The organism is Polynucleobacter sp. JS-Safj-400b-B2 (genome assembly GCF_018881975.1).
Taxonomy (GTDB): domain Bacteria; phylum Pseudomonadota; class Gammaproteobacteria; order Burkholderiales; family Burkholderiaceae; genus Polynucleobacter.
Genome location: NZ_JACVPJ010000004.1, coordinates 52,263 through 109,933, shown reverse-complemented (window position 1 = coordinate 109,933; position 57,671 = coordinate 52,263). Strand labels below are relative to the sequence as shown.

The 57,671-nt window shown below is 45.5% G+C and carries 47 protein-coding genes and 2 tRNA genes (2 of these 49 cut by a window edge); 14 read left to right on the top strand and 35 right to left on the bottom strand.

Annotated features, from left to right (window positions below; translation table 11 throughout):
* A protein-coding gene (kdsA, locus tag ICN48_RS06105; protein WP_216152811.1) for a 3-deoxy-8-phosphooctulonate synthase crosses the window boundary here: on the bottom strand, positions 1 to 695 show its 5' portion. 175 nt of this gene lie to the left of the window's left edge; only the first 695 of its 870 coding nucleotides appear in the window; it begins with the start codon at positions 693 to 695; its stop codon lies beyond the left edge, outside the window.
* Between the two features lie 9 nt (positions 696 to 704).
* On the bottom strand, positions 705 to 2,366 hold the full coding sequence (locus tag ICN48_RS06100) for a CTP synthase (protein WP_216152810.1): 1,662 nt from the start codon (positions 2,364 to 2,366) through the stop codon (positions 705 to 707).
* Positions 2,367 to 2,478: 112 nt separating this feature from the next.
* On the opposite strand from ICN48_RS06100, the gene ICN48_RS06095 reads away from it, so the two are divergent.
* Both ICN48_RS06095 and ICN48_RS06090 read left to right on the top strand, forming a co-directional pair.
* Positions 2,479 to 2,667: a superinfection immunity protein gene (locus ICN48_RS06095; protein WP_216152809.1), complete on the top strand. Its 189-nt coding sequence runs from the start codon at positions 2,479 to 2,481 to the stop codon at positions 2,665 to 2,667.
* Between the two features lie 206 nt (positions 2,668 to 2,873).
* Positions 2,874 to 5,459, top strand: a complete 2,586-nt coding sequence (locus tag ICN48_RS06090) for a bifunctional aconitate hydratase 2/2-methylisocitrate dehydratase (RefSeq protein ID WP_216152808.1) — start codon at positions 2,874 to 2,876, stop codon at positions 5,457 to 5,459.
* Between the two features lie 84 nt (positions 5,460 to 5,543).
* On the opposite strand, the gene ICN48_RS06085 is transcribed toward ICN48_RS06090, so the two are convergent.
* Genes ICN48_RS06085 through ICN48_RS06075 form a run of 3 tightly spaced genes read right to left on the bottom strand, consistent with a single transcriptional unit; the run spans position 5,544 to position 11,052 of the window.
* On the bottom strand, positions 5,544 to 6,374 hold the full coding sequence (locus tag ICN48_RS06085; protein WP_255539492.1) for a spermidine synthase: 831 nt from the start codon (positions 6,372 to 6,374) through the stop codon (positions 5,544 to 5,546).
* Complete coding sequence (gene purL / locus ICN48_RS06080; protein ID WP_216152807.1) at positions 6,319 to 10,356, bottom strand: phosphoribosylformylglycinamidine synthase; 4,038 nt, start codon at positions 10,354 to 10,356, stop codon at positions 6,319 to 6,321. The genes ICN48_RS06085 and purL overlap by 56 nt, the downstream gene beginning before the upstream one ends.
* 21 nt (positions 10,357 to 10,377) lie before the next feature.
* Positions 10,378 to 11,052, bottom strand: a complete 675-nt coding sequence (locus tag ICN48_RS06075) for an ABC transporter ATP-binding protein (RefSeq protein ID WP_216152806.1) — start codon at positions 11,050 to 11,052, stop codon at positions 10,378 to 10,380.
* Between the two features lie 2 nt (positions 11,053 to 11,054).
* Here ICN48_RS06075 and ICN48_RS06070 point away from each other — a divergent pair, with 2 nt between their 5' ends.
* A complete protein-coding gene (locus tag ICN48_RS06070) occupies positions 11,055 to 11,726 on the top strand; it encodes an arylesterase (protein ID WP_216152805.1) in 672 nt (223 codons plus the stop codon).
* A gap of 1 nt (position 11,727) precedes the next feature.
* Here ICN48_RS06070 and ICN48_RS06065 read toward each other — a convergent pair whose 3' ends face one another.
* The 9 genes from ICN48_RS06065 to ispD all read right to left on the bottom strand — a co-directional run bounded on the left by ICN48_RS06065 (position 11,728) and on the right by ispD (position 21,039).
* Positions 11,728 to 13,191: a peptidylprolyl isomerase gene (locus ICN48_RS06065; RefSeq protein ID WP_216152804.1), complete on the bottom strand. Its 1,464-nt coding sequence runs from the start codon at positions 13,189 to 13,191 to the stop codon at positions 11,728 to 11,730.
* A gap of 107 nt (positions 13,192 to 13,298) precedes the next feature.
* Positions 13,299 to 13,374 (bottom strand) — tRNA-Val (locus ICN48_RS06060).
* A 106-nt stretch (positions 13,375 to 13,480) separates the two neighbouring features.
* Positions 13,481 to 15,913, bottom strand: a complete 2,433-nt coding sequence (lon, locus tag ICN48_RS06055) for an endopeptidase La (RefSeq protein WP_216152803.1) — start codon at positions 15,911 to 15,913, stop codon at positions 13,481 to 13,483.
* 189 nt (positions 15,914 to 16,102) lie between these two features.
* Positions 16,103 to 17,464, bottom strand: coding sequence for an ATP-dependent Clp protease ATP-binding subunit ClpX (gene clpX, locus ICN48_RS06050; protein ID WP_216152802.1), 1,362 nt, complete (start codon positions 17,462 to 17,464; stop codon positions 16,103 to 16,105).
* 28 nt (positions 17,465 to 17,492) lie between these two features.
* Entirely contained in the window at positions 17,493 to 18,122 is a 630-nt protein-coding gene (clpP, locus tag ICN48_RS06045; RefSeq protein ID WP_216152801.1) for an ATP-dependent Clp endopeptidase proteolytic subunit ClpP, read from the bottom strand.
* A gap of 54 nt (positions 18,123 to 18,176) precedes the next feature.
* Positions 18,177 to 19,514 carry a trigger factor gene (gene tig, locus ICN48_RS06040; protein WP_216152800.1) on the bottom strand — a complete coding sequence of 446 codons (1,338 nt, stop codon included), beginning with the start codon at positions 19,512 to 19,514 and terminating at the stop codon, positions 18,177 to 18,179.
* A 57-nt stretch (positions 19,515 to 19,571) separates the two neighbouring features.
* Positions 19,572 to 19,658: transfer RNA gene (locus ICN48_RS06035), tRNA-Leu, on the bottom strand.
* 78 nt (positions 19,659 to 19,736) lie between these two features.
* Positions 19,737 to 20,240: a 2-C-methyl-D-erythritol 2,4-cyclodiphosphate synthase gene (gene ispF, locus ICN48_RS06030; protein WP_216152799.1), complete on the bottom strand. Its 504-nt coding sequence runs from the start codon at positions 20,238 to 20,240 to the stop codon at positions 19,737 to 19,739.
* A gap of 10 nt (positions 20,241 to 20,250) precedes the next feature.
* Complete coding sequence (gene ispD / locus ICN48_RS06025) at positions 20,251 to 21,039, bottom strand: 2-C-methyl-D-erythritol 4-phosphate cytidylyltransferase (protein ID WP_370624159.1); 789 nt, start codon at positions 21,037 to 21,039, stop codon at positions 20,251 to 20,253.
* Between ispD and mfd the strand changes: the two genes are divergently transcribed.
* Positions 21,027 to 24,569: a transcription-repair coupling factor gene (gene mfd, locus ICN48_RS06020; RefSeq protein WP_216152798.1), complete on the top strand. Its 3,543-nt coding sequence runs from the start codon at positions 21,027 to 21,029 to the stop codon at positions 24,567 to 24,569. The genes ispD and mfd overlap by 13 nt on opposite strands.
* A gap of 21 nt (positions 24,570 to 24,590) precedes the next feature.
* On the top strand, positions 24,591 to 25,481 hold the full coding sequence (serB, locus tag ICN48_RS06015; RefSeq protein ID WP_216152797.1) for a phosphoserine phosphatase SerB: 891 nt from the start codon (positions 24,591 to 24,593) through the stop codon (positions 25,479 to 25,481).
* A gap of 48 nt (positions 25,482 to 25,529) precedes the next feature.
* Here the strand turns inward: serB and ICN48_RS06010 are convergent, their stop codons facing one another.
* The 7 genes from ICN48_RS06010 to ICN48_RS05980 form a co-directional block, all read right to left on the bottom strand.
* Complete coding sequence (locus ICN48_RS06010; protein ID WP_216152796.1) at positions 25,530 to 26,714, bottom strand: acetyl-CoA C-acyltransferase family protein; 1,185 nt, start codon at positions 26,712 to 26,714, stop codon at positions 25,530 to 25,532.
* Positions 26,715 to 26,807: 93 nt separating this feature from the next.
* Positions 26,808 to 28,166, bottom strand: coding sequence for a 30S ribosomal protein S12 methylthiotransferase RimO (rimO, locus tag ICN48_RS06005; RefSeq protein ID WP_216152795.1), 1,359 nt, complete (start codon positions 28,164 to 28,166; stop codon positions 26,808 to 26,810).
* A 2-nt stretch (positions 28,167 to 28,168) separates the two neighbouring features.
* A complete protein-coding gene (gene phaR, locus ICN48_RS06000; protein WP_216152794.1) occupies positions 28,169 to 28,729 on the bottom strand; it encodes a polyhydroxyalkanoate synthesis repressor PhaR in 561 nt (186 codons plus the stop codon).
* 119 nt (positions 28,730 to 28,848) lie between these two features.
* A complete protein-coding gene (locus ICN48_RS05995) occupies positions 28,849 to 29,589 on the bottom strand; it encodes a 3-ketoacyl-ACP reductase (protein WP_216152793.1) in 741 nt (246 codons plus the stop codon).
* A 31-nt stretch (positions 29,590 to 29,620) separates the two neighbouring features.
* Positions 29,621 to 31,255, bottom strand: a complete 1,635-nt coding sequence (gene phaC, locus ICN48_RS05990; protein ID WP_216152792.1) for a class I poly(R)-hydroxyalkanoic acid synthase — start codon at positions 31,253 to 31,255, stop codon at positions 29,621 to 29,623.
* Positions 31,256 to 31,370: 115 nt separating this feature from the next.
* Positions 31,371 to 32,132 carry a peptidoglycan editing factor PgeF gene (gene pgeF / locus ICN48_RS05985; protein WP_216152791.1) on the bottom strand — a complete coding sequence of 254 codons (762 nt, stop codon included), beginning with the start codon at positions 32,130 to 32,132 and terminating at the stop codon, positions 31,371 to 31,373.
* The gene (locus tag ICN48_RS05980) at positions 32,129 to 33,169 is read right to left on the bottom strand and encodes an RluA family pseudouridine synthase (protein ID WP_216152790.1); all 1,041 of its coding nucleotides are present in this window, start codon (positions 33,167 to 33,169) and stop codon (positions 32,129 to 32,131) included. The genes pgeF and ICN48_RS05980 overlap by 4 nt, the downstream gene beginning before the upstream one ends.
* Before the next feature lie 20 nt (positions 33,170 to 33,189).
* On the opposite strand from ICN48_RS05980, the gene ICN48_RS05975 reads away from it, so the two are divergent.
* Positions 33,190 to 34,077 (top strand): outer membrane protein assembly factor BamD, encoded by an 888-nt coding sequence (locus tag ICN48_RS05975; RefSeq protein ID WP_216152789.1) that lies wholly within the window; start codon positions 33,190 to 33,192, stop codon positions 34,075 to 34,077.
* Positions 34,078 to 34,153: 76 nt separating this feature from the next.
* On the opposite strand, the gene alr is transcribed toward ICN48_RS05975, so the two are convergent.
* Entirely contained in the window at positions 34,154 to 35,245 is a 1,092-nt protein-coding gene (gene alr / locus ICN48_RS05970) for an alanine racemase (RefSeq protein WP_216153054.1), read from the bottom strand.
* 74 nt (positions 35,246 to 35,319) lie between these two features.
* On the opposite strand from alr, the gene lplT reads away from it, so the two are divergent.
* Positions 35,320 to 36,639 (top strand): lysophospholipid transporter LplT, encoded by a 1,320-nt coding sequence (gene lplT, locus ICN48_RS05965; protein ID WP_216152788.1) that lies wholly within the window; start codon positions 35,320 to 35,322, stop codon positions 36,637 to 36,639.
* A gap of 70 nt (positions 36,640 to 36,709) precedes the next feature.
* On the opposite strand, the gene ICN48_RS05960 is transcribed toward lplT, so the two are convergent.
* From ICN48_RS05960 to scpA, 8 genes are read right to left on the bottom strand one after another with little or no spacing between them, the layout of a single operon-like run.
* On the bottom strand, positions 36,710 to 37,225 hold the full coding sequence (locus ICN48_RS05960; RefSeq protein ID WP_216152787.1) for a DNA polymerase III subunit psi: 516 nt from the start codon (positions 37,223 to 37,225) through the stop codon (positions 36,710 to 36,712).
* Positions 37,222 to 37,752 carry a ribosomal protein S18-alanine N-acetyltransferase gene (gene rimI, locus ICN48_RS05955; RefSeq protein WP_216152786.1) on the bottom strand — a complete coding sequence of 177 codons (531 nt, stop codon included), beginning with the start codon at positions 37,750 to 37,752 and terminating at the stop codon, positions 37,222 to 37,224. Before rimI ends, ICN48_RS05960 begins: the two co-directional genes overlap by 4 nt.
* Positions 37,752 to 38,456 carry a tRNA (adenosine(37)-N6)-threonylcarbamoyltransferase complex dimerization subunit type 1 TsaB gene (gene tsaB, locus ICN48_RS05950; protein ID WP_370624158.1) on the bottom strand — a complete coding sequence of 235 codons (705 nt, stop codon included), beginning with the start codon at positions 38,454 to 38,456 and terminating at the stop codon, positions 37,752 to 37,754. The genes rimI and tsaB overlap by 1 nt, the downstream gene beginning before the upstream one ends.
* Positions 38,457 to 38,509: 53 nt before the next feature.
* Entirely contained in the window at positions 38,510 to 38,977 is a 468-nt protein-coding gene (locus ICN48_RS05945; RefSeq protein ID WP_216152785.1) for a VOC family protein, read from the bottom strand.
* A gap of 26 nt (positions 38,978 to 39,003) precedes the next feature.
* Complete coding sequence (gene accC / locus ICN48_RS05940; protein ID WP_216153052.1) at positions 39,004 to 41,028, bottom strand: acetyl-CoA carboxylase biotin carboxylase subunit; 2,025 nt, start codon at positions 41,026 to 41,028, stop codon at positions 39,004 to 39,006.
* 26 nt (positions 41,029 to 41,054) lie between these two features.
* Complete coding sequence (locus ICN48_RS05935) at positions 41,055 to 42,587, bottom strand: acyl-CoA carboxylase subunit beta (protein ID WP_216152784.1); 1,533 nt, start codon at positions 42,585 to 42,587, stop codon at positions 41,055 to 41,057.
* Positions 42,588 to 42,597: 10 nt separating this feature from the next.
* Positions 42,598 to 43,623, bottom strand: a complete 1,026-nt coding sequence (gene meaB / locus ICN48_RS05930) for a methylmalonyl Co-A mutase-associated GTPase MeaB (RefSeq protein ID WP_216152783.1) — start codon at positions 43,621 to 43,623, stop codon at positions 42,598 to 42,600.
* Between the two features lie 14 nt (positions 43,624 to 43,637).
* On the bottom strand, positions 43,638 to 45,812 hold the full coding sequence (gene scpA / locus ICN48_RS05925) for a methylmalonyl-CoA mutase (RefSeq protein ID WP_216152782.1): 2,175 nt from the start codon (positions 45,810 to 45,812) through the stop codon (positions 43,638 to 43,640).
* Between the two features lie 94 nt (positions 45,813 to 45,906).
* On the opposite strand from scpA, the gene ICN48_RS05920 reads away from it, so the two are divergent.
* The gene (locus tag ICN48_RS05920) at positions 45,907 to 46,545 is read left to right on the top strand and encodes a GntR family transcriptional regulator (RefSeq protein WP_216152781.1); all 639 of its coding nucleotides are present in this window, start codon (positions 45,907 to 45,909) and stop codon (positions 46,543 to 46,545) included.
* Positions 46,546 to 46,619: 74 nt separating this feature from the next.
* On the opposite strand, the gene ICN48_RS05915 is transcribed toward ICN48_RS05920, so the two are convergent.
* Together ICN48_RS05915 and ICN48_RS05910 are read right to left on the bottom strand one after the other, a co-directional pair.
* Positions 46,620 to 46,973 carry a cytochrome c gene (locus tag ICN48_RS05915; protein ID WP_216152780.1) on the bottom strand — a complete coding sequence of 118 codons (354 nt, stop codon included), beginning with the start codon at positions 46,971 to 46,973 and terminating at the stop codon, positions 46,620 to 46,622.
* 31 nt (positions 46,974 to 47,004) lie between these two features.
* Positions 47,005 to 47,370, bottom strand: coding sequence for a cytochrome c (locus ICN48_RS05910; protein WP_216152779.1), 366 nt, complete (start codon positions 47,368 to 47,370; stop codon positions 47,005 to 47,007).
* Between the two features lie 161 nt (positions 47,371 to 47,531).
* Between ICN48_RS05910 and ICN48_RS05905 the strand changes: the two genes are divergently transcribed.
* Genes ICN48_RS05905 through ICN48_RS05895 form a run of 3 tightly spaced genes read left to right on the top strand, consistent with a single transcriptional unit; the run spans position 47,532 to position 50,105 of the window.
* On the top strand, positions 47,532 to 48,401 hold the full coding sequence (locus ICN48_RS05905) for a MoxR family ATPase (RefSeq protein WP_216152778.1): 870 nt from the start codon (positions 47,532 to 47,534) through the stop codon (positions 48,399 to 48,401).
* 32 nt (positions 48,402 to 48,433) lie between these two features.
* Positions 48,434 to 49,609, top strand: coding sequence for a VWA domain-containing protein (locus tag ICN48_RS05900; RefSeq protein ID WP_216152777.1), 1,176 nt, complete (start codon positions 48,434 to 48,436; stop codon positions 49,607 to 49,609).
* A 37-nt stretch (positions 49,610 to 49,646) separates the two neighbouring features.
* Entirely contained in the window at positions 49,647 to 50,105 is a 459-nt protein-coding gene (locus ICN48_RS05895; protein WP_216152776.1) for a RidA family protein, read from the top strand.
* 10 nt (positions 50,106 to 50,115) lie between these two features.
* On the opposite strand, the gene ICN48_RS05890 is transcribed toward ICN48_RS05895, so the two are convergent.
* On the bottom strand, positions 50,116 to 50,766 hold the full coding sequence (locus tag ICN48_RS05890) for an NTP transferase domain-containing protein (RefSeq protein WP_216152775.1): 651 nt from the start codon (positions 50,764 to 50,766) through the stop codon (positions 50,116 to 50,118).
* 63 nt (positions 50,767 to 50,829) lie between these two features.
* Between ICN48_RS05890 and ICN48_RS05885 the strand changes: the two genes are divergently transcribed.
* Positions 50,830 to 51,789 (top strand): XdhC family protein, encoded by a 960-nt coding sequence (locus ICN48_RS05885; protein ID WP_216152774.1) that lies wholly within the window; start codon positions 50,830 to 50,832, stop codon positions 51,787 to 51,789.
* A gap of 9 nt (positions 51,790 to 51,798) precedes the next feature.
* On the opposite strand, the gene parC is transcribed toward ICN48_RS05885, so the two are convergent.
* Both parC and ICN48_RS05875 read right to left on the bottom strand, forming a co-directional pair.
* Positions 51,799 to 54,198 carry a DNA topoisomerase IV subunit A gene (gene parC / locus ICN48_RS05880; protein ID WP_370624169.1) on the bottom strand — a complete coding sequence of 800 codons (2,400 nt, stop codon included), beginning with the start codon at positions 54,196 to 54,198 and terminating at the stop codon, positions 51,799 to 51,801.
* A 74-nt stretch (positions 54,199 to 54,272) separates the two neighbouring features.
* Positions 54,273 to 56,261, bottom strand: a complete 1,989-nt coding sequence (locus ICN48_RS05875; RefSeq protein WP_216152773.1) for a DNA topoisomerase IV subunit B — start codon at positions 56,259 to 56,261, stop codon at positions 54,273 to 54,275.
* A gap of 79 nt (positions 56,262 to 56,340) precedes the next feature.
* On the opposite strand from ICN48_RS05875, the gene ICN48_RS05870 reads away from it, so the two are divergent.
* Together ICN48_RS05870 and ICN48_RS05865 are read left to right on the top strand one after the other, a co-directional pair.
* Positions 56,341 to 57,561: a CaiB/BaiF CoA-transferase family protein gene (locus ICN48_RS05870; RefSeq protein WP_216152772.1), complete on the top strand. Its 1,221-nt coding sequence runs from the start codon at positions 56,341 to 56,343 to the stop codon at positions 57,559 to 57,561.
* A gap of 36 nt (positions 57,562 to 57,597) precedes the next feature.
* On the top strand, positions 57,598 to 57,671 hold the 5' portion of the coding sequence (locus ICN48_RS05865) for an MFS transporter (protein ID WP_216152771.1). 1,126 nt of this gene lie beyond the right edge of the window; 74 of the gene's 1,200 nt are visible here — the first part of the coding sequence; it begins with the start codon at positions 57,598 to 57,600; its stop codon lies beyond the right edge, outside the window.

The window sequence follows — 57,671 nt, the reverse complement described above, 5'->3', positions numbered from 1 at the left end:
ACTGCTACAGCAGCCCGAGCTAAAACGGGGACGAATTCACGTTGACCGCCACTGGAGTTACCTTGTCCGCCTGGCAGCTGAACAGAATGGGTCGCATCAAAAACGACTGGGGCTTTTGACTCACGCAAAATTGCCAAGCTGCGCATGTCCGAAACTAAGTTGTTATAGCCAAATGATGCGCCGCGTTCACAAACCATAAATTGATCGGCGAGATTATTTTCGGCAGCGGCTGCACGTGCTTTATCAATCACGTTAAGCATTTCATGCGGAGAAAGAAACTGGCCTTTTTTAAAGTTCACAGGCTTACCACTTTGCGCACAGGCTCGAATGAAATCAGTCTGTCTGCATAAAAATGCTGGGGTCTGCAATACATCCACGACGCTAGCGACGGCAGTGATTTCACTGATATCGTGAACGTCGGTCAATACCGGAACATCAACTTGCTTTTTGACTTTAGCCAAAATCTCTAAGCCTTTATCCATTCCAAGACCGCGAAAAGAGGTACCTGAAGAACGATTGGCTTTATCAAATGAAGACTTGTAGATAAATGGAATCTTTAAAGCAGAAGTAATTTCTTTTAACTGGCCAGCGATATCAATAGCAGACTGCTCTGATTCAATAACACAAGGGCCTGCAATCAAGAAGAACCGTTGATCTAAACCAACATCAAAACCACATAATTTAAATGTGCTCATGCTCTTCCTTTATGCAGCCCGCTTCTCAGCAGCATGTTGATGCTCAAGTGCAGCGCTAATAAACGCGGAGAACAAGGGATGGCCATCACGTGGTGTTGAAGTGAACTCCGGGTGAAATTGCACACCAAAGAACCAAGGATGAATTGAAGCCGGTAACTCCATCATTTCTGGCAACTCTTCATTAGGAGTTCTGGCAGAGATAATTAAGCCGGATTGCTCTAGTTGTGGCACGTAAGTGTTGTTAACTTCATAACGATGACGATGACGCTCATTTACTTCAGCGCCATAGATGCGGTGAGCCAATGTACCCGCCTTAACCGGACAACGTTGAGAGCCAAGGCGCATTGTTCCACCTAAATCGGAATCATTTGTACGTTTTTCAACGTTGCCTTCTCTGTCGAGCCACTCAGTAATGAGCGCCACAACAGGTTGCTCAGACTGCGGATCAAATTCAGTGCTATTTGCTTTTGTAAGATTGGCTACATGACGCGCAAATTCAATTACAGCCAATTGCATACCCAAACAAATTCCTAAATAAGGAACGTTGTTCTCGCGAGCATAGCGAATGGCGGCAATCTTGCCTTCTGTTCCGCGCTTACCAAAGCCACCAGGAACCAAAATAGCATCTAAGTTTTGCAAACAATCTACGCCATCTTTTTCAATGACTTCGGAGTCAATGTAATTAATATTGACGCGTGTGTGCGTATGAATGCCAGCGTGACGCAATGCCTCAATAAGTGACTTGTAGGACTCGGTTAACTCAACATACTTCCCGACCATACCGATGGTCACTTCATGTTGTGGGTTTGCCATTTCATAAACTAAATTAGCCCATACAGATAAATCTGCTGGTTTAGCTTTAAGGTCTAGTTCACGACAAATTAAATCGTCCATGCCCTGTGCATGAAGCATCTCAGGAATCTTGTAGATTGTGTCCACATCCCATACAGAAATAACTGCTTCTTCACGGACATTTGAGAAAAGAGAAATCTTCGCTCTCTCATCTTCTGGAATGGGGCGGTCAGCACGGCAAAGTAATACGGTTGGCATGATGCCAATCTCGCGAAGCTTTTGCACTGAATGTTGAGTAGGCTTTGTTTTTAACTCGCCAGCGCTATTGATATAGGGTACGAGAGTCAAATGAACAAAGGCACAATCATGCATTGGCAAGCGCAGACTCATCTGTCTTGCAGCCTCTAGAAACGGGAGTGATTCGATATCACCAACTGTGCCGCCGATTTCGCAAATGGCAACATCAGCTTTACCATCATGACTCGCTTTAGCGCCACGCTCTACAAAAGCCTGGATCTCGTTAGTGATATGTGGAATAACTTGAACTGTTTTGCCAAGATATTCGCCACGACGTTCTTTACTAATCACTGACTCGTAAATCTGGCCAGTAGTGAAGTTATTGCTTTTACGCATTTTCGCCGAAACGAAGCGCTCATAGTGACCTAAGTCCAAATCAGTTTCTGCGCCATCTTCGGTAACAAAAACCTCACCGTGCTGGAGCGGACTCATGGTGCCCGGGTCAACGTTGATATAAGGGTCTAATTTTAGGAGGGTGACTTTCAGGCCGCGGGATTCGAGAATCGCGGCAAGCGAGGCAGCTGCGATTCCTTTCCCTAAAGAAGAAACCACACCACCAGTGACAAAAACGTATTTGGTCATCGCTTAAGCTCTGTTGGAAAAAGTAATTATAACGACAGAGGAACATAGGCTATTAAATTCAAATTCGGTAATATGACAAGAACCTCCATTCATCTGAGCTAATTTAGACCATATGCGCCTTATATTTGCAGTGCTCCTCACCCTTCTATCCCTCTTCTATTTCCTACCTTTTGCGATCGCTTTTAACAAGAAAAGAGCTAATTCCGGGGCTATATTTGCCCTAAATCTCTTTTTGGGCTGGTCCCTTATTGGCTGGGTAGTCGCCTTAGTGTGGGCAATGAAGGATGAGCAAACCTTGTAAGTGGCCAGGTTTGGCTGCGCCTGATGTACAAATCATGTGCTGAATTGCGTAAAAACCCTAATATTTCCATTAATAGCCCATTTTTGAGCCAAATTAGGGCTTTAAACTCTTATATAAGACTTAAATAAGCAACTATAATTTCATCAATCGGGAGAAAATACCCTTTTGGCCTTTCTATTGACCACTTTTACCTCATAGGAAACACAATGTTAGAAGCCTATAACGCCCAAGTTGCCGAACGTGCAGCCCTTGGAATTCCAGCCCTTACTCTAACCAAAGATCAAACTGCTGATTTGGTGAAATTACTCAAAAATCCGCCTGCTGGCAAAGAAGCTGAGCTCGTTGAATTAATTACCAACCGCGTTCCTGCTGGCGTAGATGAAGCAGCCAAAGTAAAAGCTGAATTTTTAGATGCTGTTGCTAAAGGCACAGATAAATCTCCATTAATTTCCCGTGTACGCGCTACCGAATTGTTGGGCACGATGCTCGGTGGCTACAACATTAAGCCTTTAGTAGAAATGCTTGCTGATGCGGAATGTGGCGCAGCAGCAGCTGAAGCGCTCAAAAAAACACTCTTGATGTTTGACTACTTTAACGATGTTCAAGAGCTTGCTGAAAAAGGTAATGCAAACGCTAAAGCAGTAATGGAAAGTTGGGCAAATGCTGAGTGGTTTACTAGCCGCCCTGCAGTACCAGAAAGTATGAAACTCACTGTTTTCAAAGTAACTGGTGAAACCAATACCGATGACCTCTCCCCTGCACCAGATGCATGGAGTCGTCCTGATATTCCATTGCATGCAACGATCATGTTGAAGAATCCACGTCCTGGTATTGAGCCTGATGAGACCGGTGTTCGCGGACCAATGAAACAAATCGCCGCCCTCCAGAAAAAAGGCAATCAAATTGCTTATGTTGGAGACGTAGTTGGGACAGGTTCCTCACGTAAATCCGCTACCAACTCCGTTCTTTGGTGGACGGGCCAAGACATTCCATTTGTTCCAAACAAGCGTTATGGTGGTGTGTGCTTAGGCACTAATATTGCCCCAATCTTCTTTAATACTATGGAAGATTCAGGAGCGCTACCAATTGAATTAGATGTCTCCCAAATGAACATGGGAGACGAGATTGAGCTTCGTCCATACGAAGGCAAAGTATTTAAAAATGGTAGCGAGATCACGAGCTTTACATTGAAATCCCCAGTGATTTTGGATGAAGTTCGTGCTGGTGGCCGTATTCCTTTGATTATTGGCCGCGGATTGACTGCTAAAGCGCGTGCTGCACTTGGATTGCCTGCCTCTACTGAGTTCCGTTTACCTGTTAATCCCGTGGATAGTAAAAAGGGCTTTAGCTTGGCACAGAAAATGGTTGGTCGCGCATGCGGCTTGCCTGAAGGTCAAGGTGTTCGCCCTGGTACTTATTGTGAGCCACACATGACTACAGTTGGCTCACAAGACACCACAGGTCCGATGACCCGTGATGAGCTAAAAGATTTGGCTTGCCTTGGCTTCTCTTCTGATCTTGTCATGCAGTCCTTCTGCCACACCTCAGCTTATCCAAAACCAGTAGATATTCGCACTCAACATGAACTGCCACCTTTCATGACCAATCGTGGTGGGGTTGCCCTGCGTCCAGGTGACGGCGTGATCCATAGCTGGTTGAACCGCTTGCTCCTTCCAGATACCTGTGGAACTGGTGGTGACAGTCATACACGCTTCCCAATCGGCATCTCCTTCCCTGCAGGTTCAGGCTTGGTAGCTTTTGCTGCCGCCACTGGTGTAATGCCATTGGATATGCCTGAGTCAGTATTGGTTCGCTTCAAAGGCAAGATGCAGCCTGGTATTACTTTGCGTGATCTAGTAAATGCAATTCCTTTATATGCAATTAAGAAAGGTTTGCTCACAGTTGAAAAGCAAGGTAAAAAGAATATTTTCTCTGGCCGCATTCTAGAAATTGAAGGCTTACCTGATCTCAAGGTTGAGCAGGCATTTGAATTGTCTGATGCTTCTGCTGAGCGTTCTGCTGGTGGTTGCACAGTACACCTGAACAAAGAGCCAATCATCGAGTACATGACATCAAACATTACATTGATGAAATGGATGATTGCTAACGGTTATGAAGATAAGCGTACTCTTGGTCGCCGTATTAAAGCAATGGAAGCGTGGATTGCTAATCCACAACTTCTCAAAGCGGATGCAAATGCTGACTATGCAGAGATCATCGAAATTAACATTGATGAAATCAAAGAACCTATCCTTGCATGCCCTAACGATCCAGATGACGTCAAGATATTGTCTGAAGTAGCTGGCGACAAGATTGATGAAGTATTTATTGGCTCATGCATGACTAACATCGGCCACTTCCGTGCAGCTGGTCAGGTTTTGCAGGGCAAGAAAGATATGCCAACCCGCTTATGGGTAGCACCTCCTACCAAAATGGATGCCATGGTTTTGATGGAAGAAGGTTACTACGGTATGTTGGGTGCTGCTGGTGCGCGCATGGAGAGCCCTGGCTGCTCACTATGCATGGGTAACCAAGCTCAAATCCGCAAAGGATCAACAGCCGTTTCAACTTCTACGCGCAACTTCCCTAATCGCTTGGGTATTGATACTCGTGTGTATTTGGCTTCTGCTGAATTGGCATCTGTTGCAGCCCTTCTAGGTCGCCTACCTACTCCCGCTGAGTACTTAGAGCAAGTGAAGGCGCTGGATGCCAAAGCTGGTGATGTTTATAAATACATGAGTTTTGATAAGCTCAAGTCATTTAGTGATGTTGCAGATACTGTAACGGTTTAATTGGGCACATCCCTCAGTCTCTAAGGAGGCTGAGAAATAAAAAAGGCGATCAAACGATCGCCTTTTTTATTGCCCAAGGTTTATTTATATAGAAAGTTTTAATTCTTGCCTTGCATTCTCGCGACTAATGCCGGAAACCCATTTGTTGGTTGGCAATCCTGTCTTCTCAAGAATGAGCTTTGCACGCCTAGATACGTCCTTCCATTCTGCCTCGAGTTTAGGCCCTTTAAATGCGATTGCCACGACATTGCAATCATGGGATTCTGGAAACAAGAGCACTCTGTTGTCAAAAGCCTCACAGATGTTCTTGAGGTTTATGTCAAAGCTTTTATGCCTTGAAAAAAGATTAACCGTCATTACTCCCGGACCTTTGAGAATGTTGTAGCAACCTTTATAAAAGTCTAAGGAGCTAGCTGAAGGTCCGTCACAGATTGCATCATACAAATCCACCTGTACTGCATCAAAATGTTCTGTGTATTTTTTGTTATGAACGAAAAGTTTGGCATCTGTTTGCAGTGTTTCAAGTCTACGATCATCATTGGGCGTAAAAAACATCGATCTCGCAGAAACGATTACAGCAGGATTGAATTCGACAACAGTGGTTTTAACCGCTGGACAATAGCGATGCTGAAATTTAGTTAAGGCGCCAGTTCCTAGTCCAAGTTGTGCAATCCTCATCCCAGGCCTAGTCTCTAGAAAAAGTAGCCACGCCATCATTTGCTGGTTGTACTCAAGATAAATCTCTTCGGGATCACGCAAGCGCATCGCACCCTGAATCGATTCAGTACCGAAATGCAAGTAGCGAACACCACCACTCTCCGAAAAAGTGACGGGCTCCATTAATTGCTGATCTACCAACTTAATTCGCCCAACGACGGGCATTTCTGAATAGACGTAACCATGGGCTAGCGCCATCTGGTGTATCGAGCCATTCAGGAGGGCACCAACTCATCTGCGCAGCCCTAAAAACACGCTCAGGGTGCGGCATCATGACCATAAAACGACCGTCCGGAGTAGTAACACCAGTTAAGCCACTAGGAGATCCATTTGGATTCATTGGATAGGTTTCGGTGGCATTGCCTTGATGATCAACAAAACGGAATGCAGCTAAGCCCTGCTTTTGAATCTGCTCTAAATTGCCTTGCTGACTGAAATTGGCAAATCCTTCACCGTGCGCAATCGCAATAGGAATCTGACTGCCTTCCATGCCTTGCGTGAATATGGATGGTGAAGCCATTACTTCGGCCATAACTAAACGTGCTTCGTATTGCTCTGATTGATTACGGGTAAATTTAGGCCAAGCTTCAGCGCCAGGAATAATCCCTGAGAGATTGCTCATCATTTGGCATCCATTGCATACGCCTAATGCAAAACTATCTTGGCGATTAAAGAATGCGGAAAACTGATCACGCAGTTGTTGATTAAAGAGAATCGTTTTGGCCCAGCCTTCACCAGCTCCCAGAACATCACCATAACTAAAACCGCCGCAGGCAATTAGCCCTCTGAAATCATCTAACTTGGCTTTCCCACTGAGCAAATCAGACATATGCACGTCATAACTATCAAATCCAGCCCAGTTAACTGAATAAGCCATTTCCACATGAGAATTAACGCCCTGCTCTCGCAAAATGGCAACTTTTGGTCGAGCATTCATGGCGATGTAAGGCGCTGCAATATCTTCAGCCACATCAAATGTGAGCTTTGGACTCATGCCTGGATCAGAAATATTCTCTAAGAGTGCAAATTCACTATCTGCACAGGCGGGGTTGTCACGCAAGCGTGCAATTTGATAGCTAGTGTTAGTCCATATTTTCTGCAGAACTTCACGAGGCTCAGCAAAAATGTTTTTGGCGTCACGCCAAATTTCTATTCGACCATTGGTATTCGGTTTGCCAATGACATGACTAAATGCACTTAAACCTAATTTTCTCAATACGGCAAAGACAGCATCACGATCTTCTTTTCGAACCTGAATAACGGCGCCAAGCTCTTCATTAAATAATGCTCGCATCGTTTGTTCGTGGCGACGACCTGAAACTTGCTGCGCCCAATTTTTGGCATCGCCATAATCTGGCTCTTGCCCTGCATCCATCGCAATCATATCCACATTGAGAGAAATGCCGCAATGCGAAGCAAATGACATCTCTGCAACGCAAGCCAGCAAGCCGCCGTCCGAACGGTCATGGTATGCCAATAGCTTATCTTGCTTGCGAAGCTCAATAATGGCCTCAGCCATCGCCTTTAGATCTTCTGGATGATTAAGGTCTGGTGCAATTTTTCCTGATTGATCCAAAACTTGGGCCAAGATACTACCAGCCATACGATTTTTGCCGCGACCCAAATCAATCAAAATCAATTCGGTTTCTTGAGGAGATCCGTCTTTACCTTTTAATTGAAGAAGTGGCGTTAACGTTTTTCGTGCATCAAGTACTGATGCAAAGGCAGAAATAATTAAGGAAACTGGAGCTACTACTTTTTTATCTTCTCCGTGATCTTTCCATGTAGTCGACATAGACAGTGAATCTTTACCTACCGGAATAGAAATGCCAAGCGCTGGGCACAATTCCATGCCAACAGCCTTTACAGAGTCGTATAACTTGGCATCTTCACCAGGCGCACCGCATGCTGCCATCCAGTTAGCAGAGAGTTTTACGCTATCAAGGCTCGCGATATCAGCAGCCAATAGATTAGTAATAGCCTCACCAACTGCCATGCGCGCGGCCGCAGGTGCATCAATTACTGCTAACGGAGTTCTTTCACCCATAGACATAGCTTCACCGCGATAGCCTTTGTAATCCATCATCGTGACTGCGCAGTCAGCTACGGGGACTTGCCATGGCCCAACAAATTGGTCACGTGCATTTAAACCGCCAACAGTTCTATCGCCGATCGTGATTAGGAATGATTTGCTTGCTACAGTAGGCTGTTGCAATACCCAGGCAATCGATTGCGCTAAATCAGCATCTGTAACATCTAACTCTTTAAATTCCTGAGCCACTCTCATGACATTGCGATGCATTTTAGGAGGCTTACCCAACAGCACTTCCATCGGCATATCAATTGGTAAGACTTCATCAGCATTGGGGACCTGCTTAGAGTCGCTTAATTGCAATTGACGCTCTGCTGTTGCTTCGCCAACCACTGCAAATGGGCAACGCTCACGTTCGCAAAACGATTTAAATAAATCCAAATCCTTTTTATCGATTGCTAATACATAACGCTCTTGAGATTCATTGCACCAAATTTCTGCAGGACTCATACCGCTCTCTTCAAGCGGCACGCTACGAAGCTTAAATGAAGCTCCTAAACCAGCACCATCCGCTAACTCAGGGAATGCATTGGATAAACCACCTGCACCAACATCATGAATGGAGACGATTGGGTTGTTATCGCCTAAGGCGCGACATGCATTAATCACTTCTTGAGCGCGGCGCTCCATTTCTGGGTTGCCACGTTGGACAGAGTCAAAATCAAGATCGGCTGTATTGGTTCCGGTTGCTACAGAGCTTCCAGTCGCACCACCCATGCCAATGCGCATACCAGGGCCACCTAGCTGAATTAATAAATGACCTGCTTGTATTGCTTTTTTATCAGTGTGGATCGAATCAATGCTGCCGATACCACCAGCGATCATGATGGGCTTATGATAGCCACGACGCGTGCCATCTAGGGTTTGCTCAAAGACGCGGAAGTATCCGCCTAAGATTGGACGGCCAAATTCATTATTAAATGCAGCACCGCCGAGCGGACCATCAATCATGATTTGCAAAGGTGTTGCGATACGCTCAGGCTTACCGTATTTATCAGTCTCCCATGGAAGGTCTGTACCAGGGATATTAAGATTAGAAACAGAGAAGCCAGTTAGACCTGCCTTAGGGCGACCGCCAATACCGGTGGCACCCTCATCACGAATCTCACCACCAGCGCCTGTAGATGCCCCAGGAAATGGCGCAATAGCAGTTGGGTGATTATGCGTCTCCACCTTCATTAAGGTGTGAACTAAGCGTGTATCTTTTTCATAGCGATGATTGTCACCCTGAGGTGCCCAAGTTTCCGCTTCGCAACCAACCATGACTGCAGAGTTATCTGAGTAAGCAACAATCGTTCCATGCGGTTGCAATTGATGAGTATTGCGGATCATGGAGAATAGAGAACGCTCTTGATCATCACCATCAATTGTCCAGCTGGAATTAAAAATCTTATGGCGACAATGCTCGCTGTTTGCCTGCGCAAACATAATTAATTCAACGTCTGATGGGTTTCGATCTAGACGCGTAAAACTTTCAGCGAGATAAGCTACTTCATCGTCAGACAGGGCTAGGCCTAAATCTTGGTTGGCTTTATCAAGAGCCGCCCTACCTTCTGTCATTACAGGGATTCGCACTAAAGGCTTATCTTCCAATGATTGATATAAGTTATTGGCATCATCGGTTGAATCAATAACCGCTTCGGTCATTCTGTCATGTACAGCAGCAAGCACTAATTGTGTTTGTTCTGGAGTTAGTGCTTTTTTACTCTTCCATGCAAACTGAACTCCACGCTCGAGACGCAAAACATCCAGTCCGCATTGACGGGCAATATCAGTTGCTTTACTAGCCCAAGGAGAAACCGTTCCAAATCGTGGGGTAACAATCGCACCTTGGTTATCTGCCTTGCTATTTCCAAACCAAGATTTACCGGGATTAATTTTGGAATTAAATGGCTGGCCATAGGTCAATAAGCTTGCCATGACCTCTTGGTTTTTGGGACTAAGTTCAGCCGTCGACCAAATGAAATGAAGGTACTGAGCTTCGATGGACTCAAGATCAACCCCTTGCACTGCCAATGAAGCTAAAAGTCGCTGTTGGCGGAAGGGGGAAAGCGCATCAGCGCCGGGCAAAAAGTGGAAAAAAGACATCCCTAGATTATAAGGTTTTGCCTACAGCAAGCGCCCGCCCTGAAGGTGTAATTGCCGCTGGCACCGATCAGCCAAGGCCTGGTCATGGGTCACCAAAACTAGAGTTGAATGGTTGGCTCGATTTAGCTCAAAAAGGAGCTCAATAACCCGGTTTCCACTGACCTCATCCAGGCTACCAGTAGGCTCATCCGCAAAAAGGATGGCAGGCTTCATGATGAAAGCTCTGGCCAAGGCTACCCGTTGCTGCTCTCCACCAGAAAGGGTTTTGGGGAAATGGTTGGCACGTTCACCCAAACCCACTTGCTCAAGACACATCCGGGCATTTTCTTTGGCCATCTTAAGACCATTTAGCTCGGCTGGGAGCATGACGTTTTCAAGTGCCGTTAAATGAGGCAACAATTGAAAGGATTGAAAAACAAAGCCTACTTTTTGACCCCGTAATTTGGCCCGACCGTCCTCATCTAACAGATTCAGGTTTTGATTAGCCAATTCGACATGCCCACTGGTCGGAGTATCTAAGCCAGCCAATAGTCCAAGCAGGGTGCTTTTCCCAGAACCAGATGCGCCGGTTATAGCAACACTTTCACCCCCGCAGACATCAAAGCTAATGTCGTGCAAAATAGTTAACAATCCATCGCTAGATAAAACTTGTTTACCTAGATGTATCGCACTAAGGACATTTTCCGGAACACTCATAAATGAATCAAATTGTTTGGTTGAGCTTCTTGAATAAAAAACTAAGGGCCATAACACTGGCAGCTGCTCTATTTTGCCTGTTTATTCCCTTTGGCACACAAGCCCAAACGAACCCTACTATTTTGGTCTTAGGCGATAGCCTATCGGCAGAGTACGGCTTAGCGCGTGGAACAGGCTGGGTAAGGCTGCTAGGGGCTCAGCTACATAAAGAATCTAGTCCTTGGACTATTTTTAATGCCAGTATTAGCGGTGAAACCAGTTCAGGCGGCCTATCAAGATTGCCAAAATTATTAGAGCAAAAGAAGCCGGGTATTGTACTTTTGGAGCTTGGCGCAAACGATGCGTTGCGCGGACTCTCCATTCAAGAATCGGAGAATAATTTACGTAAGATGATTCAATTGAGTAAAAAATCTGGAGCAAAAGTACTCTTGTTTGGTATGCAGATTCCACCAAACTATGGGCAAGCCTATACAAAGCAATTTCAGAATTTATTTCCAGAGCTAGCTCAACAGGAGAAAGTTCAGCTGCTACCCTTCTTTTTACAGGGTGTAGCCTCTGACCCAACCCTGTTTCAGGCGGATCGCATGCATCCCAACGAAAAAGCACAAACAATTCTTTATAAAAACGTATGGGGCGCTATGGCCCCATATCAGTCAATATTTAAAAGTAAATAACTTAGCTGCCCGAACCAGATGATGGCGGCTTAAGTGGATTGATTACCTTAACCCCTGCTACATCACGCCAATAAGCCATAAAACCAGCAAATTCAGACTGAGCAGCTAAAGCTTGAATCTGTTGAGCTTGTGCTTTATGCACCTTTGCATCAACACCGGCAGGTTGGCGCACTTGATCAACGCGATACAAGATAGTGCCAACGCCAGGATTTTGTACTGAAATAAATGCAGGAAATTTATCAGGGTTAGCAGACATCACATCATCTAGCGCCCCACCTACTAAATTACCAGGTTTATTGCGAGAAACCCAAATAGGGCTTGCAAATCCAGTTGCGCTTTTAGGATCCTTTTCTAATGCGGCATAGCGATCAGCAGCAGCGCTTACGGCAAGTTTTTCTGCCATGCGCTGACTCACTTGGCGTTTCACTTCTGCCGCTACATCTTTAAATGGCAAAGTTTGTGCTGGGTGGAAAGTGATAACACGTGCCGAAATAAAAACACCAGGGGATGTTTGTACTGCTTCAATATTGCGCTTGTTCTTAACAGCTTCGTCGCCAAATAAAGATTGGATCACCTTAGGGTTGGCCAATGGATGATCTTTTGCAACGCCTGTTGCGCCAGAGCGAGTGACGCCCTTCTGAGTTTGGACGGCAAGCTTTAATTTATCTGCAGCCGGCTTAAGGCTATCTGACTGGTCATATGTCATATTGGCAAATTGATCGGCTTTTTCACTAAATACCTTAGCGTCATCCCTTGGATCAGCCTTGAGAACGATGTACTCAACGTCAACGTACTCTGGACTTTCAAAGAGTTTGGCATTTGCGTTATAAAAAGCCTGAAGCTCTTCTTGCGATGGGTTTACCTTAGACAAGTAATCTTTCGCATCAAATGATAAGGCCTGAACTTGACGCTCAGTCTCATACAGGGTTGATACGATTTCAGATAATTTTGGGCTAGCAATTTCAGTACGGGCGACGGAGTTAACAAGCTGGCTTATCTTCAAATCAAATGCCTGGCTTGCATAAAACTGCTCTTCATTTAATCCGTTACTAGCTAACAATTGTTTAAATCGAGCATCATCAAAACTTCCGTCTTGTTTATAGAGAGCACGAATTTGTGGAATATTTTGCAAGCTTTTGATAAGGGCTTCTTTGCCAACCTGCAAATGGAGATTGTTTACCGCAAATCCTAGGATGCGTTGTTGCAATAACTCATTCAAGATTGCCTGTCTAAATTGAAGACTTTGGGCAATTTGTGCGTTTCCACCAACACGTTCTGCTTGACGTTTCGCAGCCGAGTCAACTTCTTGAGCGGTGATCGGCTTGCCATTAATTTTGACAAGATCAGTCTCTTTATCTAAAAAACTGGAATAGCTTGAAATTCCAAAAAATGCAAAAGACGGGACGATCAAAAGCATTAAAACAAACTGCAAAATTCGTTGGTGCTTACGGACGGTATCAAACATGTAAAAGGTCGCTAGTTAAAAATATCAATACCACGAGTGTACTAGGGGTGTAGCAGATGGGTATTGAAATGCCTGAGTCGGCCAAGAAAGTACTGAAGGTAATAATTTGGTGGGCGCTGAGAGGCTCGAACTCCCGACATTCTGCGTGTAAGGCAGACGCTCTACCAACTGAGCTAAGCGCCCCAAAATATTACAGGTGAGATTGTAACCCAAGCGTGGATTTCGGGTGGGTTTTCCGCTAAACCATCCTCAATTGACGAGGTTCATTTAGCGGAAAATCGCCCTATTTTCAGTGCTTAAGAACGTCTGCTGCCGCACCCTTTTCACTTACCTTGCTGGCTTCGGCGGCCTTTTTAGCCAACTCTTCAGGGCTTGGATCAGGCAATGCTTCTGGCATGCGCTCTAGTGCTAATTCTAGAACCTTATCAATCCAGCGAACCGGGATGATCTCAATAGCATTTTTAACATTATCTGGAATATCGATCAAATCCTTAACGTTCTCTTCCGGAATTAATGCCAGCTTAATGCCGCCACGATGAGCAGCTAAAAGCTTTTCTTTTAACCCGCCGATCGGAAGAACTTCGCCACGTAAAGTAATTTCACCAGTCATAGCAACGTCTGAGCGAATTGGTATGCCTGTAAAGACAGACACCAAGGCTGTTGTAATTGCAATACCAGCTGATGGGCCATCCTTTGGGGTTGCTCCGTCAGGGAAGTGAATATGAATATCCTTCTTCTCAAAAGCTTCATCGGTAATGCCAAGCCGCTTAGATCTTGAGCGAACTACAGTACGCGCAGCCTCGACTGACTCCTTCATTACATCACCAATAGAGCCTGTGCGCGTAATCACACCCTTGCCTGGCATAACAGCAGCCTCGATAGTGAGCAAATCACCGCCAACTTCGGTCCATGCCAAACCAGTCACTTGACCAACTTGGTTTTCTTTACCTGCTAAACCAAAATCGTACATACGTACTGATAGGAATTTCTCTAAGTTATCTGCATTCACAACTACGGGCGCAGCCTCCTTCTTTAAAAGCAAGAGTTTGACTACCTTACGGCAAATTTTGCTGATTTCACGCTCTAAAGAACGAACACCGGCTTCGCGCGTGTAATAACGAATCATATTGCGCACAGCACTGTCTTCAATCTTGAGTTCGTCTTTTTTTAGACCATTATTTTTGATTTGTTTTGGAATCAAGTAATTCACGGCAATACTGGTCTTTTCATCTTCTGTGTAACCAGCCAAGCGAATAATCTCAAGACGATCTAGTAATGGACCAGGAATATTCAAGGAATTCGAGGTGGCCACAAACATCACGTCTGATAGATCGAAGTCCACTTCAACATAGTGATCTTGGAAAGTATGGTTTTGCTCTGGATCTAAAACCTCCAACAAGGCACTGGCTGGATCTCCACGGAAATCCATACCCATCTTATCTACCTCGTCCAAGAGGAACAAAGGGTTGCGGACACCGACTTTAGTAAGGCTGCTTAAAATCTTGCCAGGCATCGAACCGATATAGGTGCGACGGTGACCACGAATCTCAGACTCGTCACGCACACCACCTAAGGCCATGCGTACAAATTTTCTATTGGTTGCACGTGCAATAGATTGCCCAAGAGATGTCTTACCAACACCGGGAGGGCCTACCAAACAAAGAATGGGGGCCTTGACACGATCAACACGTTGTTGGACTGCGAGGTACTCCAAAATACGTTCTTTGACTTTATCTAAGCCATAGTGATCTTCATCTAATACTTTTTCAGCATTGGTAAGGTCATTGTTGATCTTGGTTTTCTTCTTCCAGGGAAGATTAACTAGCGTATCGATAAAGTTTCGGATGACCGTAGCCTCTGCAGACATAGGTGACATCAATTTGAGTTTCTTAAGCTCAGATTCTGCTTTCTTTAACGCCTCCTTAGGCATGCGCGCAGCTTTGATGCGCTTCTCTAGCTCTTCTAGATCAGCACCTTCTTCGCCCTCACCCAATTCTTTCTGAATTGCTTTTACCTGTTCGTTTAGGTAGTACTCACGCTGACTCTTTTCCATTTGACGCTTAACGCGTCCACGAATGCGCTTCTCCACTTGCAGAATATCGATCTCGCTTTCAAGATCCGCAAGCAAACTCTCCAGGCGTTGCACCACATCCATCATTTCGAGTAGACGCTGTTTCTGCTCAAGCTTTACAGGCAAGTGCGCGCAGATGGTATCGGCCAAGCGGCTTGGGTCATCAATACCACCGAGTGAAGATAGAATTTCCTGTGGAACTTTTTTATTGAGTTTTACGTATTGATCAAACTGCGCCATGATTGCACGACGTAAGGCTTCTGTTTCATGAGCATCAATTGCATTGATAGCAGTAGGCGTTGCTTCGCAATTAAAGTAACCAAGGCTATCTTCAATTTGGCTAACTTCTGCGCGCTGAACACCTTCAACAAGCACTTTTACTGTGCCATCGGGTAATTTGAGCATCTGCAAGATATTTGCAATGCAGCCGACCTCATAAAGGTCCTCAATGACGGGCTCATCCTTAGCAGCCGTTTTTTGGGCAACCAAAAGGACATTCTTGCCTGTTTCCATGGCAGCCTCTAGGGCTTTAATCGATTTTGGGCGTCCCACAAACAGCGGAATCACCATGTGAGGAAATACAACTACGTCCCGCAATGGGAGTAAAGGTAGTTGAATCGGTTCAGAGGGTAGTAATAAGTGGCCAGGCATAGGGCAAATCCTCCAAAGTAATCAAACCTCAAAAATCTTAGTTAGTGGCAATTAAAATAACAACCACTAAATAGAGACATTATTTATGAGTAGCATACTACCTATATGGGTAGGCTTTAGAGAAAAACAAGGGGTAAAAAGACAAAAAAGGGGCAAATATGCCCCAAAAATAGCAAAAACCCTAAGAATTTAGGCTTTTTTGCTTAAATCGGCCTGTTCAACATCTTGTTTATAGACCAAAAGTGGTTTTCCGCCGTCGGCAATACTGCTTTCGTCTATAACCACCTTTTGCACGTTCTTTAAAGATGGCAAGTCATACATGACATCCATCAATGAACCTTCAAGAATAGATCTGAGTCCACGCGCACCCGTTTTACGGGCAATAGCCTTTTTAGCTATGGATGAAAGCGCTTCACGGCGAACTTCTAGTTCAGAACCCTCCATCTTCAGGAGCGCTTGATACTGCTTAACTAAGGCATTTTTTGGCTCTGTCAGAATCTGAATTAAAGCCTCTTCATCTAACTGGGCCAATGTTGCGACAACTGGCAATCGACCAATCAACTCTGGAATCAAGCCAAACTTGATTAGGTCCTCTGGCTCCACTTCAACCAACAGGTCACTGACACCACGATCATCTTTACCGGGGACGGTTGCATTAAAGCCAATGCCTGTTTTAGCGGTACGTTGCTGAATCACTTTTTCTAGGCCATCAAATGCGCCACCACAAATAAACAAAATATTCGTTGTATCTACTTGCAAGAAATCTTGATTTGGATGCTTACGACCACCTTGAGGGGGTACGGCTGCCATCGTGCCTTCAACCAGCTTTAATAAGGCTTGTTGAACACCCTCACCGGATACATCACGAGTAATAGATGGGTTATCTGACTTACGTGAAATCTTATCGATCTCATCAATGTAAACAATTCCACGTTGCGCTTTTTCTACGTTGTAGTCGCACGCCTGTAATAACTTCTGAATAATATTTTCCACATCTTCACCAACATAACCCGCTTCAGTGAGTGTGGTTGCATCAGCCATAACAAAAGGCACATCCAACATGCGAGCCAAGGTCTGAGCCAATAGCGTCTTGCCTGAACCGGTGGGGCCGATCAAGAGAATATTACTCTTTGCCAATTCAACACCATCAACCATTGCTTTAGCTGGAAGCTTAGATTCTTTTTTATCTGCGCCCTCTGCTGGCTTGCCATCTTTATCAAGTTTCTCTTTTTTGGGCTTGGGCAAATACTGCAAACGCTTGTAATGGTTATAAACAGCAACTGCTAGGGTTTTCTTTGCATGATTCTGACCAATCACATATTGATCTAGGTTCTCACGAATTTGATGAGGTGTTGGCAAAGAATCATCGCCCTCTTCCTTAGGAAGCTTAGCAATTTCTTCTTGAATAATGTCAGTACAAAGATCAATACACTCATCACAAATAAATACTGATGGTCCAGCAATGAGTTTTTTAACTTCATTCTGGCTCTTGCCGCAAAAGGAGCAATGCAGAACTTTATCTGTTGCATTAGAAGTGTTGGTATCGCTCAAAATATGCTCAATATATGTTTATAACGATTTAAGGACGCTTCTCAATAACCTTGTCGATTAAGCCATAATCACGTGCCTGGTCTGCAGACATGAAGTTATCGCGATCGGTATCTTTAGCAATGGTTTCAATTGATTGACCGGTGCGATCAGCCAAAATTTTGTTGAGTCGCTCACGCAAGTACAGAATCTCGCGGGCTTGAATCTCAATATCGGATGCTTGACCACGAGCGCCACCCAAAGGCTGATGAATCATTACTCGCGAGTTTGGCAAGGCATAACGTTTGCCTTTCTCGCCTGCACATAATAAAAATGCACCCATACTTGCAGCCATACCCATGCACAAAGTGCTTACATGGGGCTTGATAAATTGCATGGTGTCGTAAATAGCTAGCCCTGCTGAAACCGAACCGCCTGGTGAGTTGATATACAGAGAAATTTCTTTATCCGGATTTTCGCTCTCAAGAAACAGTAACTGCGCAATCACCAAATTAGCTGTTTGATCATTTACTTCGCCAACCAAGAAGACGACACGCTCACGCAACAGTCTGGAATAGATGTCATAAGCACGCTCTCCTCTACCAGAGGTTTCAATCACCATTGGCACTAAGCCCAAGCCTTTTGGTTCTATATTTTCAGAATGAGAATGATTGTGGATCATTTTGAAACCTCTTATGGGTAAATGGATGACTTGGTTATTAACTGAGTGTTTAACTTAGTTTAGCTTGCTGAGCTCTTCAAAGGTTACAGCCTTATCGCTTACCTTAGCCTGAGAAGTGAAGTACTGAATCACATTGTCTTCAAGCACAACATTTTCAATATCCTTCAAACGACTTGGATTGCTGTAAAACCAGCGAACCACTTCTTTTGGATCTTCGTAAGTGGCAGCCTGCTCATCAATTTCAGCTTTGATTTGATCAGCTGTAGCAGCCAAGTTTTGCTTCTTAACTAACTCACTCAAGATCAAACCAAGGCGTACGCGCTTAGTAGCTTGTTCTGCAAAAATCTCAGCAGGAATTGGAGCATCTTTGGCGTTTGGAACACCGCGCTGCATCAAATCTTGACGAGCAGTTTCAACTAGGCGCTCTTGCTCTGAGGCAACTAATGATTTCGGAACATCAAGCTCACATAAATCATTGAGCTTATCCATCACTTCATTTTTCATCAATGAAGTGATACGACGCTTTACTTCGCGATCTAAATTCTCTTTCACTTCGGCACGCATTTTGGCAACGCCACCTTCAGTAACACCTAGAGATAAGGCAAAAGCATCATCAACAACAGGTAAATGTGGCCAGTTAACAGACTTCACAGTAATTGTGAACTCAGCTGTTTTGCCTGCGACATCTTTACCGTGGTAGTCCGCTGGAAAGCTCAAAGGGAAAGATTTACTCTCGCCAGCTTTAAGACCTAAAGTAGCCGCTTCGAACTCAGGAAGCATGCGACCTTCACCTAATACGTATTCAAAGTTTTCCGCTTTACCGCCAGCAAACTCCTCGCCATCAATCTTGCCAACAAAGTCGATAACCACTTGATCGCCGTTTTGAGCTGCTGTGTTAGAGCCGCCATCACCATGGGCACTAGCCACGCCACGCGGATGGTAATGGACCTGCTGTTTACGCAATACATCTAAAGCGCGATCAATTTCTGCTTCGCCGATATCTGTTGCGTACTTAGTAACCTCTGCTTTACTAAAGTCGCCGATTTTTACTTCTGGCAATACTTCAAAGAATGCATCAAAAACAACTTTGTCAGCATCAATTTCGCTCTTTGGCTCAAGACGTGGTTGTCCAGCTAAAGCAACGCCTTCTTTTTGTGCTTGCTCATAAAAAAGTTCAGCCGCTTTATCAAACTGAAGCTCAAAGTCCACCTGCATGCCATGTTGTTTTTCAACGAGATTCTTTGGAACTTTGCCTGGGCGAAAGCCTGCCATTTTCATGGTCTTACCTACTTTTGCCAATCGGGCTTCACGCGCTTTTGCCAAATCGGCACGAGCGAATTCCAAAGTCATTTTGCGGTCTAGTGAACCTAAATTTTCTATCTGCACAGCCATTCTCGTCTCTTAATTGAAGATCTGGAAATGTGAAGTCCAAGCCAAGTAGCAATCTTGTGGTGCGAGGAGGGGGACTCGAACCCCCACACCATTTCTGGCGTCAGGACCTAAACCTGGTGCGTCTACCAATTTCGCCATCCTCGCGAATTTCCGCAAACTGCCAAGCCTAGACTTCACTCTAAAGACCGTAATTCTACAATGCCCAGGGTTTTAGAGAATCTTTTAGGCCTTGTAGAGCAAAGCTACCGCGTGGACGGCAATGCCCTCACCCCTGCCTAAGTGACCCAAGGATTCATTGGTCTTAGCCTTGAGATTGACGTGGCTGGGGGTTACAGCCAAATCAGCGGCAATATTGCGGACCATTTCCGGCAAAAAATCCGCCAATTTAGGCTTCTGGCAAATAATGGTGGCATCCACATTACCGATCTGAAAACCTGCCGCCTGCACCTTCTGTAGGGCAGCTCTGAGCAAAATTCGACTATCCATACCCTTAAATTGAGGGTCTGTATCCGGAAATAACTGTCCAATATCATTCAAGCCAGCAGCGCCTAACAAGGCATCGGTTAAGGCATGAAGGAGAGCATCCGCATCAGAATGCCCTAAAAGGCCTTTATCAAAAGGCACATGGACACCACCCAAAATGAGCTTTCTATCAGCGACTAAAGCGTGAACATCGTAGCCCTGGCCAATACGAAACTGTGGAATATGAGGATTGCTTTGGGTCATTTTGGATCTCTCATTTATTAACGCTCGAAGTTAAAAGCAATTGCATTAATTCCCAATCTGCAGGATGGGTCACCTTGAAGTTGCGCGCGGCCCCCTCAATCAACAAAGGTTTAGCGCCGGTCAGCTCTATAGCACTGGCCTCATCCGTCACATCTGCCTCAAGACGGATTGCATTCTCAAGTGCATCATGTAATTGCTTTAATCCAAACATTTGCGGTGTTTGAGCTTGCCAGAGATGTTCGCGTGGAATGGTTCTCTCTGAGTGCGGAATGTTTCCTGCAACAACTGAATCTAGATCTGCCTGCTTTAGGGTGTCAGCTAAAGGCACGGCTAATATGCCGCCAACGTGAGTTTCTTTTACTGAATCAATTAACTTATTAATTAATGTGGGAGTGATTCCCGGCCGAGCTGCATCATGAACCAATATCCAATCATCCTCAGGAATGCCGGACTGCATCATTGCTGCCAAGGTATTTCGGACCGTTTCCTGTCGTGTTGGGCCGCCAGTTGGAACAACATGCATATCTGCGTCGATATTGGCAGTACTTCGCAAAATAGGGTTTTCAACAAAACTAGGGCTCACGCCAATCCAAATAGATTGAATCTGTGGAGATGCCTTAAAGGCTTCAAGCGCATAAGAAACCATGGGCCTTCCGGCTAGCTGCTGAAACTGCTTAGGCAATTCTCCGCCTAGGCGCGAGCCTGTACCTGCTGTTGGCAAAAGCGCATGACATTTTCTATTCGAATCTTTTCCAGAACCCATGCCTGATTCTATAATGAGCACAGATGTCTGACGCATTAAATCTAGTACCCCCTATACCCGCACCCCGGGCTGGGCAGCGCTTTACCTTTTCGGGGCTAGTCGGCTCAGCCGATGCTGCTTTAATCGCTCAAACCGCCTTACGGTATCGAAGTCAGTTTTCGGTCATGGTGATTTTCTGCGCTCAAGCCCAGGAAGCGCAACGGTTACTGGAAGAAATTCCTGCGTTTGCTCCACAACTTAAAACGAGATTGCTCCCTGATTGGGAGATCCTCCCTTATGACCACTTTTCACCTCATCAGGATTTAGTCTCAGAGCGACTTGCAACGCTTTATGAATTACTCAATGGCAGTTGCGACATTGTTTTGGTGCCGGTTACTACTGCATTGCAAAGATTAGGGCCTCCGAACTTTTTATCCGGTCATACTTTTTTCTTTAGACAAGGTGACAAGCTGAATGAGGCTGCATTAAAGCTGCAGCTCCAGCAAGCAGGCTACGACCCAGTGAGTGCCGTGATACGCCCGGGTGAATACAGTATTCGCGGTGGTTTGTTTGATTTATTTCCTATGGGCTCTAGCCTGCCTTACCGCCTCGATTTGTTTGGCGATGAGATTGAACAAATTCGGGCATTTGATCCTGATACCCAACGCAGCCTCTACCCCGTAAAGGAAGTGCGCCTACTCCCGGGGCATGAGTTTCCATTTGACGATGCATCGCGAACTGCCTTTAGAGGTCGGTGGCGAGAGGTCTTTGAGGGAGATCCCACCCGTTGCTCAATTTATAAAGATGCGAATTTAGGAATACCTAGTGCGGGCATTGAATCCTACCTGCCCCTCTTTTTTGAAGAGCAATCCAATCTCTTTGATTACTTCCCCCGCTCAGGTGACCCGGTTTGGCTAGTATCTATTGGCGATGTAGAAGAAACCATTAAAGGCTTCTGGAAAGACACACTCTCTCGCTATGAATTTCTTAAGCACGATCTTGATCGTCCTATTCTTCAACCAAAAGAACTGTTTCTGGACGTTGATGAATTTTTTACTTCCTCTAAATCGTATGCGCGACTAACACTTGAAAAAGACGCCGCAGAGAAGAGTCAGTTTCTCGCAGTTCCCGATATTGCGGTTCATCGTCGAGATACCGACCCAATCAGCCTGCTTCGTAAAGTAGTCGCTTCTGAACAGGTTCGTGTATTAGTTTGCAGCGATAGCGCCGGACGTAAAGAATCGATACGCCAACTCTTTGATGAAAGTAATTCGGTTGCTGGGCAAGATGGCAAGCCGCTCTACCCCCTTAAGCCAGAGGGCTTTGAAAGTATTGCGGAGTTTATAAAGAGTGATTCTTTGTTTGGCTTAGTAACCGCTCCGCTCTTCAATGGATTTTCATGGCCAGCAGAAAATCTGCTTGTCATCACAGAAGCCGAGCTGTTCACTACAACAGCAAGGCAGAGGCGTAAAGGCAAAACCAATGAGAGTTCAGATCCTGACATGTTGTTTAAGGATCTTTCTGAGCTCAAGATCGGCGACCCTGTAGTACATGCCGAACATGGTATTGGGCGCTACCAAGGCTTGGTGCTACTAAACCTAGCTCCGCCAAAAGAAGCCCCTATTTTTGAAGAATTTCTTCACCTGCAATATGCGGGTGAAGCGACTTTATATGTCCCTGTTCAGCAGCTGCAAATGGTCACCCGCTATGCAGGCTCTGACCCTGACTCGGCGCCACTGCATCAACTAGGCTCAGGTCAGTGGGATAAGGCGAAACGTAAAGCAGCCCAACAAATTCGAGATACCGCTGCAGAACTATTGAGTCTGTACGCCGCTAGAGCTATTCGCAAGGGCCATGCTTTTGAATTTTCAGCGCATGACTACGCAGCTTTTGCAGAAAGCTTTGGCTTCGAAGAAACTCCAGACCAAGCCAATGCGATTGCAGCTGTCATTGGCGATATGACGAGCGGTACGCCGATGGATCGCCTAGTTTGCGGTGATGTTGGCTTTGGAAAAACAGAAGTTGCTTTGCGAGCAAGCTTTGTTGCTGTGATGGGCGGTAAGCAAGTTGCTATTCTTGCTCCCACCACCCTTCTTGCAGAACAACACGTAGCCACCTGGAAAGATCGCTTTGCAGATTGGCCAGTACGTATAGTTGAACTTTCCCGTTTTAAGACCACAAAAGAAATTAATACCTCCTTAGAGGCCATTGCTAAAGGCGATGCCGACATCATTATTGGTACGCATAAGTTACTTTCTAAAGAAACTCATTTTGCTAACCTAGGCTTGGTGATTGTTGATGAAGAGCATCGCTTTGGTGTTAGACAAAAAGATGCTCTGAAAGCATTACGTGCTGAGGTCGATATCCTAACGCTGACTGCTACCCCTATCCCTAGAACGTTAGGCATGGCTATGGAGGGCCTTCGAGAGCTCTCGATCATTGCTACAGCACCACAGAAGCGTCTTGCCATTAAAACCTTCGTAAGGCGCGAGGGAGATGGCGTCATTCGTGAAGCCATCCTACGAGAAATTAAACGTGGCGGGCAGGTCTACTTCTTACATAATGAAGTAGAAACCATTCAGAATCGTAAGCATGCATTACAAGAACTTATTCCTGAGGCTCGTATTAGTGTGGCGCATGGACAAATGCATGAACGTGAGCTGGAATCCGTCATGCGTGAGTTTGTAACGCAACGTACCAATATTTTGCTATGCACCACCATTATTGAAACTGGTATTGATGTACCAACAGCTAACACCATCATCATGCATCGCGCTGATAAATTTGGTTTAGCCCAACTACATCAATTACGTGGTCGTGTGGGTCGCTCTCACCATCAGGCTTATGCCTATTTACTGGTTCCTGATCCGGAAGCCTTAAGCAAGCAAGCGCAGTTGCGTCTCAATGCCATTCAAGCTATGGAAGAGCTTGGCTCGGGCTTCTATTTGGCCATGCATGATTTAGAGATCCGTGGCGCTGGAGAAGTGCTGGGGGATAAACAGTCTGGTGAAATCCATGAGATTGGTTTTCAGCTGTATACCGAGATGCTCAACCGTGCAGTCAAATCCCTGCGTAGCGGAAAAGAGCCTGACTTACTTTCACCGCTCCAAGCAACCACCGACGTCAACCTCGGGGTGCCTGCTTTATTTCCTGAAGATTACTGCCCTGATGTCCATGAGCGCTTATCTCTTTACAAACGTTTTGCTGGAACAAATGATTTTTCAGAGCTCACGGGATTGCGCGAAGAACTAGTAGATCGTTTTGGTGACTTACCTGATCAAGCCAAGTCATTTTATGAGACTCATCGCCTGAGACTGGAAATGACTGGGTTCGGTATTAAGAAAATTGACGCAACTCCGGCTTCGATACAAATACAATTTATCCCAAACCCACCAATTGATCCTATGAAGATCATTCAGCTTATTCAGTCATCAAAATATATCCAACTCAATGGCCAAGATAAGCTCAAGGTATTACCCCAAAAAGACCGTGAATTTGAGAAGCTAGAGCAGCGCCTTGACGCTATCCGAAATATCTTGCGTCGCCTCAATGATTCTGCAGTATTGAGCACTGCCAAAGTAAGTTAATAATCCGATTATGATTAAGTGATGGCCAAATACCAAGTCCTTGTAACGATATCTAGAGATCCGATCGCAGAGAAGCTAATCTTTTCATTAAAAGATCATGCGCTGAAATTTGGTGCCTCCTTACATACTGTCGGCGGCCAAACCAGCAATGGAAGTTATTATGTCGAGCGCTTTGAATCTAGCTCTCACTTAGACGTCAACCAACGTGAACAACTGCGAGCTATAGCTGCCAGCGCTAATGCAGATCTGTGCTTTATAAAGCCCGATCTGTTACCGCAAGACATTCACGTGTTAGCCATGGATATGGATTCCACACTCATTAATATTGAATGCATTGATGAGATTGCTGATTTCACAGGAAAGAAATCTGCTGTAGCAAAAATTACCGAAGCCACGATGCGCGGTGAGATTAAAGACTTTAAAGAGAGTTTAAGAAGGCGTGTCGCCCTTTTAGAAGGCGTACACGCCGATGCTTTGGAATCGGTTTACCGCGAACGCTTGCGCCCTAATCCTGGCGCTGCAGAACTTTTAGCTGGGGCTAATGAGCGAGGGATTTACACACTCCTTGTCTCAGGTGGCTTCACATTTTTTACCGAAAAACTACGTGAGCAATTGGGCTTTAAGCAAACTCAAGCCAATACTCTTGAAATCATTGATGGAAAGCTCACTGGCCAAGTACTTGGCGATATTGTCGATGGCGCAGCAAAGGCCGCTCACCTAGATCAGGCTTGCGCCCGTCTTGGATGTACTAAAGCTAACGCGATCACAATGGGTGATGGTGCAAATGACCTCATCATGATGAACGGTTCGGGTATCAGTATTGCTTATCAAGCCAAGCCCGTCGTCAAAGAAAAAGCCGACGCGGCTTTTGACCGAGTCGGCTTAGATGCTGCCTTACTGCTAATCTCTTAAGTTTTTCCCAAAGAGATGGAGGTAATCATTATGCGTTTATATAAATATTTATAGACGCTCAAAGATAGTAGCAATACCTTGGCCGCCACCTATACACATCGTTACCAAAGCATATTTACCTTGAACGCGATGTAACTCATGAATAGCTTTAGTAGCAATCGCTGCACCTGAACAACCAATTGGGTGTCCTAAAGCAATTGCACCACCATTCACGTTAGTCTTGGCTGGATCTAAGCCCAAACCTTTAGTAACAGCTAATGCTTGCGCAGCAAAAGCCTCGTTAGATTCAATCACGTCGATTTGATCTAACTTGAGACCGGCGCGCTCTAGAGCAAGTTTAGTAGCTGGGATTGGGCCCTCACCCATGATGTGGTTGGGCACACCAGCTACTGCATACGATACCAAACGAGCGATTGGCTTATGGCCAGCTTTCTTAGCAGTTTCAGCATCAGCCAATACAAAGAACGCAGCGCCATCATTAATTCCAGAAGCATTACCGGCAGTAACAGAGCCACCTTCTTTTTTGAACACAGCCTTCATCTTGGCAAGTGTTTCCATAGTGGTTTCAGGCTTAACATGCTCATCGGTATCAAACACGATTTCACCCTTGCGAGTTTTAATCGTGATTGGCACGATCTGAGACTTAAAGCGACCCTCTTTAATGGCATTTGCTGCACGGCGATGTGATTCCACTGCCAGTGCATCTTGCTCTTCACGGGTGAGCTTCCATTTCTCTACAAGGTTTTCTGCGGTAACACCCATATGACCAACGCCAAATGGGTCAGTTAAAACGGCCACCATCAAATCGAGCATCTTGGTATCACCCATACGGGCACCGCTGCGCATTGCTGGTGAACCATACATGCCGCGTGACATTACCTCTACCCCACCGCCAATACCGTAATCACAATCACCCAACATAATTTGCTGCGCAGTAGTCACAATTGCTTGCAAGCCTGAACTGCACAAACGATTCAATGCCATCGCTACGGATTCCATTGGTAATCCTGCCTGAATAGAAGCTACACGAGCAACATAGGCATAACGACTATCTGTCGGGATAGTATTTCCAACAGTAACGTAGTTAATTAGAGCCGGATCAACTCCTGAGCGTGCAACCGCCTCTTTCATCACAATACCGCCGAGCTCAGATGGCTCTAAACTACTGAGAGCGCCATTAAAGGTGCCAATTGCGGAACGAACTGCACTTAAGACTACGACATCACGACTCATATTAATCCCCCTTTGCTAAGCCCTAATTTTGGGCTGATATTGCACTAAATAAGTACTAAATCAATATTTCAACTATCTGTTTTATTCGATTCGTCAAGTTTCGGCTATTAGGTCATGCCCTTGGGAGCTAATGACAGTGGCCTTAATGATATCGCCGGCACGATAGCGTTTAGAAGGCTTACTTGCGGGCAAAACCCTTACTAGACCATCAATTTCTGGGGCATCGCCAATAGTTCTGCCGATTCCACCAGAATCGTCTACTCGATCAATGATGACCTGAATTCGTTTGCCTAATTTTTTAGCAAGTCGCTTAATGGAGATATCTTCCGCCTTAGCCATAAACCTGGCACGACGATCTTCCCGCAGCTCACTAGGCACTGGATTGTCTAATTGATTGGCGGTAGCCCCCTCAACAGGTGAGTAGGCAAAACAACCGGCCCTATCAATTTGCGCCTCATCTAGGAAGTTAAGGAGATATTCAAACTCTTCCTCAGTCTCTCCAGGAAAGCCTGCAATAAAGGTGCTGCGAATCACTAAATCAGGACAAGCTTCACGCCATGCCAAGATGCGCTCTAAATTCTTTTCGCCACTGGCTGGTCGCTTCATCCGCTTAAGTACGTCTGGATGGGCATGTTGCAGCGGAATATCCAAATACGGCAACACGCCATAGCCATGCTCTGCGAACTCCGCCATCAAGGGCAAGACATCATCTACATGTGGGTATGGATAGACATAGTGCAATCGAACCCAAGCCTGATGTTCCCGAGCAATTTGATTTAAGGCATTTACCAAATCAAACATTTTGGTTTTGACTGGTTTGCCATCCCAAAAGCCTGTGCGGTATTGAATATCAACCCCATAGGCACTCGTGTCCTGGGAAACAACCAACAATTCTTTTACACCCGATTCAAACAATCGTTTCGCTTCAAGCAACACCTCACCAATCGGTCGAGAAACTAAATCACCACGCATGTTGGGGATGATGCAAAAAGTACAGCGATGATTACATCCCTCACTAATTTTGAGATAGGCGTAATGCTTTGGAGTGAGCTTCACACCGGCCGGAGGAACTAAATCCATGAATGGATCATGCGGCTTAGGTAGATGCAAATGAATTGCTTGCATAACCTCATCGGTAGCATGCGGCCCTGTAACAGCAAGCACCTTAGGGTGAATGCTTGTAATGAGGTCACTGCCATCCGCATTTTTTCTGGCACCTAGACAGCCAGTCACAATCACTTTACCGTTTTCAGACAAGGCCTCTCCAATAGCCGAGAGACTCTCCTCAACTGCTGAATCGATAAAGCCACAGGTATTGACAACTACAAGATCCGCGCCAGAATAATCTTTGGCAGTCTCGTATCCTTCAGCACTGAGTTGCGTCAGGATAAGCTCAGAGTCTACAAGCGCCTTAGGACAACCTAAGGATACAAATCCAATTTTTCCAGCCACAACTATTCTTTTTCAGTTTTATTGGGCTGCGGTGAAAATGGAAAGTTTCCAAAGATATTTTGCGAGCCTTGCACTTGCTCTTGCATCTTGATGAAAAGATCCTTGCTCTGTTGCATGTAATTACCCATCAAGCCTTGCATGAGGGGGTTTTGCAGATTCATCATCTGAGACCAGGCTTCTGGAGTGCTGCCAGCACCCAAGCCTTTGGTTTGATCACCAAGCTTGTTGTGGATATCCACAAAAGATTGCATGGTCTTCTCAAGATAGTTGCCCATTAAGCCTTGCATGGAGTTTCCGTAGAAGCGAATAATTTGCGAGAGCATTTGTGTAGAGAACACTGGAGCGCCACCAGCTTCTTCTTCAAGAATAATTTGTAGCAAGATATTGCGCGTTAAATCTTCTTCAGTTTTAGCGTCAACAACCTTGAACACTTCACTGGCCATGACCAAGTTTTTTATATCGGACAAGGTGACATACGTGCTTGTCTGCGTATCGTATAGACGTCGATTGGGGTACTTCTTAATGAGCCGATCTTCGCCAGCTCGTTTTGCGCGGGTAACCATTTATTTTCCTTACTCTTTACTGCATCGCAACATCAGCGTAGTTTAGCCTTAAGTTGACCGAAAGGTAAATGCGCTGAGTTGCGTAATACAAGAACTGCTCTAATTGCTGCAGCGCAATATTAACCAGTATGAATACCACCGTTTAACGAAAAGTCTGCACCAGTGGCATAGCCACCGTCATCAGATGCAATCCAGCAGCAGATGGAGGCAATCTCTTCAGGGGTGCCTAAGCGTTTTACCGGAATACCAGAAACAATCTTCTCAAGAACATCCTCTCGGATCGCTTTAACCATGTCAGTGCCAATATAGCCTGGGGATACCGTATTCACAGTGACGCCCTTAGTAGCAACTTCTTGGGCTAGAGCCATCGTAAAGCCGTGCAAGCCTGCCTTAGCGGTGGAATAGTTTGCCTGACCAAATTGACCCTTTTGACCATTTACAGAAGAGATATTGATGATTCGACCCCAGTTGTTTTCAACCATGCCATCAATCACTTGTTTGGTAACGTTAAACAAGGAGTTCAAGTTGGTATCAATCACGGCCTTCCAAGCATCTGGAGTCATTTTGCGAAATACGCTATCGCGGGTAATGCCTGCATTGTTCACCAAAACATCAACGCGCCCTACTTCAGTCTTTACCTTCTCAAAGGCGGCAACAGTGCTATCCCAATCTGAAACATTACCTTCAGAGGCAATAAAGTCATAGCCTAGAGCTTTTTGCTCGCCAATCCAGCGATCCTTACGTGGTGAATTCGGGCCGCAACCAGCGATCACCTTAAAGCCGTCTTTAGCAAGACGTTGACAAATAGCAGTACCAATACCACCCATACCCCCAGTTACATATGCGACTTTTTGAGACATTGAATTCCCCTTTTAAAAACCTTCGTTGTTGTTATTTAATTTCCGGTGTTGCTTTTTCTTTTACATAGACACCGGGTGCAGCTTCCATTTTTTTATACTCAACATTACCAAAAGTAGCGCTTGCTTGCCTCTTCTCACCGCTAAATTGTTCTAGCCACTTGGTGTAGTCAGGCCACCAGCTACCCTGAATTTGTTTGGCATCATCTAGCCACTCTTGAGCTGTAGGTGCAATCTTGTTATTTTCAAAGTAATAGCGCTTATTTTTAGCAGGTGGATTAATAACACCTGCAATATGTCCAGATGCGCCCAAAACAAAGCGATTTTTGCCTTTGAGTAGATGGGTGGATTCGTAAGCAGACTTCCAAGGAACAATATGATCCTCCTGCGAAGCATACAAATAAGCGGGACATTTGATTTTCCCGAGATCAATCTTCTCGCCACAAATTTTGAGTTTGTTTGGCTTTACTAAATCATTTTGCAAATAGGTGTGACGCAAATACCAGCAATACATTGCACCAGGAAGATTAGTGGAGTCGCCGTTCCAATACAACAAATCAAATGGTGGCGGTGAATTACCTTTGAGGTAATTCTCCACTACGTAATTCCAAACTAAGTCATTGGGGCGCAGGAATGAAAAGGTATTGCCTAAATCTAAGCCCGACATCATGCCGTACTTACCACCCTTGCCACCAATAGAGCTCTCGCGCATCTCGACCATACCTTCGTCGATAAACACGTCCAAAATACCGGTATTAGTAAAATCTAACAATGTAGTCAACAGCGTCAGACTTGCAGCAGGATGTTCGCCTCGTGCTGCCAAAACTGCTAACGCTGAACTGGTTAAAGTACCGCCAACGCAGAATCCCAAGATATTAATTTGCTTGGTATCGCCGATCTCTTTCACTACATCTATTGCTTTGATTACACCCTTGCCTACATAATCATCCCAACTCACTTGAGCCATAGAAGCATCTGGGTTTTTCCAGGAAACTAAAAATACAGTATGACCCTGGCTCACCATATGGCGCACTACCGAGTTGTCAGGCTGTAAATCTAGAATGTAATATTTATTGATACATGGTGGCACCATCAAATATGGGCGCTCGAACACTTGCTCAGTTAATGGCGTGTATTGAATTAATTCAAATAACTCATTACGAAATACGACATGACCTTCAGTAGTGGCAATATTTTTACCCACCTCAAAGGCAGACTCATCTGTCTGTGAGACCTTGCCTTTTTTCATATCCCCCAACAAATTGACAATCCCTTTTTGAATGGATTGCCCTTGAGAGCTGATAATGCTTTCTAGTACTTCTGGGTTTGTGGCAATAAAGTTTGATGGCGAGAGCGCATCAATCATCTGCTCAGTTGTAAATAGAATCTTTTGTTTTGACTTTTCATCAGTCTCAACTGCTTTTGCCAACTCCATTAAATACTTGGAATTGAGCAAATAGGTAGCAGCAATGACTTTGCTCCAGGAGGAGTGCCAAGCTTGGCCCGCGAAGCGACGGTCTTTAACCTCAATCGCTTCAGGATTAGTGGCAATATGCGCTAATTCTGTGAAATATTCTTTTTGAATTTCAGATAAACGCTCTGGCGGAATTAGTGCCATATGGTGCGGTGCCAAAGATGGCGTTGCACTGGTATTCATGCCTGCAAACATATTAGTCTCTTCAATTAGTTGGGGACATTCTCCGCCCTTAGGCACTATAGAGTTATACGCAAATACCCTAGCCCAAAGGATAAGCTAGTACTAACCCGTATGTTAGATGGTAAAACTATTTTTCAATCCAGATTGCCGATGCAAATCTTCCGGTTTCGCCATCTCGGCGATAAGAAAAAAATTGCTCTTGGTCTTTGACAGTGCAATGTTGGCCACCAAAAATCATTTGTACACCAGAGGCCTCTAAACGCGCTTTCGCCAACTGGTAAATATCCGCTAGAAACTTTCCAGGCTTGTGGGGAATAAGCTTAAATGCCTTTAAGGGGGTGGGTAAGCCAGAATCCTTAAAGGCCATGACTACATCTTCCCCAACCTCAAATGAATCAGGCCCAATTGCCGGACCAAACCAAGCAATCAAATGGCTCGGATTTTTATCCTCAGAAATTTGTAGCAGTTCTACCATCGTATTTTCTAAGACACCAGCGCAAAGCCCCCTCCATCCAGCATGAGCAGCGCCAACTGCAGTACCACTGGTATTGGTGAATAACACCGGCAAACAGTCGGCCGACATGATGACCAAGACCTCACCTGGAATATTGGTCACCGAAGCATCTGCTTCCACATATCCACTTGAGTTTAATAGTCGGTTTTGCGGTGTGCTAACTACAGTGCCATGGATTTGTTTCAGCCAAATGGGTTCTGATGGCAGCGCTTTAGAGAAGATGGCTCTATTTTGTGAAACATCCATGTCTTGATCACCCACATGATCCCCAAGATTGAGGGAATCAAATGGGGCTTTGCTAACGCCCCCAGAACGGGTGCTTGCCAAAGCGTGAACGGATCTTGGCGCCGGCCATTGAGGGGTAATAAAACTCATGCACGCAATTCATTTTCGATTGAAGCCAATACAACCGCTTCTTTAGGAAGAACGGCTTCATCCATTCCAAGCTGTGGCAATAAATCCAATAAGTCCTGTGGAGGCAGGCGGAACCAAGTCATCAACTCCTGCTTGACTGGATGTTGAAGGCTCAGTGCAAAGGCATGTAAGGCTTGGCGATTGAATGAAATATTTTTGGCGGCACCCGGTGCTTTTTTGCGATAAACCGGATCGCCGACCAAGGGAAAACCAAGTGACTCTAAATGAACACGGATTTGATGGGTGCGCCCTGTCTCAAGGCGACATTCCAAAAGGGCAACAGCAGCTTCCCCAACCAAACCCTTGGAAAGACGACGGAACAAGGTGGCAGCAGGCTTTCCCTGGGGGCTACCAGCTGCCATCTTGAGGCGATCTCGTTGATCACGGCCGACTGATGCAAGAACTTTGCCCTGACTTGGGGCGTCACCCCATACCCATGCAAGGTAGCGACGCCCTACAGTACGTTCTTGAAGTTGACGGACCAAGGAGGTCTGAGCCTGGGATGTTCTTGCTACAACCATTAATCCGGATGTATCTTTATCTAGCCGATGAACAATTCCGGCCCTGGGAAGTAGCTTCAGCTCTGGATAGTGAAATAAGAGCCCATTTAACAGGGTTCCCGACCAATTACCAGCAGCAGGATGCACCACCAGGCCAGGCGGCTTATTTATGACAATGATGTCATCATCCTCATAAACCACGTCTAGAGGGATATCCTCAGGACTAAAGGCAAATTGCTCGGGCATTTCTTGCGGAAACACCTTGACACTCTCGCCGCCATGCAGCAAATAACGGGCTTTGGTTACTTTTCCATCGACCATAACCGCCCCCGCCTCAACCCAAGCTTTCAGGCGATTGCGTGAATAATCAGGCAAAGACCCTGCTAGCACCTTGTCCAAGCGCTCGCCGGCCATCTCCAAAGGGATATCTAAGGAGATGAAATCCTCATCATCGATATAATCAATGGCATTCGATTCAGGAGTTTGCGGCAATGCCACGCTTAGAGAGCCTTTCAGTTATGTCCGACGTAATATCAGACGCCAGTTTAAGGCTTGCTGGGAATTCTTCCCTACAAAAAAAGAGCGCCCGCTTTTATAGCACTCCATTCGCTCTGCTTTTTGCCCTAATCATGGCATTAATGTTTTTAAGTGGATGCGCAGGTAGTGACGGCAGTAAAGATGACACTGATATTTGGTCTGAGTCAAAACTCTACTCAGAAGCGACTGACAAACTCAATGATGCTGATTTTGCTAAATGCGGCAAATACTTTGAGAAATTAGAAGCGCGCTTTCCTTTCAGCCCTTACTCGCAACAAGCTCAAATTAATGCTGCCTATTGTTACTGGAAGGCACAAGAACAAGCTCAAGCTCTTGTTGCCATTGATCGCTTTATCAAATTACACCAAGGAAGTCCAAGCTTGGATTACGCCTACTACTTAAAAGGCCTCATTACTTTTAATGATGACTTGGGTTGGTTGGGTAAATTTACCGGACAGGATTTGAGTGAGCGTGACCCTAAAGCTGCTAAAGAAGCTTTTGAATCCTTCAAGGTAGTTGTAGAGCGCTTCCCAAATAGTAAATACGCGCCTGACGCCCTAGATCGTATGCGCTATATCGTGAACTCCCTTGCAGAGGCTGATGTCATCGTTGCACGCTTTTACTATCAGCGTGGCGCCTACTTGGCAGCAGCTAATCGCGCGCAGCTCGTAATCCGTGACTACGACCGTGCACCCGCAGTCGAAGAGGCACTTTATATTCTTACTAAATCCTATGAAAAATTAGGCATGGTCCAATTAAGCAATGACTCTGCGCGCGTCTTTAAATTGAACTTCCCTGATAGCGAAATGTTGCAAACCGGAGAACGCATTAAAAAAGAACGTAAATGGTGGCAGTTCTGGAATAAGTAATCTGATTTAGCGTTACATGCACCAAAGTAAAAATCCTCCGAACTGGAGGATTTTTTATTTAACTTCGTTATTTTTATTATTTGATTTGAACAGGTACTCTGGGTGCTAAAGCACAAAGCAGTTCATAACCAATCGTATCGCTCATTTGCGCTACAACGTCAACCGGTACCTTATCACCCCAGAGCTGTACAACACTTCCAACTCCTGCATTAGGGGCATTATTCAAATCAATCGCCAGCATGTCCATGGAGACTCTACCTACTAATGGACAAATGACACCATGATCACCAGAAGCTACCCATACTGGCGTGCCGTCTTTTGCATGACGAGGATATCCATCGGCATAACCGCAAGCAACAATACCGATACGCATTGTATTTGGCGCTTCAAAGCGTCCGCCATAACCAATACGATCACCCTTTTGAAGTACCTGAATATCGATAATTTCACTATGAAGATGCATCGCCGCTTGAAGATTGGCGTGTTCTATATCAGCATGTTGCCCAGTGGGTGAAGCACCATAAAGCATGATTCCAGGGCGTACCCAGTCTCCTAAGGCATTACGATGCCATAAGATGGCAGCCGAGTTTGCTAAAGACGTTGGGCCCTCTAGATCACCAATCGTTTCGTTAAATAACTCTTGTTGAGAGCCAACTGATGGCAATCGATCAACCTGATCAGCATTTGCAAAATGAGTCATGTGATGCATGTGATAGCCAGCGGCATGCAAGCGATGAAAGGCAAGTCGATAAGCTTCGGGCTTAAATCCTAAGCGGTTCATGCCGGTATTCATTTTGAGAAAGACATTAAGGGGTTTATGGTTTTTACTCCTGAAGCGCTCCAACCACTCCACTTGAGCGTCGCAGTGAACCACTAGGTCGCAGGCTAAATCATCCGCCCTAGCAAACTCATTTTCATGAAAAAACCCCTCTAAAAGCAGAATACGCCCTTGCCAGCCGTGTTCGCGCAACCAAGCAGCCTCCTGAATGTCTAATAAGGCAAATCCGTCAGTGGAGGCCAAACCCTTAAGTGCAGCACCAAAACAATGCCCATAAGCACGGGCTTTGATCACAGCCCAAATCTTGGACTCTGGCGCCAATTCTCGAACTCGGTTTAAATTATGCTGAAAGGCAGCTGTATGAATAGATGCCAAAATTGGCCTATTAATCAGGTCATTAGCTGATTCACCCATATTTACCCCTCCTTTCATGTTTTAATTGCATTAATGACTAGATTGTACGAATGAACCGTAGCTTTTACATCATTATGGCGGCGCAATTTTTTTCGTCGCTTGCTGATAATGCTCTCCTAATTGCAGCTATTGCCCTCTTGGCCCAGCTCGAAGCGCCGGCCTGGATGACGCCTTTGCTCAAATTGTTCTTTGTATTGTCCTATGTTCTCTTAGCAGCCTTTGTAGGGGCCTTTGCAGACTCTAGACCCAAAGGCAATGTCATGTTTATCACCAACTCGATAAAGTTTATTGGTTGCGTGGTAATGCTATTTGGCAGTCACCCATTAATGTCTTATGCGATAGTTGGTCTTGGCGCCGCAGCTTACTCTCCTGCAAAGTACGGCATTCTGACTGAATTGCTACCCCCTGAAAAATTAGTAGCAGCAAATGGTTGGATTGAAGGACTTACGGTTGGCTCGATCATTCTGGGCACTGTCTTAGGCGGCGTTCTCATTAGCAGCACCGTATCTCAGAGTCTTTTGGCCTTGGATATGCCTGTTTTTGAGACGGGCATTGATACCCCAGCAGAATCGACCATCCTCATCATCATGATGATTTACGTTGTTGCTGCCCTGATTAATCTGAAGATTCCAGATACTGGGGCCCGTTACGTTTCTCAAAAAACTAATCCAATAGAGTTGGTTAAAGACTTTGCCATTTGTTTTAAAACACTCTGGAATGATCGCCTTGGCCAGATCTCCTTAGCGGTAACTACTTTGTTTTGGGGTGCCGGTGCCACACTACAGTTTATTGTGATTAAGTGGGCGCAAGTAGCTCTGCACATGAATCTATCGCAAGGTGCAATTCTTCAGGCGATCTCAGCAGTTGGCGTTGCCGGTGGCGCCGTCTATGCCGCTTGGCGCATACCTCTTCGCAAGTCATTGAACGTTCTACCTTATGGTATAGCCATGGGTGTTGTTGTCTGCGTCATGGCTGTCTACAACACTGACCTGCTTCCGAATACAAGCATTTTCTCCATCGGCAAATTACAGGTAACCCTGAACTTGCTGCCTGCTTATTTCTTATTAATTTTAGTAGGTTGGTTGGCTGGTTACTTTGTAGTGCCGATGAACGCTCTTCTGCAACATCGTGGACATGTCCTGATGTCAGCAGGACACTCTATTGCCGTTCAGAACTTTAATGAAAACATTTCTGTGTTGATGATGTTGTTAATCTATTCGCTTCTGATCTGGTTGGATATACCAATTCAAATTGTCATCATTGGTTTTGGTGTGGTCGTGAGTCTTATCATGTGGCTGGTCATTAAACGTCACGCCAGAAATCAAGCGGAGTATGACTCTATGCATTTGATTGGCGAACACAAGCACTAAGCTGGGTCACCACTAAATCAAGACTTAGTCTGAGTCTGAGTCTGAGTCTGAGTCTGAGTCTTTAGCTATTTTATAGGACGGATTTAGCAAGCAATAAATCCTGCCAAAGCAAAGCCTTCTCTTTTGGATTGGCGAGCGCTTGATTCAATTCAAATGAAGCAATTACTGGAATCTCTTCTTCATTACCAGTACTCAAAGCCAGGACTGTTTCGCGAAGTTGTGGCAACGAATCCCTCTCACCCGTAATTTTCTGGGCGGCAGGTCCGCCAAAAGCAACCACCACTACCGGTGATTCAGGGCTTGATAACTGGCTTAAATTCTCCGAAGTACCTTTCCAGGACCATTCATCTTTTGCTAAACCCAAAATACGGATGATGTTTTGAAATAAGATTTTTGCATCGCCCTGTGGTTCGTTGCCAAAGAACCACCAAGTACCATATGAGGGTCGCCGTGTTGATTCATTCCCTGAAGTAGAATCCTGGTTACTGCTGGTAACCGAAACCACTGTAGGAGGCTGTACAGCGTCCCGTGAGGTCCACTCTGTAATACCCATTTCTTTTAGGAATGCTGAATGATTATTGATCATGGCTCTAGCTTAATCGATTTAGCCATCACCAGTGCATTCTCTCGAGAGCCGGTCTCTGTACTTGCGGGATAGTAATTTTTACGCACACCAATTTGTTCATATCCCAATTTTTCATAAAGGGCTAAGGCTGCAGTGTTTGTGGGTCTTACTTCTAATATGATTCGTGGCATTTTCTGCTGAGCAGCAACCCCCTCAATTGCAGCCATCATTCTTTTTCCAAGACCAAGCTTACGTAAATGGGGTGATACCGTAATGTTGAGAAGATGCAACTCATCTACTGCAGGAAAAAGAATGCAATACGCCCAAAGGATAGCCGGATCTAAATACGATCCTTTCACCATTTGATCAACTTGAGGGCGAATGCAATAAGCCCAATGCCCGGCAGCTAAAGAATCCGAAAAATTTCCTTTTGTCCAAGGATGAATATGCGAGACTGATTCAATCTTTAGTACCTCATCAAGATCTGCAGCTTGCATCGGCATGAAAGAGAGCTCTGCTTCTTCCCCGGCTGATAAATGTTCTGACATTACTTGAATGCCTCTTCACGTTCAGCAGTAGTTAATGCGACTTTATTTCGTACATACATAGGCTCAAGTTGCCGAACATCGTGATGGAATCCCCCTTTAAACGATTGCTTTGCACAAGCCAAGATTCCTAATGCAGATATGGAGATCTCTGAATCCAAGACTCCCTGAAAGGCTGGTAAACGCTCGCCGAAAGCATTAATAGCACTGCCAGCTAATAGCCCAATATCCACGAGATCAATATTCTCGGGCTTAGTGAGCTGGATATCACTAATGCGTTTAGGTAAAAGATTTGTCTGGGTTTGGTATTTGGCCCAGTAGACCTCTTCCATCCGCGCATCAATAGCAATAACAAAATATGGGGGATTGGTTTTTTTAAAGGTACTGGTGTCAATTAATTGAGCCGCTATTGCGTCAAGGCTACACACAGGAATTACCGGCAGATTATTTGATATGGCTAAACCTTGGACTGCTGCTACGCCTAGCCTTACACCGGTAAACGCACCAGGTCCAATTCCAACGGCAATGGCATCTAAGTCTTTTAAAGTAATATTGGCATTAGTTAAAAGTGACTCTACCCAGGGAAGAAGAAGTTGGCTAGCGCCAGCTGAGACTGCTTCATGTCTTAGCTCAGGCGCTTGATCACCTAAAGATAAAGACACCGAACACCAGGCCGAGGAGGTGTCGATGGCCAATAGATTTGCCACATTAAGCCTTATTTGGTTATTTTCTTAGTGAATTGACTAATCAATAACGCAAATTATGAACTTAATCCAGCAATGACTTCAGAAGGAGCCTGAACCAACTCAATCAATACCCCCTCACCGCTCACTGGAAACTCATCATTTCCCTTGGGGTGTACGAAGGTAATGTCATAACCGGCAGCGCCCTTACGGATGCCCCCAGGAGCAAAACGCAGGCCATTTGCAGTGAGCCATTCGACAGCTTTTGGTAAGTCATCCACCCATAAGCCAATATGGTTAAGTGGTGTCTGATGAACGGCTGGCTTCTTTTCAATGTCAAAAGGCTGCATCAGATCAACTTCAATCTCGTGCGCACCAGAGCCAATAGCGCAAATATCCTCATCAACATTTTCGCGCTCTGAGACAAAAGTGCTTTTGTATTCGAATCCAAGCATATCAACCCACAACTTTTTGAGTCGATCTTTATTTTCTCCACCAATAGCAATTTGTTGGATACCTAAAATTTTGAATGGCTTAGTACTCATAGTTATCAATCCTTTTTACAACTGGATTACTCAAAGCGAATGATCAATTGGTCTACCGCCAAACTATCACCCTCTTTTGCGCAGATTTCAGCAACGACACCATCTTGCATTGCAGATAGCGTATTTTCCATTTTCATGGCTTCAATCGAAGCCAGTTTTTGGCCAGCGGTAACTGCCTCGCCAACCTTAACGGCAATCTTCGTCAAAAGACCAGGCATTGGAGACATGACTAATTTAGAAGTATCTGGCGGCAGCTTAACAGGCATGCGACGCTGTAGCTCAGCGCCCAAAGGGCTTAGAACCATGCACTCAAAATGCACGCCATCGAGAATTAATGCATACCTGACGCCACGACGCTCAACTTGTGCAGTGATTTTATGGGTACCATTAATGGTGGCATGTAGACAAATTTGCCCTGGACGCCAATCGCTCACGATGTCATAACGACTTACGCCATCCGCTTCATCAATATAGATAGAATAAATACCATCTTTGATCTCAACCCGAATAGGAACCTCATAAGGATCATCCATCGAGCCAGTTTTTTTGCCAGTAACGACAACAAACTTTTTGCCAATGATCATTTCATGGCCAGCCAATTGACCATCAATCATTTGAATATGCTGAAGGTAGCGATAGCGCATAAATGCGGCTAAGGCGGCCAAACGCTTAGGATCGGCTGGTTGTACGGAATCCTTTTTAAAGCCCTCTGGATATTCCTCGGCGATAAATCCAGTAGTAAAGTCTCCATTCACAAAGCGTGGATGCTGCAATAACGCTGCCTGAAATGGAATATTCGAATGAATTCCGCGAATCACAAAATCATTCAAAGCGGCACGCATTTTTTCAATGGCTTCAGTGCGATCCTTGCCGTGCACAATCAACTTGGCAATCATTGAGTCGTAATACATCGGAATCTCGCCGCCCTCGTACACGCCGGTATCAACGCGAACGCCGTTAATAGACTCTGGAGGACGGTATTTCACGAGGCGGCCGGTCGAAGGCAAGAAGTTTCTAAATGGGTCGTCCGCATTAATACGGCATTCCATTGACCAGCCATCTAGCTTCACATCTTCTTGTTTAAATGCCAATTTTTCGCCAGCAGCAACACGAATCATTTGCTCAACTAGGTCAAGGCCAGTAATGCTTTCTGTCACTGGATGCTCAACTTGCAAGCGGGTATTCATTTCCAAGAAATAGAAAGACTTATCTTTTCCAACAACAAACTCAACCGTACCGGCAGATTGATAGTTCACAGCCTTAGCTAAAGCAACCGCTTGTTCGCCCATGGCTTTACGGATTGCAGAAACGATAAATGGTGATGGCGCTTCTTCAATGACTTTTTGATGACGACGCTGAATCGAGCAATCGCGCTCATTAAGGTAAACCACGTTGCCATACGAATCGCCCAGCACCTGAATCTCAATATGGCGTGGGCCTTCAACAAACTTCTCAATAAAGATTCGGTCATCACCAAAGCTATTCATTGCCTCGGTCTTACAAGCAGCAAAACCTTCAGTTGCTTCTTTGTCATTAAATGCAACACGCAAACCTTTGCCGCCACCGCCTGCAGATGCCTTAATCATGACGGGGTAACCAATACCCTGGGCAATCTTGACCGCTTCTTCAGTAGTATCAATCGCCTCGTTATAACCAGGAATGGTGTTGACTTTAGCTTCTAAGGCAAGCTTCTTAGAGGCAATCTTGTCGCCCATTGCGGCGATAGATTGATGCTTAGGACCAATAAAAACAATGCCCTCATCCTCACAGCGTTTAGCAAACTGCTCGTTCTCAGATAGAAAGCCATAGCCAGGGTGAACTGCTTCCGCACCGGTTTCCTTACAGGCCTGAATAATTCGATCCATCACCAAATAAGATTCCCGTGAAGGTGCCGGTCCAATGCAAACTGCTTCATCGGCCAGTTGCACGTGACGCGCCTCTTTATCGACTTCAGAATATACAGCTACAGTTTTGATGCCCATTTTTTTAGCGGTCATCATTACACGGCAAGCAATCTCACCGCGGTTAGCAATCAAAATTTTCTTAAACATTTTCGTAGTCATAATTTGTCAGCGCCTTACAGAGGAATGTTGCCGTGTTTACGCGCAGGATTCTTCAAATCTTTATCTTTGAGCATTGCCAGTGAACGAGCAATACGCTTACGGGTTTCATGCGGGAGAATGACGTCATCAATATAGCCGCGACGCCCTGCTACAAAGGGGTTGGCGAACTTAGACTTATATTCGGCTTCACGTGCCGTAATCTTTTGTGGATCTGACTTTTCTTCACGGAAGATAATTTCTACAGCACCTTTAGGACCCATCACAGCAATTTCTGCTGAAGGCCACGCAAAGTTCACGTCGCCTCGTAAATGCTTGGAAGCCATCACATCATAAGCGCCACCATAGGCCTTACGGGTAATCAATGTCACCTTAGGTACAGTGCAATCTGCGTATGCATAAAGTAATTTAGCGCCATGCTTAATGATTCCGCCGTATTCTTGGGCGGTGCCAGGCATAAAGCCAGGAACATCCACTAGGGTCACTACAGGAATATTAAAGGCGTCACAAAAGCGTACAAAGCGCGCTGCTTTAATGGATGCCTTGATATCTAAACAGCCAGCTAGAATTAAAGGTTGATTGGCAACAATACCAATAGAGCGACCTTCGATACGAGCAAAGCCAATCACAATGTTCTTTGCATAGTCAGGCTGTAACTCAAAGAACTCGCCGTCATCTACGATCTTCTCAATCAACTCTTTCATATCGTAGGGTTGATTTGGGTTGGATGGGACCAATGTATCCAAAGAAAAATCCGGCTCTTCAGTACGATTCGCACCCTTGATCAAAGGTGGTTTTTCACGATTAGAGAGGGGCAAGTAGTTAAAGAAACGACGCAACATCATGATCGCATCAACATCGTTATCAAAAGCCAGATCACATACACCGGACACGGTTGAGTGAGTTACTGCACCGCCCAATTCTTCAGCAGTTACATCCTCATGGGTTACGGTCTTAACGACTTCAGGACCAGTCACAAACATATAAGAACTGTCTTTGACCATAAAGATGAAATCCGTTAATGCTGGGGAGTAAACCGCACCACCAGCTGAGGGACCCATGATCAATGAGATTTGGGGGATTACACCGGATGCAGTGACATTGCGCTGGAATATCTCTGCATAACCACCAAGAGATGCAACGCCCTCTTGAATACGGGCGCCGCCAGAATCATTTAAACCAATTACAGGAGCGCCTACTTTGAGTGCTTGGTCCATGATCTTGCAAATCTTTTCTGCATGAGCTTCTGACAAGGAGCCACCTAAAACAGTGAAGTCTTGTGAGAACACAAACACTAAGCGGCCGTTAATCATTCCGTAGCCGGTAACAACGCCATCGCCAGGAACAGTTTGATCAGCCATGCCAAAGTCATGACAGCGATGCTCAACAAACATATCCCACTCTTCGAAGGTGCCAGCATCCAGCAAGAGCTCAATTCGCTCACGAGCAGTTAATTTGCCTTTAGCATGCTGAGCTTGAATACGTTTTTGCCCGCCACCCAATCGGGCGAGCTCACGCTTGGCTTCCAGTTGCTCAATGATGTCCTTCATTTCTTACTCCTTAGAAAAATTCATGCCCCATGGCTTCCAGTAATCGTCTTGCTGCTACTGAAGCTGCCATGGTTCCTTGGTTTACTTGGGCGCTCAAACTTGGTAGAAGTTCTTGCACTGCCACATTGCTACGAAATGCATTTTTTAATCCGGCATCAATGCGATCCCACATCCATGCTCCAGCCTGTTCTTTGCGACGAGAATCAAATCTCCCATTGGCTTTCTGAAGTGATGCAAAATGAGAAACCTTATCCCACATCTCTGGGACACCTTTACCCTCTAAAGCGCTTAAGCCCATGACTTGGGGATGCCATACCTCTTTGATATGGGAGACATGATCAGGGTTGCCCTGAAAGCCCAATAGACGTAATGAACTCGTAATGAATAATTGAGCACGCATAGCGGCATCAGGATCAATATCTACTTTATTGATCACAATTAAATCGGCAATTTCCATCACACCTTTTTTAATTGCCTGCAGATCATCGCCAGCATTTGGCAGCTGCAACAACAGGAACATATCTGTCATACCAGCAACTGCGATTTCACTCTGCCCCACACCGACCGTCTCAACAATAATGACGTCAAAGCCAGCAGCCTCTGCAACCAACATGGCTTCACGCGTCTTCTCTGCTACTCCGCCTAGCGTGCAAGACGATGGGCTGGGGCGAATAAAGGCATTTTCAAGAACAGATAAGCGCTCCATGCGAGTCTTATCACCCAGAATGGAGCCACCAGAGATACTTGAAGAAGGATCAATCGCCAATACGGCAACTCGATGACCTTTTTCGATTAGATAAAGGCCTAGAGTTTCAATCAGGGTTGATTTACCAACTCCAGGCACCCCTGAAATTCCTAAACGAAATGATTTGCCTGTTTTGGGCAATAAAGTATTGAGTACATCATCTGCACGATGACGGTGATCTAGTCGAGTCGATTCAAGTAAGGTAATGATCTTTGCCAATGCGCGTCGCTGTTTAAGCGAAGGCGCACCAGTGAGATCATTCACCAGAACCTGATCAGCAGCTTCAAGCATGCCTATGATCCGTATTAAGCTGGTTTCACAGACTTGCGAATTTGCTCAAGCACATCCTTAGCCGAAGCCGGAATTGGAGTGCCTGGACCGTAAATACCTTTTACACCAGCTTCGTAGAGGAATTCATAATCCTGCCTAGGAATGACGCCACCAACGAACACGATGATGTCATCTGAGCCTTGCTTCTTTAATTCAGCAATGATGGCTGGCACCAAGGTCTTATGACCAGCCGCTAATGTTGAAACGCCTAATGCGTGAACGTCGTTCTCAATTGCTTGACGAGCACACTCTTCAGGAGTTTGAAACAACGGTCCAATATCCACGTCAAACCCTAAGTCGGCAAAAGCAGTGGCCACTACTTTTGCACCACGGTCATGACCATCTTGGCCGAGCTTCGCAATCATGACGCGTGGACGACGTCCAAAGTCTTTGGCAAAGTCGGCAATTTCTGTTTGGAGTTTTGCCCAGCCTTCGGCTGAGTCATAAGCAGCTGCATACACACCAGTCACCTTTTGAGTATCGGCGCGATGGCGCCCGTAAACTTTTTCTAAGGCATCAGAAACTTCACCTACAGTTGCACGCAAACGAATTGCGTTTACTGACAACTCCAATAAGTTACCGGAGTTATCTTCAGCAGCCTTGGTTAATGCCTCTAACGCAGCCTCTACTTTTTTGGAATCACGCCTGGCCTTAATATCTTTCAGACGCGCAACCTGACCTTCGCGAACCTTATCGTTATCGATCATTAATACGTCAACCAGATCTTCTTTTCCTAGTTTGTATTTATTAACACCCACGATCACATCAGAGCCAGAGTCAATCTTGGCTTGCTTTTCAGCTGCTGCAGCTTCAATTTTGAGCTTAGCCCAACCGCTTTCAACTGCTTTTGTCATACCACCCATGGCTTCTACTTCTTGGATGATTTCCCAAGCTTTGTCTGCCATCTCTTGAGTAAGGCTCTCCATCATGTAAGAGCCTGCCCATGGATCGATCACACTTGGAATATGCGTTTCTTCTTGCAAAATTAATTGAGTATTACGAGCAATCCGGCTTGAGAACTCGGAAGGCAAGGCAATCGCCTCATCCAATGAATTGGTGTGCAATGATTGTGTACCGCCAAATACAGCTGCCATGGCTTCTACTGTTGTTCTCACGACGTTGTTATAAGGGTCTTGCTCAGTCAAAGACCAGCCAGATGTTTGGCAGTGTGTACGCAACATCAGAGATTTTGGGTTCTTAGGCTCAAAGGATTTCATGATGCGCCACCACAACAAACGTGCAGCACGTAACTTTGCAACTTCAAGATAGAAGTTCATACCAATTGCAAAGAAGAAAGAGAGGCGACCTGCAAAACCATCGACATCAAGTCCTTTTGCGAGCGCGGTTTTTACATACTCTTTACCGTCAGCCAATGTGAAAGCCAATTCCAATACTTGGTTGGCGCCTGCCTCTTGCATGTGATAACCCGAAATAGAAATCGAGTTGAACTTGGGCATATGTTTGGCGGTGTACTCAATAATGTCGCCAATAATACGAATCGAGGGCTCTGGCGGGTAAATATAGGTATTACGCACCATGAACTCTTTCAAAATGTCATTCTGAATCGTTCCTGATAGCTGCTCCTGCTTTACGCCCTGCTCTTCACCGGCAACAATATAGCCAGCCAACACAGGCAATACGGCACCGTTCATTGTCATTGATACAGATATCTTATCCAATGGAATGCCATCAAACAAAATCTTCATATCTTCTACAGTATCGATTGCAACGCCAGCCTTACCAACGTCGCCTGTAACACGTGGATGATCTGAGTCGTAACCACGGTGAGTAGCTAAGTCAAATGCAACAGATACACCTTGACCGCCTGCATCCAGTGCTTTGCGATAAAAAGCATTAGATTCTTCTGCGGTGGAAAAGCCGGCGTACTGACGAATAGTCCATGGACGCACTGAATACATAGTGGCTTGTGGACCACGAACAAATGGTTCAAAACCAGGCAATGTATTTGTGTAATTAAGACCCTCAACATCTGAGGATGTGTACAACGCCTTTAAATGAATTCCATCTGGTGTTTGCCAACCTAAGGCATCAACGTCACCATTAGGTGCAGATTTTTGCGCCGACTTTTTCCAAGCCTCCAGATTGGCTTTTGGAAATGATGGCCATGAATTATTTTCTTTAGAACTCACAAAAACTCCTGGTTAATTTTTGCTGCGTTGCATCGTAATGTCCTTACATTTTGCTTGACAATTATTTATTTGTCTACATAATGTATTCATAATTATGAATACAAAACTGAATAATAGACCTCTATATGAGGATGTTGCCGATAGACTTCGGGAGCAGATATTTAGCAAACAGCTAGCCCCCGGGAGCTGGCTTGATGAGCAATCCTTGGCCGATCAATTTGGCATTAGCCGCACACCTATGCGTGAAGCCATTAAGGTTTTGGCATCTGAAGGCCTTGTCACCATCAAGATGCGCCGGGGCGCTTATGTAACGGAGGTTGCCAGGAAGGATCTGGAACAAATCTTTACTGTCCTCTCACTTTTGGAAGGACAGGCAGCTAAAGAAGCCGCTATTAAGGCGACAGAGGCTGAGTTAAACCTCTTGGACCACTTGCACCATCGCCTGGAAAAAGCAGCTGCTGATCGTGATATTGAGCAGTTTTTTGAGATAAATGGCAAATTTCATGAATTAATACAAGAAATTGCAGGCAATCGCTGGATGAATGGCGTCATTGCCGACCTGCGTAAGGTCCTTAAATTACATCGCAGAGAATCATTAACAAGTACTGGAAGACTGCAAAACTCCCTAGTTGAGCACAGGGAAATACTCAGGGCACTGTTAAAACGAGATGAGCAAGCAGCTGAATCAACTATGCGGAAACACCTTGCCCAAGGTCTAGAGGCGCTTCGTTAAATATTGAAAAACCTATAAAAAATAAAGGCTTAGAAGATTCTTCTAAGCCTTTGATGTAAGCAGCCTAAGGAAGTTTACTTTTTAACGACTAAGTTACCAGGTAGTGAAGCAACATAAGCTGCAATATCTTGTAAATCCGCATCAGTAAAGACTTGAACTTGTGAAGCCATGATGGCGTTGATACGACCGTATTGAGGATTGCCGTTACCTACTTTGTAAGCCTTCAGTGCGTAATAGAGGTAGTCAGCATGCTGACCAGCTAGCTTTGGGTACGCTGGCAAAATTGGGGCATTTAGTCCTGCACCATGACAAGAAGCGCAGTTAGCCTTCTCCACCAATGCCTGGCCTTTATCGACGCTAGCAGCATTTGCCACGTTTACTAAACCAATGCTTGAGAGCAAAACTGCTGTAATTAGTGCGAATTTCATAAAAGTATCTCTATGTATCTTTATCAATGAATCACTTCAATGGGTTTTTAGGTGAGCTGGCAGTTTGCGCGGCATAGTATTCGCCGATATCAGCCATATCTTGGTCAGACAAACTAGCAGCAATGGCACGCATCGTTGGATGCTTACGATCGCCTTTTTTATATTCAGACAAAGCAGTAGCGACATAAGCAGCATTCTGGCCGCCCAACATAGGCACTTTGTAAACCAAAGGGTAATCAGCACGGTAATCGGGAATGGAATGGCAGCCAACACATAGCCAAACCTTGGCATTACCAGCAGCGGCGTTACCTTTTACTTCATCAGCCTGAGCAACAGAACCAGCAAAAGCGAAGGTTGCGACAACAGCTAAATGAGGAAGAATTGAGAGTTTTTTCATAAAAATCATTATTAATGAGTTTGATTTTGATCAATTGGCAAGAGTATAGCGGACAGATGCCCTTCTCGCCATTTCAGAGGCCAAAAACACTATAAATACTGAAAAATTTGCCTCATTTACCTATACTGGAACGCTTAACCCTGTACTTTATAGACGGCAAAATGAGCAAACACACCTCTTCACCTCAGAACCGCTTCGATGGAAGCCAAAGCTACGTTGCTACGGACGATCTCAAGCTAGCAGTCAATGCAGCAATTGCACTACAACGCCCGCTCCTCATTAAGGGCGAACCAGGTACTGGTAAGACCATGCTTGCCGAGGAAGTGGCGGCCGCGCTGAACATGCCGCTATTGCAGTGGCACATCAAGTCCACCACAAAAGCGCAACAAGGTCTTTATGAATATGACGCTGTCAGCCGCTTGCGCGACTCGCAATTGGGCGATGAAAAAGTAAAAGATATTCGCAACTACATTGTTAAGGGCGTTCTTTGGCAAGCCTTTGAAGCCGATGAACCTACAGTGTTGCTAATTGATGAAATCGATAAAGCTGATATTGAGTTTCCGAATGACTTGTTACGTGAAATTGATCGCATGGAGTTCTATGTTTATGAAACTCGTGAATTAATTAAAGCGAAACATCGCCCACTCGTCATCATTACCTCCAATAATGAAAAAGAATTGCCGGATGCTTTCTTGCGTCGCTGCTTCTTTCATTACATTACCTTTCCTGATGCGCAAACAATGCAAAGTATCGTGGATGTCCATCACCCCAATATTAAGCAAGATCTTCTGGAGGCGGCCCTCAAGGCCTTCTACCAAATACGCTCTTTGCCTGGACTTAAAAAGAAACCCTCTACCTCGGAGTTAATTGACTGGCTCAAGCTTTTACTGGCCGAAGACATTCCACCAGAAGCACTTCATAGCAACGATGAAAAGATAGCGGTTCCGCCGTTACATGGTGCACTTCTGAAAAACGAACAAGATATTCACCTGTTTGAACGTTTGGTAATGATGAATCGCAATCATCGCTAGTACACAGCAATTCATCAGCGCACAGAATTTTCATGTTGATTCAATTCTTCCTTAACCTGAAAGAGGCCAAGGTGCCTGTTTCAGTCCGAGAATTTTTAACTCTTTTGGAGGCCTTGAAATCAGGCGTTATTAATCCTTCTATTGATGAGTTTTATCAACTCTCACGCATGACCCTGGTTAAGGACGAGCAGCACTTTGATCGCTTTGACCAAGTTTTTGGGGCTTACTTTAATGGTGTTGAGCAAATTATTGCTCTCTCACCAGACATCCCGCTAGATTGGCTTGAGAAAAAGCTACAACGCGTACTGACTGATGAAGAAAAAGCGGCACTCCAAAAATTGGGTGGTCCAGACGCCTTGAAGAAGCGTCTTGAGGAACTCTTAAAAGAACAAAAAGAATGGCATGGGGGCGGTAATAAGTGGATTGGCGCTGGAGGCTCCTCACCCTTTGGTCATAGCGGCTACCATCCTGAAGGCATTCGAATTGGTGGTGAAAGTGCTGGCAATAGAACTGCCATCAAAGTTTGGGAGGCTCGAGAATTTAAAGACTATGACAGCGATTTAGCTTTAGGCACCCGCAATATCAAAGTGGCCTTACGACGCTTGCGGCGTTTTGCTCGAGAAGGCTCTACGATGGAGCTTGATTTAGATAAGACCATTCATTCAACTGCTGCAAATGCTGGCATGCTCGATATTCAAATGCGGCCTGAACGCCACAATCAAGTCAAAGTGTTACTACTCATGGACGTTGGTGGCTCGATGAATGATCATATTCAGCGTATAGCGGAGCTATTCTCTGCTGCTAAAGACGAATTTAAGCATTTAGAACATTACTACTTTCATAACTGTGTTTATGAAAATCTCTGGCAGAGCAATCGCCGGCGGCGAGATCAAGTTACACCCACTCAAGACATCATTAACAAGTATGGGCCGGACTATAAGTTGATCTTCGTTGGCGATGCGACCATGTCTCCTTATGAAATACTGAGTCCCAATGGTGCCGTTGAATACAACAATAAGGAAGCAGGCGCTGTTTGGATTAATCGACTTATCGATCACTTTCCCCACTTTGCTTGGCTGAACCCAGAACCTGAATCCATTTGGCAATATCGTCAATCGATCGATATTATGCAAAACCTCATGAGAGATCGTATGTACCCAGTCACCTTAAATGGCCTTGAAAGTGCCATGTGTCAACTTTCCAAGTAAGATTTAAACAATTCAATTTAAATAAACGATATTCAATATGACTATAAACATCAGCGAACGCCTTAAAACCCTCGGAATTGATTTACCTCCACCAGGACCCCCTGCTGCTGCCTATGTCATGGCAGCTACCACTGGCAATACTGTTTTTCTCTCTGGTCATATTGCTAAACGCGATGGCAAACCTTGGGTTGGAAAACTAGGTAAGGATATGGACACAGAGACTGGCAAAACTGCCGCGCGCGCGATTGCAATTGATTTGATTGCTACCTTGCAAAATCATTTGGGCTCTTTAGACAAAGTAAGGCGTATTGTTAAAGTCATGGGATTGGTTAACTCCACTGACAGCTATACAGAGCAACACCTGGTAGTGAATGGCTGCTCAGAACTACTATTTGAAGTGTTTGGTGATGCTGGAAAACATGCGCGTAGTGCATTTGGTGTGGCACAGATCCCGCTTGGGGCTTGTGTTGAAATTGAATTAATCGCTGAAATTTAATTCAATTAAATTAAATAGGATCAAGTCCTAGTTTCTGGATATCAGCTGGTGTATCGACATCCATTAAATAGGCTTGGTTCTCAGTCACAAATACTTTAACTAGTTCTGGATGCTGATCCATATAGGGTCTACAGACCATCTCGGGGGTTACTAGGATTTTTTCAATCGCCCGCTTTGAAAACAATACTGGATTGCCGCGTTGATTATTAATCATCGGCAACACAATTTCTTGATTTGCGCTTCTTTGATTAAATTGCTCTAACAATACCTCGATCTCAGCGCTAGCGATACTAGGCTGATCACATAGCGCAATTAACAAAACATCATATTCAGACTTTAGCGACTCAAGACCCAGACGTACAGAAGAAGATTGACCTAAATCTGGATTGGGATTTTTCACCAAAGTGATTGAACTATGGATAGTTGGTTTTAATGAATTGATCTCCGCTTCAATTTTGTCTGAGTAAAAGCCGGTGACTACCAAAGTCTCGAGGGGATCACAAATTTGAATTGCTTGAATGAAGCGGGTTAACAAACTGTCCCCATCCTTTTTTAATAAGGCTTTGGCATATCCGCCCAAACGACTCCCCTGACCCGCAGCCAATATGATGATGGCTAGGCGCAATTTTGAGTTTTTGGAAGGTTCACTAGAAACGGTCATTAGAGTGATAATAAATAGTTATTAATAAAAATATTTGCAAAAGAACATATAAAAAGAAAAAGCATGAACAGTACTGATTTAAGCGTCCTCAAATCCGCCGTTGAATGGCTCCAATCGGGTCAATCTGTTGCTATTGCGACCGTTGTACAGACATGGGGCTCAGCACCACGTCCAATAGGCTCTTGGCTTGCTATTCGGGCTGACGGGCAAGTAGCTGGGTCTGTTTCTGGCGGCTGCGTTGAGGATGATCTGATACGCCGAGTCCAAACTGAAATTCTTACTCGCGATACCCCCGAAATGGTCGTTTATGGCGTAACCCAACAAGAGGCCGCACGTTTTGGCCTTCCTTGTGGCGGGACTTTGCGATTATTGGTTGAGCCTAAGCCAGAATTAGCAGTGCTGGAAAAATTACTTGCAAATATTTCTTCTCATCAAATTACCCGCCGCTCTGTAAATTTAGCTTCCGGGAAATCCACTCTCAGCCAAGGTGACCGCAGCGATGAATTTGCCTGCTCCGAGCAAGCAATGCAAACGACTTACGGCCCACGTTGGCGTATGGTCATGATTGGTGCTGGTCAGCTTTCCTTATATACCGCAGATTTTGCGCTAGCCTCTGACTTTGAAGTGATTGTGATCGATCCACGTGAAGAATATGCTGAGGGCCTTAATCGCTCAGATATTACTTTCTCAAAGGGCATGCCAGACGATGTATTGCTAGAGATTGGTGTTGATTCTCATACAGCGGTTGTTGCGCTTACACATGATCCTAAGTTAGACGATATGGCACTGATGGAAGCTCTGAAGTCGCCCGCCTTTTATGTAGGCGCATTAGGAAGCCGTAAAAACACTCAGAAACGCAAAGAGCGTTTACTAGAGTTTGATGTCAGCCAAGAACAAGCTGAGAAGCTACATGGCCCTGTTGGACTGTATATTGGCGCCCTCACCCCACCAGAGATCGCTGTTTCGATTCTGGCGGAAGTGATTGCCGTTAAATATGGCGTAAGTATTCCGAAGAAAACCTAAATACCTTACTTAGTTTGCTGTTAGCTTGCCGTCTTTTAAGCGCGGCTCAACAAAGTGGCCCTTGCGTGCACGGTTACCTGCAAATGACTTCAAGGTTTTCGCATCCAAACTCAGTTCAGTAGGCTTGCCAGCACGTCCTGCGCCTGAATAAGTGGCGCCGTCTGGTCCAACCGCAATAGCTGAAGCTAAATGTTCTTTTTCGTCCAAGCCCATCAGGATTACGCCCTTACCGCCTGTTGGCAAACGTTTGAGCTCATCCAATGGGAATACTAATAATTTAGAGGCCTCAGATAAACAAGCAACTTGCTTCATGCCGACTTTAACCTTGGCAGCACCCAAAGGTGCATCGCCAGGAACCTTGGCATCCATACTTAAGAATGATTTACCCGCCTTGTTACGCGTAGTCATATCAGCAACGTTGGCTAAGAAACCAAAGCCCGCTTTTGTAGAGAGCAATACCAAATCATCAGACTGGCCAGCGTAATACGCAACCATCTGAGAGCCAGCAGCCAAGTTAACGAAGCTGGTCAATGGAGAGCCATCCCCGCGAGCACCTGGTAATTCGCTGACGGGCACTGTGTACACACGTCCGTCACTGCCAAAGCCCTGAATGACGTCTACAGTCCTCACTTCAAAGGTCGCATATAAAGCATCGCCTGCCTTGAAGGCAAACTGAGTTGCATCATGCTCATGCCCTTGGCGAACACGTACCCAACCCTTTTGAGAAACAATCACTGTGACTGGCTCATCAATGATTTTGGTCTCCGCTACAGCGCGTTTGCCTTCCTGAATGAGGGTACGGCGATAATCGCCAAAATCCTTCATATCAGATTCGATCTCTTTAATGATGCGCTTGCGCAGTACGGTATCGCTTTGTAATAAACCCTCTAGATCATCACGTTCTGCTTTGAGCTCTTTAAGTTCTTGCTCAATCTTGATACCTTCCAAGCGAGCCAACTGACGTAAACGGATATCCAGAATATCTTCAGCCTGACGATCGCTGAGTTTGAATTCTTTAATCAGATCGGCTTTAGGGTCATCGCTATTGCGGATAATCTTGATGACCTTATCAATATTGAGAAGAACGATTAAACGCCCTTCCAAAATATGCATACGGTCTCTAACCTTGCCTAAGCGATGTTGCGTTCTACGAGTCACCGTAGCAACCCTAAATGCAACCCACTCTGAGAGGATTTCTTTTAAACCTTTTTGACGTGGGCGACCATCATTGCCGATCATCACCAAGTTCATTGGCGCATTGGACTCTAGCGAGGTGTGCGCTAACAAGAGATTTACGAACTCATTGACATCAATATTCTTGCTCTTAGGCTCAAATACCAAACGTACTGCGGCATCTTTACTAGACTCATCTCGCACGCCATCAAGCACATTCAGAATGGTTGATTTGAGATTATTTTGCTCAGGAGTGAGAGTCTTTTTACCGACCTTGACCTTAGGATTGGTGATCTCTTCAATTTCCTGCAAGACACGCTGTGAGGAGGTTGCAGGCGGCAATTCATTAACCACAATTTGCCATTGACCACGAGCTAATTCCTCGACAGACCAACGTGCGCGTACCTTGATACTGCCACGCCCTGCCTCATAAATCTGAGCGATTTCTGCTGCAGAGGAAATAATTTGACCACCGCCTGGATAGTCAGGACCAGGCATGATTTCTAACAACTCTGAAGTACTCATTTTCGGAGACTTCATAAGGGCAACAGCAGCAGTAGCTACTTCACGTAAATTATGTGACGGAATCTCGGTCGCCATACCAACGGCAATACCAGATGCTCCATTCAGCAGAACAAATGGCAGGCGTGCTGGTAATAATTTTGGCTCTTGGAATGAGCCGTCATAGTTCGGCGCAAAATCTACCGTACCTTCATCAATCTCACTTAATAGCAAGCCAGCAATCTTGGTTAAACGCGCTTCGGTATAACGCATTGCTGCTGCGCCATCACCATCACGTGAGCCAAAGTTTCCTTGACCATCAATTAATGGATAGCGTAAGGAGAAGCTTTGTGCCAAACGAACCAAGGCATCGTATGCGGATTGGTCACCATGAGGATGGAACTTACCGAGTACATCACCAACTACGCGGGCACTCTTCACCGGCTTAGCATCGGCACGCAAACCCATTTCGCTCATGGAGAACAGAATGCGGCGCTGCACAGGTTTCTGACCATCCGATACATCAGGCAGAGCGCGGCCCTTAACTACGCTAATGGCGTAATCTAAATATGCACGTTCTGCGTAAACAGCCAGAGTTAAGCTGTCTTTGCCATCTTCATTTAGATCAACCGTTTTTGGGTCATGATTATCTGATCCACCAGAGGAAGCAGCAACTGCTGGTGCCTGATTGGCCTTAGCTGCTTCAGTTGCTTCAGTTGCTTCAACTGCTTCCATTTCATCAATGGGGCTAGCAAATAAATCCGCCTGATCGGCCGGAGTATTTTGTCCAGGAGTCTTTTTAGTTGCCATTAGATATCGGCCTCCACTTCGTTGCCGCGCTCTTCCAACCAGTCACGACGTGCGCCAGATTCAGATTTGCCCATCAACATATCCATTGTTTTAAATGTTTCGTCTTCAGTCCATGCACCTAAGGTTACGGGCAATAAACGGCGAGTATCGGGATTCAAAGTAGTGTCCCAAAGCTGTTCTGCACTCATTTCTCCTAGGCCCTTAAAGCGTGAGATCTGCCAGGCAGTTTCTTTCACGCCATCTTTACGCAACTTATCTTCGATCGCTTGGAGCTCATTGGCATCCAAGGCATAAATCTTTTGCGCTGGCTTCTTGCCGCGTGCTGGGGCATCAACCCTGAACAGGGGCGGTCTCGAAATATGTATATGTCCTAACTCAATGAGTTTCGGGAAATGTTTATAGAATAGGGTTAAAAGCAATACCTGAATATGTGCACCATCAACGTCCGCATCAGACAGAATGCAAACCTTACCGTAGCGCAGATTAGATAGATCCGGGTTGTCATTTGCTCCATGAGGATCAACACCAATTGCTACCGCAATGTCATGCACTTCATTGTTGGCAAACAAGCGATCACGCTCAGCCTCCCAGGTGTTTAATACCTTGCCACGTAATGGCAGGATGGCTTGATATTCTTTATTCCGGCCCATCTTGGCTGAGCCCCCTGCGGAATCACCCTCTACCAGGAAGATTTCGTTCATGCCGATATCTTGACTCTCACAATCCGTGAGCTTTCCAGGTAATACTGCTACGCCAGAGGATTTTTTCTTTTCAACCTTTTGGCCAGCACGAGTTCTCGCTTGTGCCTGCTTAATTACCAAATCAGCTAACTTACGACCGTAGTCAACGTGCTGATTGAGCCAGAGCTCTAAAGCAGACTTCACATATCCAGAAACCAAACGTACGGCATCACGAGAATTAAGACGCTCTTTAATCTGCCCTTGGAACTGTGGATCCAAAACCTTTGCAGACAAAATAAATGAGGCGCGAGCAAATACGTCTTCAGGCATCAACTTCACACCCTTCGGTTGCAATGCATGCATCTCAATAAAGCCTTTAACGGCGTTAAATAAGCCTTCACGCAAACCACTTTCATGCGTACCGCCGGCAGGAGTTGGAATCAAGTTCACGTAACTCTCGCGTACTGGTGCGCCATCTTCTGTCCAACAAACTACCCAAGCGGCGCCCTCGCCTTCAGCAAAAGAATCATCATCACCAGAGCCCGTAGCGTATTGCTCGCCTTCGAACGGAGGAATGACTTCAGCGCCATGGCCGGCTTGTGCAATTGCTTCATTCAGATAGCCACGCAAGCCTTGTGCGTATTGCCAAGTCTGGGTGTCGCCTGATTTTTCTTGAATCAGTGTTACCTTCACGCCAGGCAATAGCACTGCCTTAGAACGCAATAGACGAATGAGCTCAGGCATTGGGATCACTGAGCTATCAAAATACTTACCGTCTGGCCACGCACGAACGCGAGTACCGTGCGATTTATCTTCTTTTGAAGAGGCAATCGTTTTGAGTTTTTCAATCACCTTGCCATCAGCAAAGGTCAATGTTGACATTTGGCCATCACGCCAAACAGTCACTTCTAATCTTTTCGACAAGGCATTGGTTACTGAAACACCCACTCCGTGCAAACCACCAGAGAAGGCATATGCACCACCAGTGCCTTTTTCAAACTTGCCACCAGCATGCAACTGGGTAAATACAATTTCGACTACCGGCAATTTCTCGGTAGGATGCATACCCACTGGAATACCCCGACCATCGTCTTCGACGCTTACGCTGCCATCGGCATGCATAGTGACGATGATTTGCTTACCAAACCCGCCCAAAGCCTCATCAGATGCGTTATCAAGCACCTCTTGGATGATGTGGAGTGGATTGTCGGTACGGGTGTACATTCCAGGCCGTTGACGGACTGGTTCTAGTCCTTTTAGGACCTGAATCGACGATTCGCTGTATTCGGAAGTTTTACGGGTAGCCATGCGCGCAAATTGTAGTCATGTCTGAGGCCTAGGCCGAAATTTTCAGGAATAGCCCTGTCATCCATGCCAAAATCGGGGGATGGGAGCCTTAAGTCACATTCGCGTTTTAGACCTTAGCCGTGTCTTGGCTGGTCCTTGGTGCGCTCAAAATCTCGCCGATTTGGGTGCGGATGTCATCAAAGTCGAGAGGCCTGGGGTTGGGGACGATACCCGTCATTGGGGTCCTCCATTTGCCAAAGACGCAAATGGCAAGGAAACCGACGAATCTGCCTATTTTATTTGCATTAACCGAAATAAACGCTCTATTACGGTGGATATTGCAAAACCTGAAGGTCAAGACCTCATTCGTAAGCTTGCCGCAGAATCCGATGTTGTCATTGAAAACTATAAAGTTGGCGACCTCGCAAAATACGGTCTTGATTATGAAAGCCTCAAAAAGGTCAAAGAGAATTTGATCTATTGCTCCATTACTGGATTTGGACAAACTGGTCCTTATGCTCACCGTCCTGGCTACGATTTCATTATCCAAGGTATGGGCGGTTTCATGAGTGTGACAGGTGAAGCACATGATTTTGAAGGTGCTAGCCCACAAAAATCTGGTGTTGCCATCGCAGATATCTTTACCGGCATGTATGCCAGCACTGCCATATTGGCTGCCATAGTCCATCGCGACCACACCGGAGAAGGCCAATATATCGATATGTCCTTGTTAGATACCCAAGTAGCCGTAATGGCCAATGTATCAAGCGCTTATTTGACTTCAGGCGAAGTTCCTAAGCGCTGGGGCAATGCATCTCCGATCATTGTTCCCTATCAAACCTTCCCGACTTCTGATGGCTGGATGATTGTGGGTGCCGGTAATGATGGTCAATTCCGACATTTTGTGACCGCTGGTGGCGAAGCCCACTTAGCAGATAACCCACTCTATGTCACCAACCCCTTGCGTGTTGAGCATCGCAAGCAACTCATCCCCCTTCTGGAGAAGATGACTCGAAAAATGACCAAGGGCGAATGGATTGCACTGCTCGAGAAAGCCAATGTTCCTTGTGGCCCAATCAATAACTTCAAAGAAGTTTTTGAAAACGAGCAAGTCATTCATCGTGGCGTACAGATTGATGTTCCTCACCCCACTGTTGGAAATATGAAATTGGTTGCTAGCCCGATGCATCTATCAAAAACTCCTACGGAAGTTCGGATGGCCCCGCCAACGCTTGGTCAGCATACCCAAGAGATCTTGCATGAGCGCCTCAAGCTTGATGATCAAGCGATAGAAGAACTACGTACCAAGGGAATCATCTAGATTGTGACTACGCAAACCTCCAAAGCAGGACTTTCAATGAAGGAAGTCCTCATCTATGGCGGACTCATGGTCACCCTATCCATGGGTATTCGTCATGGCTTTGGTCTGTT

Excerpts from the sequence above, each read along its gene's own strand:
- ICN48_RS06100 (WP_216152810.1), bottom strand. The coding sequence starts at position 2,366 with ATGACCAAATACGTTTTTGTCACTGGTGGTGTGGTTTCTTCTTTAGGG.
- ICN48_RS06095 (WP_216152809.1), top strand. The coding sequence starts at position 2,479 with ATGCGCCTTATATTTGCAGTGCTCCTCACCCTTCTATCCCTCTTCTAT.
- ICN48_RS06090 (WP_216152808.1), top strand. The coding sequence starts at position 2,874 with ATGTTAGAAGCCTATAACGCCCAAGTTGCCGAACGTGCAGCCCTTGGA.
- ICN48_RS06085 (WP_255539492.1), bottom strand. The coding sequence starts at position 6,374 with ATGGCGCTAGCCCATGGTTACGTCTATTCAGAAATGCCCGTCGTTGGG.
- purL (WP_216152807.1), bottom strand. The coding sequence starts at position 10,356 with ATGTCTTTTTTCCACTTTTTGCCCGGCGCTGATGCGCTTTCCCCCTTC.
- ICN48_RS06075 (WP_216152806.1), bottom strand. The coding sequence starts at position 11,052 with ATGAGTGTTCCGGAAAATGTCCTTAGTGCGATACATCTAGGTAAACAA.
- ICN48_RS06070 (WP_216152805.1), top strand. The coding sequence starts at position 11,055 with ATGAATCAAATTGTTTGGTTGAGCTTCTTGAATAAAAAACTAAGGGCC.
- ICN48_RS06065 (WP_216152804.1), bottom strand. The coding sequence starts at position 13,191 with ATGTTTGATACCGTCCGTAAGCACCAACGAATTTTGCAGTTTGTTTTA.
- lon (WP_216152803.1), bottom strand. The coding sequence starts at position 15,913 with ATGCCTGGCCACTTATTACTACCCTCTGAACCGATTCAACTACCTTTA.
- clpP (WP_216152801.1), bottom strand. The coding sequence starts at position 18,122 with ATGATCCACAATCATTCTCATTCTGAAAATATAGAACCAAAAGGCTTG.
- tig (WP_216152800.1), bottom strand. The coding sequence starts at position 19,514 with ATGGCTGTGCAGATAGAAAATTTAGGTTCACTAGACCGCAAAATGACT.
- ispF (WP_216152799.1), bottom strand. The coding sequence starts at position 20,240 with ATGACCCAAAGCAATCCTCATATTCCACAGTTTCGTATTGGCCAGGGC.
- mfd (WP_216152798.1), top strand. The coding sequence starts at position 21,027 with ATGTCTGACGCATTAAATCTAGTACCCCCTATACCCGCACCCCGGGCT.
- ispD (WP_370624159.1), bottom strand. The coding sequence starts at position 21,039 with ATGCGTCAGACATCTGTGCTCATTATAGAATCAGGCATGGGTTCTGGA.
- serB (WP_216152797.1), top strand. The coding sequence starts at position 24,591 with ATGGCCAAATACCAAGTCCTTGTAACGATATCTAGAGATCCGATCGCA.
- ICN48_RS06010 (WP_216152796.1), bottom strand. The coding sequence starts at position 26,714 with ATGAGTCGTGATGTCGTAGTCTTAAGTGCAGTTCGTTCCGCAATTGGC.
- phaR (WP_216152794.1), bottom strand. The coding sequence starts at position 28,729 with ATGGTTACCCGCGCAAAACGAGCTGGCGAAGATCGGCTCATTAAGAAG.
- ICN48_RS05995 (WP_216152793.1), bottom strand. The coding sequence starts at position 29,589 with ATGTCTCAAAAAGTCGCATATGTAACTGGGGGTATGGGTGGTATTGGT.
- phaC (WP_216152792.1), bottom strand. The coding sequence starts at position 31,255 with ATGTTTGCAGGCATGAATACCAGTGCAACGCCATCTTTGGCACCGCAC.
- pgeF (WP_216152791.1), bottom strand. The coding sequence starts at position 32,132 with ATGAGTTTTATTACCCCTCAATGGCCGGCGCCAAGATCCGTTCACGCT.
- ICN48_RS05975 (WP_216152789.1), top strand. The coding sequence starts at position 33,190 with ATGTCCGACGTAATATCAGACGCCAGTTTAAGGCTTGCTGGGAATTCT.
- lplT (WP_216152788.1), top strand. The coding sequence starts at position 35,320 with ATGAACCGTAGCTTTTACATCATTATGGCGGCGCAATTTTTTTCGTCG.
- ICN48_RS05960 (WP_216152787.1), bottom strand. The coding sequence starts at position 37,225 with ATGATCAATAATCATTCAGCATTCCTAAAAGAAATGGGTATTACAGAG.
- rimI (WP_216152786.1), bottom strand. The coding sequence starts at position 37,752 with ATGTCAGAACATTTATCAGCCGGGGAAGAAGCAGAGCTCTCTTTCATG.
- ICN48_RS05945 (WP_216152785.1), bottom strand. The coding sequence starts at position 38,977 with ATGAGTACTAAGCCATTCAAAATTTTAGGTATCCAACAAATTGCTATT.
- accC (WP_216153052.1), bottom strand. The coding sequence starts at position 41,028 with ATGTTTAAGAAAATTTTGATTGCTAACCGCGGTGAGATTGCTTGCCGT.
- ICN48_RS05935 (WP_216152784.1), bottom strand. The coding sequence starts at position 42,587 with ATGAAGGACATCATTGAGCAACTGGAAGCCAAGCGTGAGCTCGCCCGA.
- meaB (WP_216152783.1), bottom strand. The coding sequence starts at position 43,623 with ATGCTTGAAGCTGCTGATCAGGTTCTGGTGAATGATCTCACTGGTGCG.
- ICN48_RS05920 (WP_216152781.1), top strand. The coding sequence starts at position 45,907 with ATGAATACAAAACTGAATAATAGACCTCTATATGAGGATGTTGCCGAT.
- ICN48_RS05915 (WP_216152780.1), bottom strand. The coding sequence starts at position 46,973 with ATGAAATTCGCACTAATTACAGCAGTTTTGCTCTCAAGCATTGGTTTA.
- ICN48_RS05910 (WP_216152779.1), bottom strand. The coding sequence starts at position 47,370 with ATGAAAAAACTCTCAATTCTTCCTCATTTAGCTGTTGTCGCAACCTTC.
- ICN48_RS05905 (WP_216152778.1), top strand. The coding sequence starts at position 47,532 with ATGAGCAAACACACCTCTTCACCTCAGAACCGCTTCGATGGAAGCCAA.
- ICN48_RS05900 (WP_216152777.1), top strand. The coding sequence starts at position 48,434 with ATGTTGATTCAATTCTTCCTTAACCTGAAAGAGGCCAAGGTGCCTGTT.
- ICN48_RS05895 (WP_216152776.1), top strand. The coding sequence starts at position 49,647 with ATGACTATAAACATCAGCGAACGCCTTAAAACCCTCGGAATTGATTTA.
- ICN48_RS05890 (WP_216152775.1), bottom strand. The coding sequence starts at position 50,766 with ATGACCGTTTCTAGTGAACCTTCCAAAAACTCAAAATTGCGCCTAGCC.
- ICN48_RS05885 (WP_216152774.1), top strand. The coding sequence starts at position 50,830 with ATGAACAGTACTGATTTAAGCGTCCTCAAATCCGCCGTTGAATGGCTC.
- parC (WP_370624169.1), bottom strand. The coding sequence starts at position 54,198 with ATGGAAGCAGTTGAAGCAACTGAAGCAACTGAAGCAGCTAAGGCCAAT.
- ICN48_RS05875 (WP_216152773.1), bottom strand. The coding sequence starts at position 56,261 with ATGGCTACCCGTAAAACTTCCGAATACAGCGAATCGTCGATTCAGGTC.
- ICN48_RS05870 (WP_216152772.1), top strand. The coding sequence starts at position 56,341 with ATGGGAGCCTTAAGTCACATTCGCGTTTTAGACCTTAGCCGTGTCTTG.